Origin of the sequence: Paracidovorax citrulli (genome assembly GCF_900100305.1) — a bacterium.
Lineage (GTDB): Bacteria > Pseudomonadota > Gammaproteobacteria > Burkholderiales > Burkholderiaceae_C > Paracidovorax > Paracidovorax citrulli.
Genome location: NZ_FNEY01000003.1, coordinates 55,831 through 108,410, shown reverse-complemented (window position 1 = coordinate 108,410; position 52,580 = coordinate 55,831). Strand labels below are relative to the sequence as shown.

65 protein-coding genes, 1 tRNA gene and 1 pseudogene (2 of these 67 only partly in view) are annotated in these 52,580 nt (G+C 67.8%); 39 read left to right on the top strand and 28 right to left on the bottom strand.

Annotated features, from left to right (window positions below; genetic code table 11):
• The 3 genes and pseudogenes from BLR99_RS03000 to BLR99_RS02990 all read left to right on the top strand — a co-directional run.
• Positions 1-854, top strand: partial view of a formimidoylglutamate deiminase gene (locus BLR99_RS03000; protein WP_074686817.1) — the 3' portion only. Its footprint begins 568 nt before the window's first position; only the last 854 of its 1,422 coding nucleotides appear in the window; its start codon lies beyond the left edge, outside the window; its stop codon occupies positions 852-854.
• A 24-nt stretch (positions 855-878) separates the two neighbouring features.
• Positions 879-1,703 carry an N-formylglutamate deformylase gene (gene hutG, locus BLR99_RS02995; protein WP_046059496.1) on the top strand — a complete coding sequence of 275 codons (825 nt, stop codon included), beginning with the start codon at positions 879-881 and terminating at the stop codon, positions 1,701-1,703.
• A gap of 3 nt (positions 1,704-1,706) precedes the next feature.
• Positions 1,707-2,614: pseudogene (locus BLR99_RS02990) on the top strand (EamA family transporter).
• Positions 2,615-2,699: 85 nt separating this feature from the next.
• Here the strand turns inward: BLR99_RS02990 and BLR99_RS02985 are convergent.
• Positions 2,700-4,655: a phosphatase PAP2 family protein gene (locus BLR99_RS02985; RefSeq protein ID WP_046059494.1), complete on the bottom strand. Its 1,956-nt coding sequence runs from the start codon at positions 4,653-4,655 to the stop codon at positions 2,700-2,702.
• 278 nt (positions 4,656-4,933) lie between these two features.
• On the opposite strand from BLR99_RS02985, the gene BLR99_RS02980 reads away from it, so the two are divergent.
• Positions 4,934-5,110: a hypothetical protein gene (locus BLR99_RS02980; RefSeq protein ID WP_233423717.1), complete on the top strand. Its 177-nt coding sequence runs from the start codon at positions 4,934-4,936 to the stop codon at positions 5,108-5,110.
• A 35-nt stretch (positions 5,111-5,145) separates the two neighbouring features.
• Here BLR99_RS02980 and asd read toward each other — a convergent pair whose 3' ends face one another.
• Positions 5,146-6,000 carry an archaetidylserine decarboxylase gene (gene asd, locus BLR99_RS02975; protein ID WP_041828046.1) on the bottom strand — a complete coding sequence of 285 codons (855 nt, stop codon included), beginning with the start codon at positions 5,998-6,000 and terminating at the stop codon, positions 5,146-5,148.
• Between the two features lie 540 nt (positions 6,001-6,540).
• On the opposite strand from asd, the gene infA reads away from it, so the two are divergent.
• Together infA and BLR99_RS02965 are read left to right on the top strand one after the other, a co-directional pair.
• Positions 6,541-6,798 (top strand): translation initiation factor IF-1, encoded by a 258-nt coding sequence (infA, locus tag BLR99_RS02970; RefSeq protein ID WP_011796032.1) that lies wholly within the window; start codon positions 6,541-6,543, stop codon positions 6,796-6,798.
• Between the two features lie 100 nt (positions 6,799-6,898).
• A tRNA-Pro gene (locus BLR99_RS02965) sits at positions 6,899-6,975 on the top strand.
• Between the two features lie 79 nt (positions 6,976-7,054).
• On the opposite strand, the gene BLR99_RS02960 is transcribed toward BLR99_RS02965, so the two are convergent.
• Together BLR99_RS02960 and BLR99_RS02955 are read right to left on the bottom strand one after the other, a co-directional pair.
• Positions 7,055-8,080 carry a tyrosine-type recombinase/integrase gene (locus BLR99_RS02960; RefSeq protein ID WP_046059493.1) on the bottom strand — a complete coding sequence of 342 codons (1,026 nt, stop codon included), beginning with the start codon at positions 8,078-8,080 and terminating at the stop codon, positions 7,055-7,057.
• Positions 8,077-8,304 (bottom strand): DUF4224 domain-containing protein, encoded by a 228-nt coding sequence (locus BLR99_RS02955; protein ID WP_046059492.1) that lies wholly within the window; start codon positions 8,302-8,304, stop codon positions 8,077-8,079. The genes BLR99_RS02960 and BLR99_RS02955 overlap by 4 nt, the downstream gene beginning before the upstream one ends.
• An 89-nt stretch (positions 8,305-8,393) precedes the next feature.
• Here BLR99_RS02955 and BLR99_RS02950 point away from each other — a divergent pair, with 89 nt between their 5' ends.
• Positions 8,394-8,606, top strand: a complete 213-nt coding sequence (locus BLR99_RS02950; protein ID WP_434799968.1) for a DUF3606 domain-containing protein — start codon at positions 8,394-8,396, stop codon at positions 8,604-8,606.
• A gap of 43 nt (positions 8,607-8,649) precedes the next feature.
• Here the strand turns inward: BLR99_RS02950 and BLR99_RS02945 are convergent, their stop codons facing one another.
• The 22 genes from BLR99_RS02945 to BLR99_RS02855 all read right to left on the bottom strand — a co-directional run bounded on the left by BLR99_RS02945 (position 8,650) and on the right by BLR99_RS02855 (position 25,331).
• On the bottom strand, positions 8,650-8,844 hold the full coding sequence (locus BLR99_RS02945; RefSeq protein WP_046059491.1) for a hypothetical protein: 195 nt from the start codon (positions 8,842-8,844) through the stop codon (positions 8,650-8,652).
• On the bottom strand, positions 8,841-9,089 hold the full coding sequence (locus BLR99_RS22400) for a hypothetical protein (RefSeq protein WP_139160130.1): 249 nt from the start codon (positions 9,087-9,089) through the stop codon (positions 8,841-8,843). Before BLR99_RS22400 ends, BLR99_RS02945 begins: the two co-directional genes overlap by 4 nt.
• Entirely contained in the window at positions 9,086-10,534 is a 1,449-nt protein-coding gene (locus BLR99_RS23230) for a zinc ribbon domain-containing protein (protein ID WP_211481573.1), read from the bottom strand. The genes BLR99_RS22400 and BLR99_RS23230 overlap by 4 nt, the downstream gene beginning before the upstream one ends.
• A gap of 2 nt (positions 10,535-10,536) precedes the next feature.
• Positions 10,537-10,761: a hypothetical protein gene (locus BLR99_RS02935; protein ID WP_046060031.1), complete on the bottom strand. Its 225-nt coding sequence runs from the start codon at positions 10,759-10,761 to the stop codon at positions 10,537-10,539.
• Between the two features lie 9 nt (positions 10,762-10,770).
• Positions 10,771-11,085 carry a hypothetical protein gene (locus BLR99_RS22395; protein WP_139160129.1) on the bottom strand — a complete coding sequence of 105 codons (315 nt, stop codon included), beginning with the start codon at positions 11,083-11,085 and terminating at the stop codon, positions 10,771-10,773.
• Between the two features lie 37 nt (positions 11,086-11,122).
• On the bottom strand, positions 11,123-11,977 hold the full coding sequence (locus tag BLR99_RS02930; protein ID WP_074686813.1) for an adenine nucleotide alpha hydrolase family protein: 855 nt from the start codon (positions 11,975-11,977) through the stop codon (positions 11,123-11,125).
• Positions 11,978-12,038: 61 nt separating this feature from the next.
• Positions 12,039-12,245 carry a hypothetical protein gene (locus tag BLR99_RS02925; RefSeq protein WP_046060033.1) on the bottom strand — a complete coding sequence of 69 codons (207 nt, stop codon included), beginning with the start codon at positions 12,243-12,245 and terminating at the stop codon, positions 12,039-12,041.
• On the bottom strand, positions 12,245-13,627 hold the full coding sequence (locus BLR99_RS02920) for a DEAD/DEAH box helicase (protein ID WP_046060145.1): 1,383 nt from the start codon (positions 13,625-13,627) through the stop codon (positions 12,245-12,247). Before BLR99_RS02920 ends, BLR99_RS02925 begins: the two co-directional genes overlap by 1 nt.
• A 214-nt stretch (positions 13,628-13,841) precedes the next feature.
• The gene (locus tag BLR99_RS02915) at positions 13,842-14,099 is read right to left on the bottom strand and encodes a hypothetical protein (RefSeq protein ID WP_046060034.1); all 258 of its coding nucleotides are present in this window, start codon (positions 14,097-14,099) and stop codon (positions 13,842-13,844) included.
• Complete coding sequence (locus BLR99_RS02910; RefSeq protein ID WP_200896968.1) at positions 14,096-14,515, bottom strand: PDDEXK family nuclease; 420 nt, start codon at positions 14,513-14,515, stop codon at positions 14,096-14,098. The genes BLR99_RS02915 and BLR99_RS02910 overlap by 4 nt, the downstream gene beginning before the upstream one ends.
• 3 nt (positions 14,516-14,518) lie before the next feature.
• Positions 14,519-16,585: a DNA polymerase family A protein gene (locus BLR99_RS02905; RefSeq protein ID WP_046060035.1), complete on the bottom strand. Its 2,067-nt coding sequence runs from the start codon at positions 16,583-16,585 to the stop codon at positions 14,519-14,521.
• A complete protein-coding gene (locus BLR99_RS02900) occupies positions 16,582-17,640 on the bottom strand; it encodes a DNA-methyltransferase (protein ID WP_082091313.1) in 1,059 nt (352 codons plus the stop codon). Before BLR99_RS02900 ends, BLR99_RS02905 begins: the two co-directional genes overlap by 4 nt.
• Positions 17,637-18,998 (bottom strand): DEAD/DEAH box helicase, encoded by a 1,362-nt coding sequence (locus BLR99_RS02895; protein ID WP_046060036.1) that lies wholly within the window; start codon positions 18,996-18,998, stop codon positions 17,637-17,639. Before BLR99_RS02895 ends, BLR99_RS02900 begins: the two co-directional genes overlap by 4 nt.
• A 79-nt stretch (positions 18,999-19,077) precedes the next feature.
• Positions 19,078-19,590, bottom strand: a complete 513-nt coding sequence (locus tag BLR99_RS02890) for an Nmad5 family putative nucleotide modification protein (RefSeq protein WP_046060037.1) — start codon at positions 19,588-19,590, stop codon at positions 19,078-19,080.
• Between the two features lie 53 nt (positions 19,591-19,643).
• Positions 19,644-20,192, bottom strand: a complete 549-nt coding sequence (locus tag BLR99_RS02885) for a DUF2815 family protein (protein WP_046060038.1) — start codon at positions 20,190-20,192, stop codon at positions 19,644-19,646.
• A 24-nt stretch (positions 20,193-20,216) separates the two neighbouring features.
• Positions 20,217-21,458 (bottom strand): DUF2800 domain-containing protein, encoded by a 1,242-nt coding sequence (locus tag BLR99_RS02880; protein WP_046060039.1) that lies wholly within the window; start codon positions 21,456-21,458, stop codon positions 20,217-20,219.
• Entirely contained in the window at positions 21,455-21,931 is a 477-nt protein-coding gene (locus BLR99_RS02875; RefSeq protein ID WP_046060040.1) for a hypothetical protein, read from the bottom strand. The genes BLR99_RS02880 and BLR99_RS02875 overlap by 4 nt, the downstream gene beginning before the upstream one ends.
• A gap of 8 nt (positions 21,932-21,939) precedes the next feature.
• Complete coding sequence (locus BLR99_RS02870; protein WP_046060041.1) at positions 21,940-22,323, bottom strand: hypothetical protein; 384 nt, start codon at positions 22,321-22,323, stop codon at positions 21,940-21,942.
• Between the two features lie 3 nt (positions 22,324-22,326).
• Entirely contained in the window at positions 22,327-22,494 is a 168-nt protein-coding gene (locus BLR99_RS22990) for a hypothetical protein (RefSeq protein WP_160321109.1), read from the bottom strand.
• A gap of 758 nt (positions 22,495-23,252) precedes the next feature.
• Positions 23,253-23,726 (bottom strand): hypothetical protein, encoded by a 474-nt coding sequence (locus BLR99_RS02865; protein ID WP_046060042.1) that lies wholly within the window; start codon positions 23,724-23,726, stop codon positions 23,253-23,255.
• 172 nt (positions 23,727-23,898) lie between these two features.
• Entirely contained in the window at positions 23,899-24,627 is a 729-nt protein-coding gene (locus BLR99_RS22200; protein ID WP_170838013.1) for a TM2 domain-containing protein, read from the bottom strand.
• Positions 24,628-24,638: 11 nt separating this feature from the next.
• Entirely contained in the window at positions 24,639-25,331 is a 693-nt protein-coding gene (locus tag BLR99_RS02855) for a LexA family protein (RefSeq protein ID WP_074686809.1), read from the bottom strand.
• 48 nt (positions 25,332-25,379) lie between these two features.
• On the opposite strand from BLR99_RS02855, the gene BLR99_RS02850 reads away from it, so the two are divergent.
• Together BLR99_RS02850 and BLR99_RS22390 are read left to right on the top strand one after the other, a co-directional pair.
• On the top strand, positions 25,380-25,625 hold the full coding sequence (locus tag BLR99_RS02850) for a transcriptional regulator (protein WP_046060043.1): 246 nt from the start codon (positions 25,380-25,382) through the stop codon (positions 25,623-25,625).
• Positions 25,618-25,872, top strand: a complete 255-nt coding sequence (locus BLR99_RS22390; protein WP_139160128.1) for a hypothetical protein — start codon at positions 25,618-25,620, stop codon at positions 25,870-25,872. Before BLR99_RS02850 ends, BLR99_RS22390 begins: the two co-directional genes overlap by 8 nt.
• Before the next feature lie 25 nt (positions 25,873-25,897).
• Here the strand turns inward: BLR99_RS22390 and BLR99_RS02845 are convergent, their stop codons facing one another.
• Positions 25,898-26,083 carry a hypothetical protein gene (locus BLR99_RS02845; RefSeq protein WP_139160127.1) on the bottom strand — a complete coding sequence of 62 codons (186 nt, stop codon included), beginning with the start codon at positions 26,081-26,083 and terminating at the stop codon, positions 25,898-25,900.
• A gap of 84 nt (positions 26,084-26,167) precedes the next feature.
• Here BLR99_RS02845 and BLR99_RS02840 point away from each other — a divergent pair, with 84 nt between their 5' ends.
• The 28 genes from BLR99_RS02840 (at position 26,168) to BLR99_RS02705 (ending at position 50,438) form a co-directional block, all read left to right on the top strand.
• Positions 26,168-26,641: a phage regulatory CII family protein gene (locus tag BLR99_RS02840; RefSeq protein WP_046060045.1), complete on the top strand. Its 474-nt coding sequence runs from the start codon at positions 26,168-26,170 to the stop codon at positions 26,639-26,641.
• Complete coding sequence (locus tag BLR99_RS02835; protein WP_052712022.1) at positions 26,638-28,653, top strand: AAA family ATPase; 2,016 nt, start codon at positions 26,638-26,640, stop codon at positions 28,651-28,653. The genes BLR99_RS02840 and BLR99_RS02835 overlap by 4 nt, the downstream gene beginning before the upstream one ends.
• A 187-nt stretch (positions 28,654-28,840) precedes the next feature.
• Positions 28,841-29,479 (top strand): hypothetical protein, encoded by a 639-nt coding sequence (locus tag BLR99_RS02830; protein ID WP_046060046.1) that lies wholly within the window; start codon positions 28,841-28,843, stop codon positions 29,477-29,479.
• Positions 29,480-29,839: 360 nt separating this feature from the next.
• Complete coding sequence (locus tag BLR99_RS02825; protein ID WP_052712023.1) at positions 29,840-30,187, top strand: HNH endonuclease; 348 nt, start codon at positions 29,840-29,842, stop codon at positions 30,185-30,187.
• A 415-nt stretch (positions 30,188-30,602) separates the two neighbouring features.
• Positions 30,603-30,782 (top strand): hypothetical protein, encoded by a 180-nt coding sequence (locus BLR99_RS02820; RefSeq protein WP_052712024.1) that lies wholly within the window; start codon positions 30,603-30,605, stop codon positions 30,780-30,782.
• Positions 30,782-32,482, top strand: coding sequence for a terminase large subunit (locus BLR99_RS02815; protein ID WP_046060047.1), 1,701 nt, complete (start codon positions 30,782-30,784; stop codon positions 32,480-32,482). Before BLR99_RS02820 ends, BLR99_RS02815 begins: the two co-directional genes overlap by 1 nt.
• Positions 32,479-33,774: a phage portal protein gene (locus BLR99_RS02810; RefSeq protein ID WP_046060048.1), complete on the top strand. Its 1,296-nt coding sequence runs from the start codon at positions 32,479-32,481 to the stop codon at positions 33,772-33,774. Before BLR99_RS02815 ends, BLR99_RS02810 begins: the two co-directional genes overlap by 4 nt.
• Positions 33,775-33,777: 3 nt before the next feature.
• On the top strand, positions 33,778-34,638 hold the full coding sequence (locus BLR99_RS02805; protein ID WP_046060049.1) for a head maturation protease, ClpP-related: 861 nt from the start codon (positions 33,778-33,780) through the stop codon (positions 34,636-34,638).
• 10 nt (positions 34,639-34,648) lie between these two features.
• The gene (locus BLR99_RS02800) at positions 34,649-35,842 is read left to right on the top strand and encodes a phage major capsid protein (RefSeq protein WP_046060050.1); all 1,194 of its coding nucleotides are present in this window, start codon (positions 34,649-34,651) and stop codon (positions 35,840-35,842) included.
• 50 nt (positions 35,843-35,892) lie between these two features.
• The gene (locus BLR99_RS02795) at positions 35,893-36,249 is read left to right on the top strand and encodes a hypothetical protein (RefSeq protein WP_046060051.1); all 357 of its coding nucleotides are present in this window, start codon (positions 35,893-35,895) and stop codon (positions 36,247-36,249) included.
• Positions 36,246-36,581: a head-tail connector protein gene (locus BLR99_RS02790; protein WP_046060052.1), complete on the top strand. Its 336-nt coding sequence runs from the start codon at positions 36,246-36,248 to the stop codon at positions 36,579-36,581. Before BLR99_RS02795 ends, BLR99_RS02790 begins: the two co-directional genes overlap by 4 nt.
• A gap of 1 nt (position 36,582) precedes the next feature.
• Positions 36,583-36,909, top strand: coding sequence for a phage head closure protein (locus BLR99_RS02785; RefSeq protein WP_074686807.1), 327 nt, complete (start codon positions 36,583-36,585; stop codon positions 36,907-36,909).
• Between the two features lies 1 nt (position 36,910).
• Positions 36,911-37,366, top strand: coding sequence for an HK97-gp10 family putative phage morphogenesis protein (locus tag BLR99_RS02780; RefSeq protein ID WP_011794758.1), 456 nt, complete (start codon positions 36,911-36,913; stop codon positions 37,364-37,366).
• Positions 37,363-37,725, top strand: coding sequence for a gp17 family tail completion protein (locus BLR99_RS02775; RefSeq protein ID WP_046060054.1), 363 nt, complete (start codon positions 37,363-37,365; stop codon positions 37,723-37,725). The genes BLR99_RS02780 and BLR99_RS02775 overlap by 4 nt, the downstream gene beginning before the upstream one ends.
• An 85-nt stretch (positions 37,726-37,810) precedes the next feature.
• Positions 37,811-38,458: a phage tail tube protein gene (locus BLR99_RS02770; RefSeq protein WP_074686805.1), complete on the top strand. Its 648-nt coding sequence runs from the start codon at positions 37,811-37,813 to the stop codon at positions 38,456-38,458.
• A 109-nt stretch (positions 38,459-38,567) separates the two neighbouring features.
• Positions 38,568-39,089, top strand: coding sequence for a phage tail assembly chaperone (locus tag BLR99_RS02765; RefSeq protein ID WP_046060211.1), 522 nt, complete (start codon positions 38,568-38,570; stop codon positions 39,087-39,089).
• 62 nt (positions 39,090-39,151) lie between these two features.
• The gene (locus BLR99_RS02760) at positions 39,152-39,415 is read left to right on the top strand and encodes a DUF1799 domain-containing protein (protein ID WP_011794762.1); all 264 of its coding nucleotides are present in this window, start codon (positions 39,152-39,154) and stop codon (positions 39,413-39,415) included.
• Positions 39,416-39,489: 74 nt separating this feature from the next.
• Positions 39,490-45,195 (top strand): phage tail length tape measure family protein, encoded by a 5,706-nt coding sequence (locus tag BLR99_RS02755; RefSeq protein ID WP_074686803.1) that lies wholly within the window; start codon positions 39,490-39,492, stop codon positions 45,193-45,195.
• Positions 45,192-46,103, top strand: coding sequence for a carbohydrate-binding protein (locus BLR99_RS02750; RefSeq protein WP_046060207.1), 912 nt, complete (start codon positions 45,192-45,194; stop codon positions 46,101-46,103). Before BLR99_RS02755 ends, BLR99_RS02750 begins: the two co-directional genes overlap by 4 nt.
• Complete coding sequence (locus BLR99_RS02745) at positions 46,100-47,017, top strand: hypothetical protein (protein WP_074686802.1); 918 nt, start codon at positions 46,100-46,102, stop codon at positions 47,015-47,017. Before BLR99_RS02750 ends, BLR99_RS02745 begins: the two co-directional genes overlap by 4 nt.
• Positions 47,014-47,691 carry a hypothetical protein gene (locus BLR99_RS02740; RefSeq protein WP_011794766.1) on the top strand — a complete coding sequence of 226 codons (678 nt, stop codon included), beginning with the start codon at positions 47,014-47,016 and terminating at the stop codon, positions 47,689-47,691. The genes BLR99_RS02745 and BLR99_RS02740 overlap by 4 nt, the downstream gene beginning before the upstream one ends.
• Positions 47,691-48,320, top strand: coding sequence for a hypothetical protein (locus tag BLR99_RS02735; RefSeq protein ID WP_074686800.1), 630 nt, complete (start codon positions 47,691-47,693; stop codon positions 48,318-48,320). The genes BLR99_RS02740 and BLR99_RS02735 overlap by 1 nt, the downstream gene beginning before the upstream one ends.
• Positions 48,321-48,383: 63 nt before the next feature.
• Positions 48,384-48,800 (top strand): structural protein P5, encoded by a 417-nt coding sequence (locus BLR99_RS02730; RefSeq protein ID WP_046060206.1) that lies wholly within the window; start codon positions 48,384-48,386, stop codon positions 48,798-48,800.
• 5 nt (positions 48,801-48,805) lie between these two features.
• Complete coding sequence (locus tag BLR99_RS02725) at positions 48,806-49,186, top strand: hypothetical protein (RefSeq protein WP_046060205.1); 381 nt, start codon at positions 48,806-48,808, stop codon at positions 49,184-49,186.
• A complete protein-coding gene (locus BLR99_RS02720) occupies positions 49,173-49,586 on the top strand; it encodes a hypothetical protein (protein ID WP_074686798.1) in 414 nt (137 codons plus the stop codon). The genes BLR99_RS02725 and BLR99_RS02720 overlap by 14 nt, the downstream gene beginning before the upstream one ends.
• The gene (locus BLR99_RS02715) at positions 49,583-49,810 is read left to right on the top strand and encodes a hypothetical protein (protein WP_074686796.1); all 228 of its coding nucleotides are present in this window, start codon (positions 49,583-49,585) and stop codon (positions 49,808-49,810) included. Before BLR99_RS02720 ends, BLR99_RS02715 begins: the two co-directional genes overlap by 4 nt.
• A complete protein-coding gene (locus BLR99_RS02710) occupies positions 49,807-50,172 on the top strand; it encodes a hypothetical protein (protein ID WP_074686794.1) in 366 nt (121 codons plus the stop codon). The genes BLR99_RS02715 and BLR99_RS02710 overlap by 4 nt, the downstream gene beginning before the upstream one ends.
• Positions 50,169-50,438 carry a hypothetical protein gene (locus BLR99_RS02705; protein WP_074686792.1) on the top strand — a complete coding sequence of 90 codons (270 nt, stop codon included), beginning with the start codon at positions 50,169-50,171 and terminating at the stop codon, positions 50,436-50,438. The genes BLR99_RS02710 and BLR99_RS02705 overlap by 4 nt, the downstream gene beginning before the upstream one ends.
• Here BLR99_RS02705 and BLR99_RS02700 read toward each other — a convergent pair.
• Complete coding sequence (locus BLR99_RS02700; protein ID WP_046060203.1) at positions 50,428-50,715, bottom strand: hypothetical protein; 288 nt, start codon at positions 50,713-50,715, stop codon at positions 50,428-50,430. The genes BLR99_RS02705 and BLR99_RS02700 overlap by 11 nt on opposite strands.
• A gap of 557 nt (positions 50,716-51,272) precedes the next feature.
• Between BLR99_RS02700 and BLR99_RS02695 the strand changes: the two genes are divergently transcribed.
• Positions 51,273-51,860: a GDSL-type esterase/lipase family protein gene (locus BLR99_RS02695; protein ID WP_011796031.1), complete on the top strand. Its 588-nt coding sequence runs from the start codon at positions 51,273-51,275 to the stop codon at positions 51,858-51,860.
• A gap of 113 nt (positions 51,861-51,973) precedes the next feature.
• Positions 51,974-52,580, top strand: the 5' portion of a protein-coding gene (locus BLR99_RS02690; protein ID WP_011796030.1) for a heparan-alpha-glucosaminide N-acetyltransferase. 188 nt of this gene lie beyond the right edge of the window; the window shows 607 of its 795 coding nt (coding positions 1-607); it begins with the start codon at positions 51,974-51,976; its stop codon lies beyond the right edge, outside the window.

Below are 52,580 nucleotides of genomic sequence, written 5' to 3'. Positions count from 1 at the left end.
CCGACGGCATGCTCGCGCTGCTCGAACGCCTCGCGCCCGTGGTGCGCGCGCAGGGCGGCGTGCTGGGCCTCGCACCGCATTCCCTGCGCGCCGTGCCGCCCGACAGCCTGAACGCGGCACTGCAGGGCCTGGACGCCATCGTTCCCGCCGCGCCGGTGCACATCCACATCGCCGAGCAGACGCAGGAGGTGCATGACTGCATCGCCTGGAGCGGCCAGCGGCCCGTGGAGTGGCTGCTGGACCATGCGCCCGTCGATGCGCGCTGGTGCCTCGTCCACGCCACGCACCTGAGCGATGCGGAGGCCGCACGCGCGGCCCGGTCCGGTGCCGTGGCGGGGCTGTGCCCGACGACCGAGGCCAACCTGGGCGACGGCATCTTCGACCTGCCGCGCTGGCGGGCGGCCGGCGGGGCCTGGGGCCTGGGCTCCGACAGCCATGCCTGCGTGAACGCGGCCGAAGAGCTGATGCTGCTCGAATACGGCCAGCGGCTGGCCCTGCGCCGCCGCAACGTGCTGGGCACCGAAGCGCAACCGCAGGTCGCCACCGCCATGCTGCTGCAGGCCGTGCAGGGCGGCGCGCAGGCCGCCGGCCGTCTGCCGTCGCCCGGCGCGCGGGCGGGCCTCGCGCCGGGCGCTCCGGCCGATTTCGTCGCGCTGGATCCGGAGCACATCGCGTTGCGCGGCCTGCCGGCCGAGAGCCAGCTCGCCGCCCATGTCTTCGCCAGCCACCGCACATCGGCGCTCGATGCCGTCTGGACGGCCGGCGTGCAGCGCGTCGCCGGGGGCCGCCATGCCCTGCACGAAGAGAGCGCGGCCGCCTTCGCCGGGGTACGCTCCGGGCTGCTGCAATACTGAAACTGTCTTGTCACGAGAACGCCCATGAACGACGCACCGGCCACGCCGCTCTTCCATTTCCATGCAGGCACCGCGCCGTTGCTGGTATCCATGCCGCACGCCGGTACCCACGTGCCGCCGGAGATCGCCGGCCGCCTGACGGAAGAGGCCCGGCAGGTGCCGGACACCGACTGGCACCTGGAGCGCCTCTATGCCTTCGCACGCGGCCTGGGCGCCTCGCTGCTCATCGCCACGCATTCGCGCTACGTGGTGGACCTGAACCGCCCGCCCGACGGCAGCAGCCTGTACCCGGGCCAGAGCGTGACCGGGCTGTGCCCGGTGGACACCTTCGACGACACCCCGCTCTACGCCGATCCGGCCCAGGCTCCCGCCGCCGCGGAGATCGAGGCGCGCCGCCGCCGCTACTGGGATCCGTACCACGCGCAGCTGTGTGCAGAGATCGATCGCATCCGCGCGCAGCATGGGGTGGCGGTGCTCTGGGACGCGCACTCCATCCGCTCCGTGCTGCCGCGCTTCTTCGATGGCCGGCTGCCCGACCTCAACCTCGGCACGGCCGACGGCGCCAGTTGCGATCCGGCGCTCGCGCGCGAACTGCTCGCCATCGGCATGGCCGCGCCCGGCTACAGCGCCGTGCTCGACGGCCGCTTCAAGGGCGGCTACATCACGCGGCACTACGGCGACCCCGGCCGCAACGTGCATGCCGTGCAGCTCGAGATGACACAGGCCAGCTACATGCAGGAGGCCCTGCCGTTCGACTACCTGCCCGATACCGCCATGGGCGTGCAGCCCCACCTGCGCCGCATGCTGCAGGCCTGCCTGGACTTCGCCGCAGAGCGCGCGGCGGCCTGAGCGATGTCCACATCGCATGATTCACCGCTGATACCGGCCCTCGCCATCCTGGGATCCGTGACTTTCCTCGGGATCGGCACGTCCTGGGCCAAGCATTCCCTGTTCCCGCTGGTCGGTGCCCAGGGCACCACGGCCCTGCGCGTGGGCTTCTCGGCCCTGTTGCTGCTGCTCCTGTGGCGTCCCTGGCGGCGGCCGCTCGCACGGGCCGATGCGGCACGCATCGCCGCCTACGGCGCCTGGGCGCGATGAACCTCTGCTTCTACCTGTCGCTGCAGACCATTCCCTTCGGCGTGGCCGTGGCGATCGAGTTCTCCGGCCCGCTGGCGGTGGCGCTGCTGTCGTCCCGCCGTCCACTGGATTTCATCTGGGTGGTCCTGGCGGTCGCGGGGCTGGGCCTGCTGCTGCCCTGGCAGCAGAATGCCGGAATGCTCGACCTCCGGGGCGTGATCTTCGCGCTGGCGGCCGCCGTGTTCTGGGCGGGCTACATCCTGTTCGGCAAGCGCCTGGGACACCTGCACGCCGGGCATTCCGTGCCCCTCGGGCTGGCCGCGGCATCGCTGGTCGTGGTGCCCGTGGGCATCGGGCATGCCGGGGCCGGCCTGCTGGCACCGGGCGTGCTGCTCACCGGCATCGGCGTGGCCGCATTGTCCAGCGCCGTGCCGATCATGCTGGAAATGGTGGCGCTCAAGCGCCTGCCCCAGCAGGCCTTCGGCATCATGATCAGCATGGAGCCCGCCGTCGCCGCACTGCTGGCACTGGTACTGCTCGGCGAGTACCTGAGTCCGGCCCAGTGGCTGGCCATCGGCATGATCGTCGCAGCCTCCATGGGATGCGCCTTCACCGCACCGCGCCGGTCCCCGCAGCCGCCGCCCGTGCCGCCCGCGGATGCGGGCGCGGCCTCGCGCGGCTGACCGGTCCGCCCCTGACAACCCGGGGGGCCGGCGCCACGAAAAAGGGCGGCCCGCCGGCCGCCCTTCGCATGCACCGGCCGGGCCTTCAGGCTGCGGCGTCGATGCGCAACTGCACGGCGTTGTTCAGATACACCGGCGTCACGCGGTAGCCCGGCACGGACACTGCATCGAAGGCCCCGCTGAGGCCGCCATGGCGCAGCACGGTGATCGTCGAACCCACGGCGGGGCGCACGCCCTGGGCGAAGTTCACCTCGAGCGTGCCGGCCAGTGCCGCCGGGCCGTTCACGGTCAGCGTGCCCGCCGTGCCGCTGGCGGAAGCCATCTGCAGCGACAGCGTGCCGCCCGGACGCTGGGTGTAGGAGCCGTTCACCGCCACTTCGCCGGAAACCGTGGTGCGCAGCGTGCCGCCGCCCACATACACCGCGCCATTGCCCAGCGCCGAACCGCTGCCTGCCTGCAGGGTGCCTGCCGCCAGCTCGATGCCGCCCGTGAAGCTGTTGTTGCCGGCGAGCACCAGCGTGCCGCTGCCGAGCTTCGTCAGCTTGCCGGCCCCGGCGATGTCATTGCGCCACGTGTCGAGCGCGCTGAAGCCGCCCTGGGCAGCGTCCATGGTCACCGCCACATCGCCGTCGAAGCGGCCATAGCCGTCGGCGGCGGCGAACAGGTTCAGGCGGCCCCAGCCTTCCGCGTCGTCCATGACGGGGTAGCCCGACGGCACGGCCGTGGTCTTGAGCACCACCCGGCGCTGCATGGCGTCCAGGTAAGGCAGGCGGGTCTCCAGCAGCACTTCCGCCCCCTTCGGCACCACGGCCGGGCGCGAAGCGTCGCCGATCTGCGGGAAGCCGAAGGTCATGCGCCGCAGGTACTCGGAGCGGTTCGTCGCATAGTCCGCGAAACGGTCCGTGGCGGATGGCTGCGAATGCGCGAACTGCCACAGTTCGGCAGGCGTCCTGGCACCCGCGGCGGCCATCAGCGCGCTGCGCGCCTGCTGGAAGGCCGCCGCCTTGCGGGCCGCGTTCGCGCCGGTCGCGATGCTCGCGGTGGCCACGGCCTGGCCGTGCATGCGGCCGCTGATCACATCCAGGGGAGAGTGCATGCCGGCCAGGATGCGGCTCTCGCCCAGCTCCAGGCCGCGCGCGACCATCTCCTGGAAGCGCTCCGGCACCAGATAGGCCATGGCGATCGAACTGCGCACGGCCTCCGCGGTGTGGCCGCTGGTGAAGCCGCCGTCCGTGGTCGGCGTGGCGCTGCGCGCCGGGAGCAGGGCGGGCACCACCTGCACGGCGCTGCTCCAGCGCCAGGGCCGCGCGTACTTGTAGAAGCGCTTGGCGGGCTCCGTGGAGCCGTTCTCGCCGATGCCGCCGACGAAATCCACCGCCGTGCCGAAAGCGGCGTTGGCGCTGCCGCCCACGCCCGTGTTGTTGCCGCCGTCGTTGTACACCACGGTGGTCGCATCGGCCGGGATCGCGGTGATGGTCGTCGTCTGCTGCGCGGCGGCGCGCCACGCGGCCGTCAGCGGCCCCAAGCCGTCGCTCACGCTGTAGGCCTTGCCGCGGCGGTCATCCAGGTAGGCCAGGAGTTCCTGGGCGGGCGTGCGGCGGCCCGTGGCATCCACGACGTACTGGATGTTGCGCGCATGCACCTGGGCATTGAGCACCGTCCCGTCGGTCGCATCGCCGGGAATGCCGCTCCAGGTGGAGGGCGCGACGGCCGGGAAGGCACCGTTCGCGGCGGCGCTCACACCCGCGTCCACCCGCAGCGTGGAAGGCTTCCAGATCGAGAGGAAGCCCGACAGCACCCGCACGCCGGCATTGGTTTCGAGCGTGGCGTAGCGCGCATCGCCGCGCTGGTTGGTGGCCGCGTTGTCCACGAAAGGCGGCACGGCCGCTTCGTTGGGGACGGGGGCGGTGTCCGCCATGCCCAGGCCCTGCGGCGGGGCGGGAACGGCACTGGTGCCGGAGCCGCCGCCACCGCAGGCAGAGAGCGCGAACGCAGCGGCAAGCGCCAGGATCAGGGGACGGCGGGAGAGGGAGATCGTCATGGTATGGGTGGAAAACGGGCCAACGGAGCCTTGGCGGCCCCAGACAAAACGGGCTCCTCCGGGAGCCCGCAGCGGCGCACTGTAGAGTGCTGCCATGACCGTTGCATGACGGTGCCGCACCGCAATGTCCCGGCGGTGCCGTGGAAATTGTTTCAACTTGTGCGCATTTCGGCCGCGAGCGCGCTAGCATCCGCACCATGGATGTCGCGCCGACTGCTTCCCTGCCTTCCCTCGCACTCCCTGCGGAGCGGCCGCAGGGGTGGGCCGAGCTTTTCCATATGCCGGTCTTCCATCCCGGCACCAAGGTGCGGTTCGGCGAACGCTGGGAAACCGTCAGCCACATCACCATCCGCCGCCACGACCTGTGCGTCCATCTCGTGGGGCACGATGCCCCTGTGGCTCCCCAGAGGCTGGTACTCCAGCCCACCGTGTTCGCCACCTGCCGCATGCCCTGATCCGCAATAGTCCAGGGCGGTGGAGGGCGCTCCCGTCAGGCCGCAGGCAACAGGCCCATGGGCTCGCCCAGCCGCACGGCGCGCGCGGGCTCCCAGGTTTCGGTGAAGCGCAGCGCCCCGGGCTCGAAAAGCAGCACCACCGTCGAGCCCAGCATGAACCGGCCCATTTCCTGCCCCTTGCGCAGAAGCACTTCCGGCCCGTCTTCATAACTCCATTGGCGCAGGCCTGCCGTGCGCGGCGGATTGACCGTGCCGTGCCAGACGGTGGCCATGCTGCCCACGATGGTGGCTCCCACCAGCACCAGCGCCATCGAGCCCAGCGGCGTGTCGAACAGGCAGACCACCCGTTCGTTGCGTGCGAACAGTCCCGGCACGCCACGGGCGGTGAGCGGATTCACCGAAAACAGGGCCCCCGGCACATAGACCATGCGGCGCAGCCGGCCGTCGCAGGGCATGTGGATGCGGTGGTAGTCGCGCGGGCTCAGGTAAATGGTGGCGAAGCTGCCGTTGTCGAATTTCGATGCCTCCCGCGCGTCGCCGCCCAGCAGTGCCGTGGTCGAGTAGCGGTGGCCCTTGGCCTGGAATATCTGGTCTTTCTCGATGCGGCCGAACTGGCTCACCGCACCATCCACCGGGCAGACGGCGGGGGCATCGGCGATGGGGCGCGCGCCGGCACGCAGGGCGCGCGTGAAGAAATCGTTGAAGGTGGCGTAGCTGCCGATGTCCGGATTCTCGGCCTCGGACATGTCCACGCGGTAGCGGGCCACGAAGCGGCGGATCGCGGCCGTCGTGCGCGCGCCCGCGCGCGCAGAGGCGAAGCGGCCGGCCAGCGAGGTGAGAGCCCGCTTGGGCAGCAGGTATTGCGGAAGAACGGCGAGGCGGTCTGGCACGGAGGCTCCTGCGGCGAAAGGGCCGGCCATTCTAGGCCCTGTCCACCGGCCGGATGCCAGTATCCTTCCGCAAGGCGCTGCCGGCGCGGCATGCTCCATTCCTTGCGGGGGCGTTACTGCCGGGCAGGAGACCGCGGCGGCCCAGGCCTTTTATTTCCTGCCAGGCCCCCCACCTGTGGACAGTGGCCGGGATGGCGCGGTTCCGGCGAGGGCGGGGGAGCCGCCTTCCTGCTGCCGGAATGCCCGCCGCCGCGTTTGGGCAACGCCACGCGGGCCCTGCGCATCGCGCGGTACAATTGACAGGTTTTGCGCCGGGGGCCGCTCAGGCTACACGCGCCGAAAAACGATAATCGGCGGCGACGGCCGCTTCCCATGCTCCGCCGTGCGGCGTTCATTCTGGCACTCCTGCTCAGGCCTAGACGTAACGAAGCGCTTGCGTTTGCATCGCCACCCGGCAGCCCGCGCCTGGATTTCCCGTCTGTTATGCATGCCCGGAACCTGCTGTCGTACCGGTCCGGATTTTTAATTTCTAGTTGAACCATGGCTAAAGAAGAACTCATCGAAATGCAGGGCTCCGTGACGGAAGTGCTGCCGGATTCGCGGTTTCGTGTCACGCTGGACAACGGGCATCAACTGATCGCCTATACCGGCGGCAAAATGCGCAAGCACCACATCCGCATCCTGGCGGGCGACAAGGTGTCTCTGGAAATGTCGCCCTACGACCTGACCAAGGGCCGCATCACCTTCCGCCATCTGCCTGGCCGCGGCCCGGGCCCGTCGTCTTCCGGATCCCGTTGAGCTTTTCCGCGGGGCAGCGGTTTCCCCGCGTGCAAATAATCTTCTGGAATCGGCTTGCCAGCCAGGAATGGGCTTCCAGGCGGGTTAGAATGCCAGTTGTCGGAGCGTAGCGCAGCCTGGTAGCGCATCTGCTTTGGGAGCAGAGGGTCGCGAGTTCGAATCCCGCCGCTCCGACCATTGATATCAAGGGGTTAGGTCCAAAAGGCCTAGCCCCTTTTGTCTTACAGAATCGCACCTGTCTAACGGGCATGCCCAGTCAGCGTGTCGCCGAGGTCTTGATCGCGCTCTTGTGGCGCACGTAGTCGGCGGTCTGCGCCTGGGTCGAGTGAGCGCCCATCCGCTGCGCCTCCACAATTCCCCGTTGAGCGTCTACGTCCGTCAGCGCCTTGGCGCGCAGGTCCCGGAATTGGGTGTCCGGGATGCCGGCGCGTGCAAGGCCTCGCTTCCAGGCCGTGCTGGCGCCCGAGTAGGTGTACCGCGAGCCATCCTGCTTGCAGAAGACGTGCTGGCCGTTGATATGCCCGAACGCTCGCAGCCTGGCCACCAGCCGCTCGAGGCGTGGCGTCCAGCCGATCATGACCGCCACGCCTGTGCTGGCCAGCGTCTTGCCGGGCTGAAACAGGATGCCGGCCTTGCCGATCTCTGACCACTCCATCGACAGCAGATCGCTCGCGCGCTGGCCCGTCAGGTAGGCCATCTCGACCAGGCAACAGATCATCGGGCCCGAGGGTGTCCGCTTGCCGTCCTTGCCGTAGCAGATCCCGACCTTGATGCGCCTCAGCTCCGAGTCGGTGATGTACCGGCGCCGCGGCGGGGTCTTCATCACACGCAGGCTGTCCACAGGGTTGGTCCCCGGCTCGCGGAAGCCGCGCTCCTCCGCGTACCGCATCAGCTCCCGGATCATGCTTCGGTGAGCGTTGTGCGACCGGGGCTTGTCGCGGAACTCCTGCAAGAACTCGACAATATGCGGCGCCCTGATCTGGGGCGCCCGGAACTCGGCGAAGGCCCGAGCGATGTTCCGGGTCTGGTAGGCGTCGTTGGCCTGGGTCTTCTTCGTCCGCCGACTGCTCACGTCCCGGAGCCAGTCCTGGATGAGCCGCGGCATCGAGTCGTCCAGAACGTCGCGCGCTTCGACGTCCGCAAGCGCCCTGTACATGGCCGGCAGGCCGTCGCGCACGGCCGACAGCCGCGTCCAAATCCGCTTCGAGCCCTCGGCCTTGACGTGGTAGTAGGCGCCGTGCTTTTCCTGCACCCGCTTGGGCAGGTCTCGTCGCTTGCTCATACGGCCTGGAGCCTCCGCACGACGGGGCCGCGCGCGGCCGCAGTGGGCGCCCGGGCTGCCGCGCAGACGGCATCATAGTGGGCGCGCTCCAGGATCACGTCGCCGGTGGTTGGCGAGCGGCGGGCGCGGAAAAATCCCTGACGGCGCAGCTCGGCCAGTTGGTCCGCCGCGCGCTTGTACCCGGTGATGTTGGCCAGCTCGTCCTGGCTCAGCGTAATGGACATGTGACCTCCTGAAAATGAAAAGCCCGCCGAGGTGGCGGGCGGGTTGGCTGGGGAATTCCCTGTTGTACTGTTGAGCCGTCTTCTTTCCAATGGACCTGGGAGCTGTTTCCCGAGGAGAAGAAAAGATGGCAGATGACCTGAGAAACCGCGGTCCACAGGACCGGAGCCGTATCAATGTGAACGAACCGTGGGAAGTGACTTACTGGACCAAGGAGTTCGGGTGTTCCGAAGCACAGCTTCGAGCCGCTGTGAAAGCAGTAGGAGTCATGGTGGCTGACGTGCGGCGCCACCTCGGCAAATAGGCCGACACGCGTTTGATCCCGGGTGCCTCTCCGGAGCGGCGGATCAGGGGGCCTGGTTCGCTGCGCTGGCCCGGGCCGCCGCGCGCTGGTTGACCTGGCGCACGCAGTCCGCGCAAACGCTGTGGGCCCGGAAGGGGCGGGCGCCCTCGGCGGGCTTTTCCCTGTCGCAGACCATGCACCGGATCTGCGCGAGGTCAGCGAAGGTGAGGCGAGGGCGGCCCTTTGTGGGGCTCTTCACGCGCCGCCTTCCTGCCGCGCGCGGGCGGCGTCGATGTAGTCCAGGTGAGGATCGCGAAGACGCCATTGGTGTCCGCACTCGCAATGGCCGTGCGAACTGAGATCGCTGTGCATCGAGCACTCATATGGGCCCGCGGTTTGCCGGCCATCCACGAAAGTACGGGAGGTGTGCACCGCCACCTGGGTAGTGATCTCGAAGGTGCCGCCCTTGCATTTGGGGCAGCGGTTGGTTATGCGCAGCGTCATACCGGACCACCTTTTTCCGCGTCCTCTGCCTCCTGAGCGCGGGCGGCGTCGATCCCGGGCCGCATGTTCGTTTTCCCGAACACGGCGAGATGCCAATTCGCGAGGGCGGCGGCCGTGGTGATGATGTGGTGCTCTGCCTTCTCGGCATTACCCGCCGCGTGGGCGTGGAGCGCCTTCCCCGCCAGGTAGCCAACCAGCCAGAACCAGTCCGCGGGGGTCTTGCCTTCGTCGTGCTCGCTAGGCCAGCGCTGGCGTTGGTGCTCTGCCTCGGTGCTGACGGCGCGGAGAAAGTCATCTGCCTGCGGCGTGTTGATGATCGCGTTGAGGCGGTCAACCTCTGCGCGCAGTTCTGCCTCCTGAGCGGGGGCAGCGGCACCCCAGCCCTGCGCGATGAGCCATGCCAACAATTCCTCCAGGGCTCCAAAGCACATCTCTGCGTCGGAGCCATCCCCGTCCTGGAAGCCCCCGAACTGCGACGTTGCGATGTCCCGGGCTTTCATGGTGGGCGGCATTGGCATCTTGCCGAGGTTGACGTGCTCGCCGCTTGCACGAACGCCCACCACGTCCACGGTGTCCGCATCCGTTGGCGCTGCCCCTGCGGTGGGCGCCGGGACGGATCCATCTGCGCCCAGGCGGACCATCCAGGAACGGGCGAGCAGATCACCAGCGCCAGGTGCTGCCGCGGCGTTGGGTGCGGCGGGCGTCTGGGGCGCTGCGGCGAGCGCTGCTCTGGCTGCACGTCGGGCGTCGTCGAGCGCTTCGAGGGCCTCTTGCTGCCCTGAGTCGATCATCGACAGGTACTGCTCTTGGGTGCGCAGGGCGCAGAGGTCGTCATTGGCGCGCTCAAGCTGCTCCAACACTGCGCGCACTGCTCCCGCATCCTCCTGGGGGCGCGGAGCAGAGCAGCGGCGGCGGACCTCCATGGCGAGGCGCCGGAAGGCGTCGAAATCCACGCCGTAGGACATGGTGGTCTCGAACGCGCTACGGGCGAGGTCTTCTGCCTCGGATTCATCCAGGACGGGCTCGGCCTCCTGGGCGGCCGCCCGGGGATGCGTTACCGGTAGGTCGGCATTCACGAGGAAGTGAGTTCGGTGTCCGCATTCCGGGCACGCCATCGTCATCGAGCCCATCTGGCCACATCCAGGGCAGAGGTCTTCGGTGGGCGATGGACCATGCCAGTCGCAGTGCGTGCATGCCGATGTGTTGGTCGCGTCGTTGATGCCGATGTGGTCGCACACGCTGCACTGGCGCACTTCCGCGTACACGGTGCCTGCGGCCTCCTTGGCGGCCGGGGCTGCGGTGGCGAGGGCATGCTGGCGGCGCAGCTCTGCGGCGATCTGTCTGCGTTCGATGTTGGTGATGTACCCATCGCTATTCACGATCGCGGCCAGGCGCAGGGCCTCGGATTGTGCCGCCCCGCTGGCGGCCGTGGTGTTGGTGTCCATGCTCATTCTCCCCAGCAGCTCATGTCTTCGTCGGCGACGTCTTCCGGCTTCTCCCATTCGGCTGGGTCCGGGCCGTTGATGTCGGCCTCTTGCTCGGCGCAGGCTTCCGCGAAGTCCGTCGCCCCGGCGGCATCGAGGCCACCCCGGAAAATGAATCGGGCTGCGCATTGCTCCACCCAGGTGGTGCGGGCGGCGGTGTGGTCGGTGGTGATGGTGTTCTCGGTCATGGTGATCCTTCAGGTGTTGGCAATACGACGGCGGCAGCAGTTCCCCAGGGGGTCTCGAGCGATGCGCTCGGCGTCGGCATGGGAGGTCAATGCGGTGGTGTCCTCCACTACGGGGCGGCCGCAGCCTGGGCACGGCCATTCGAGCTGCAGGTCATTGCCTGCGCCGATCAGGCGCGCGCCACCTGCAAGGCCGATCTCCCCCTGCCGGTTGTCGCAGCCCTGGCATTTGTCGCAAGCGGATCCCATGTCGATCGGCCATCCCGAGCCGTCTATGGCGCGCGGGCTCAGGACGTTGACTTTGCAGTGATGCATGTGTTCGGCCATTGCGGCCTCCTGTGTTGTGTGCCCTGTGGGGGCGGGGTCATGCGGGGAAGAGCTGCATCTGCTCGGTCTCGTACAGCTCGCACGATTCAGAGCAGCCGCCATCGGTGACGGGCGGGCGGTAGCCCGGGCCGGCGGCTTCGAATTCGGCGACCAGCTCCGATGCGCTGCGATAGCCGCGGTACATCTTTCTGGGGCCAGGAACGTTGTTGGGGCCGACGTTTCGATAGAGCTGATCCAGATGCACGGGGAAGTCGAAGTTCCGCGGGTCCTCTCGATAGAGCCGCAGCAGCTTGGCGTCCGATTTTTTGTAGCAGGCCACGCAGTTGCCCTGGTGCTCGGCGATCTTCAGATCCCAGGGAAACGGCTCGAAGAAATCCAGCACGTCCTGCTTATCGACGGACTCGATGTCCACGAGCGGGTAGATGATCCGCTCTCGCTCAGCGACTTCACGCCGCACGCGTCGCGGCTCGTCCGCCCGTATGCCAATGGCTGTTTCATACGAACCTTTGTCCCAACCGATTGAGCGCAGATAGGACTTGATGGGGTTCTGCTTCAGCTCGCGTGTGCAATGCGAAAAAGTATGATTCGGCACGCCGTACTTCGCCGAGACCTCGCCGAAAACAGATCCGTCGCAAGCCGCTGTCTCGTAGCTTACGACGCGATGCGTGCAAGACTTCCGACCAGGGTGGGGGACCGCCTCCAACCAGATCAGACCGAGCCCGAGCCAACGGTCCACCGCGTGTGCGAAGTCCAGCGTCTCCTGACGCTCCCAAGACGTGTTGGCGAAGGTGTAGACGATGTCGTGCGTGTCGCCGAAGCGGCGCTGCAAGATCTCGCACATCTTCGCGCTGGAACGCCCACCGCTAAACGAAGCGTTGATGCGTGGTTTCATGTCGGCTCCAGAAATGAAAAGGCCCGCGGCTGTGGGCGGCGGGCCTTGGGGTTGAGGTGGGTCAGGCAGCTTTGCGCCCGGGCGGGTGGACAGGGCAGGGCCACCGCAGCGACCCGTCGCCGGTGGGGCAGGTGCACGCGGCCATGGCCCGGCCGGCCGCCGCCTGCTGATAGGCGCCCAGTGCTGCGCGCAGCTGGGCGTTCTCTTCGGTCAGGTCGGCGGCCAGCCGTTCGAGGTTCTCCCGGCTCCAGAGGGCGAAGTTCGCCATCAGCTGGCCCTCCGCGTCTTCATGGCTTCGAGCAGCAGGTCCTGCACTTCGCGTTTCGTCTCGATCCGCGCCATGACCAGCTCGTCCACCGTGTCGCGGGCCACGATGTTGTGGATGAACACCGGGCGATCGTGGCCGGCCTGCATCTGGCGAGTGGGCCCGATCCGCTCGATCATTTGCAGCCGATCCTCCAGGGTCCACCAGTGCCCGAAGAACGCGAGGATGTTGCAGTGCTGTTGCAGCCCGTCCACCCCGTGCCCCATGCTCGCCGGGTGGCCGAACCACACGCGGCCCTTGCCGGCCTGGGCCGCGCGCAGCCCTGCGTGCGATGACAGGTGGATGCCGTCCGGGTACGCGCGCTGCAGCCGTGCCAGGTCGCTTTTGAAGTGGTAGGCCACCAGCACGGGCGCGCCGCCGGCTTCCTCGATGATGCTGTCGAGCGCCTGCAGCTTGGCGTCGTGTAGCTCCTTCCAGTCCTCGCTGCCCTCGCCGACGTAGGCGGCGCCGTTCGCGATCTGCAGGCATTTGATCGTGCGCGCGGCCGCGTTGAACGCCTCCACCTGGTGGCTCTCGATCTCGGTGAACATGGCCTTCTCCATTTCCCGGTAGTGCTTGCGGGCCTGCATTGGCAGGTCCACGTGGATGGTGTTCACGATCGGCTCGCGCAGGTCGAACCAGTCCTTCGCGTCCACGGTGAGGCACACGTCGCGCATGAGGTCCTGGATCTCCTTCTGCGCGTGGGCGAGGGGCGTGCTGCCGTAGCCGTCGTGCGACGCCTGGAACCAGCGCTGCGAGAACGCGGTGTAGGTGCGGCCCAGGCGCTGGCCGCGGTCGATGAACCACGCCTGCCCCCACAGGTCCTGCAGGCCGTTCGGGCTGGGCGTGCCGGTGAGCTGCACCAGCCGGCGCACGTGAGTGTGCGCCACCTGGGCGAGCGCCTTCGCGCGCTGCGTGCCCTGCTTCAGCCGGAAGCCCTTCACCTTCGTGGCCTCGTCCAGCACCACCGTGCGGTAGGGCCACCGGTCGCCCCAGTGCTCCACCAACCAAGGCAGGTTCTCGTAGTTGATCGTGTAGACCTGGGCCGGCGTGCGCAGCGCCAGCAGCCGCTCGGCTTGGCCGCCCACGATGGGCACCACGTTGATGCCGCGCAGGTGCTCCCACTTCCTCACCTCGTCTGGCCAGGTGGTGCGTGCCACGCGCAGCGGCGCCACCACCAGCACCGGATCGTCCTCGGCGAGCAGCAGCGCATCGATGGCGTTGAGCGTGCCGGAGGTCTTGCCCATGCCCATACCGGCCCAGATCGCGCAGCGCTCGTGCGTGAGGATGTGGTTCGTGATCAACTGCTGGTAGGGGCGGGGCGTGAAGTGCTTGCGGGGGGTCATTCGTCGCAGTCCTCGCTGCTGCTGCTGCTGCTGCTGCTGCTCTGCGCGGCGCTTGTGCCGCAGCATTCAGGGTGGAACATGCCTGGGCATTCGCCGTGGTCGCACGGCGGATCCCACCACTTGTCGCTCGCCTGACAGGCGCGGCCGGGCTGGCGCCCTTGGCAAGAGGCGCTGTGGTTGGTGCAGTCGCAGAGCGGCATTTTGTAAACGGGAATCACGCTGCCACCTCGGTATCGGGTCGCGGGCAGTCCTCCGGGACCGGCGCAATGCACCACACGCGCTCGAACCGGCTCGGGCCGGAGCAGGGCGCCCAGCGGTCCACGCAGGCGTCGGCCATCGCCTCCAGGGCTCGGGCCACGGTCACGCGGTCGCGCCCGGTGATGTTCACCACCTCCGCAACGGTGGCGCCGTCGGGTTGCTGGCGCAGCCACTCGCGGATGTCTGCCTGCAGCGGGCGGTTGTCTCGGATCATGATCGTTTCTCCAGGAGCCGGTCGATGCCGGCGTCGTCGTCGATGACGTGCACCACGGCGCCGGCAGCGCGCAGGCGCTCGTGCTGGCGCAGTTGGTCGGGGCGCGGGCGCTGGCCCTTACGCTTGAGCTCTACGAATTCGGGCGCACGGCCGGGGAGCATCACCACGCGGTCGGGCACGCCGCGCCGGCCGGGGCTGGTGAATTTCCAGGCCAGGCCGCCAGCGGCCTCCACCCGCTTGACGAGGGCGGCTTCCACTTCGCTCTCACGCTTCGGTTTTTCGGTCGGTTGCGCCCCTGCGGCGAGGTCCAGAATCTCGCCGCCAGTGAGGCCGGGAAATCGCGCGCCCATCTCGTGGCTGAAGGCTTCCATCGCCTTGATTTGCGGTGCTGAAAATCTGGTAGTGCGTCGGGCCATCGATCAATCCTTTTTGTACCTGTCGGTTTCGAACCCCGCGGCCGCCAGCGGCATGTCCGGGGCCCACGGCGGGTTGGCGGCCAGCAGGCTGGCCAGGTGCTCGGCGCTGTAGTCGGACGTGTCGGGCGCCTCGGTGATCACTTCGTCGTGCACCGTGAGCACGATCGAGTAGCCCGCGGCCTCGATCAGCGGCATGTTGTGGGCCATAACATCGCGCGCCACGCTTTGGCACACGTTCTCGAAGAGCTTGCCGCCGTACGTGCTCAGGCGCGACCACTTCCGGCTGTACTGGTTGTTGCCCATGTAGCTCAGCTTGCCGCCCACCACCTGCGGTGACGGGTAGCACATCACGCTGCCCGAGGGCAGGCCGATGCGCAGCCAGTTGCCGTCGCGGCGCGCCTTCAACATGCCGACGCGCACGGTTTGCTCGGGCCATTCGATCGCCTGGATGGCGCCGTTCTGCAGCGTCGCCCAGAAGCCCGCAATGGCCTTGTGAGCGCTGCGCCACCCGAGCTTGAACGACTCGCACACCAGCCACGCCAGATCGCTCAGGCCCAGGTCGTGCGGCGGGTTGCGTCCTTGGTCGCGGTGCCACTGCAGCATGATGTGGGCCTGCCCCATCGTCTCCGCGGGGATGGCGCGCGATGCCTGCTTCGCCAGGGCCTCCAGGTCAATCCCGTAGGCCGCGGCGAAGGTCACGAACGCGCCCACGCCACCCTCGTAGCCCAGGGCCAGCTCCTGCACCTTCCCGATCTGCCGCTGGTCCTTGGTGACGTCCTCAGGCTTCACGCCGAAGGACTTGCCGTAGGCCAGCTTGTAGAGGTCGGGCCCGGTGCCTGCGTCGAAGTCGCGGAACGCCTTCAGCTTCCACTGCTCGCCCGCGAGCCACGCCTGATCGCGCCCCTCGATGTTCGAGAGGTCGGCCACCACCAGCTTGCGCCCGCGCGGCGCCACGATCGTGCCGCGGATCGCCGAGCTCGCCATCTCCATGACGTTGGTGTAGGTGAGGTCCGCGCATCGTGCCTTCATCGCCTCGATGCCCAGGTCAATGTCGTCCTGATCCAGCACCGGTCGCGGCAGGTTCTGCGGCTGGAAGAGCCGCCCCGCCCAGCGTCGGGTGCGGCTCGCACCCGAGAATTGCAGCGTGCCGCGCAGGCGGCCGTCGGCGCTGGTGCCCTTGGCGAGCGTCTTGTATTTGGCCGTGCTGGAGCTGCTGGCCTGCAGCCGGATTCCCAGCAGCGCGCGCAGGGTGGGCGGCAGGTCGGGGTCGGCCATGTGCCGCTCGAGCGTCGCCTGCTGCGTGTCCGGCAGGTCCACGCCGTGCTCCTGCAGCACGAACGCCAGCAGCTTGTCGCGCTTCGTGGTGCTCTCCACCTGGCCCTGGGTGATGGCCTGCGTGCGCGCCGCGAGCGTCTTCTGGGCGTCCTCGACCGAGGCGATGGCCGCCTGCACCAGCTCGGTGTCGATAGCCACGCCGCGGTCGTTGATCTGCTGGTCCAGGTGCCACAGCGCCAGCTCGGCGCCGCGGTAGTTCCAGACCGGCAGCCGGGCGTGCACGACGCGCATGGCCTCGATGTCGAGGGCTGCGTACTCGACGAACCGCGCCCACTCGGCCGGGTGCGTCTCGCGCGTCGCGCGGCGCAGCTTGCTGGTTTTCGGCCGCGGCTTGCAAAAGAGCTGGATCAGCTGCTTGCCGGCCTTGTCCTTGGCCTGGTCCACGGGCACCTGCAGCACCTCGCACAGCGCGCCCAGGGCGCCCGGCAGCCCGTGCACCAGCGCCTGCACCATGGTGTCGCGCCAGCGCTCGCGCGCCGGGCACAGCGGGGCCAGGGCATGGCCCAGCACCGTGCGGTCGAAGTGGCTGTTATGCGCCCAGACCTCGTCGGCCCGTTCGATCGCCGCTGTCAGGTCGCCCGGCGGCAGCGGGTCGGCGGTGCAATCCCACACGCGCACCGGGCCGTCGTCCACCGCCCAGGCGAAGAGCATCACCTCGGCGGCCGCGGCATAGACGTGCGTGCCGTGGGTGATCGGCACTTCGCAATAGGTTTCGAGGTCAAGCCAGAGTTTCATGCCAGTTCCTCTTCGCGTGCTGTGGATGTGGCGGTGGCGGGCCGCTGTTTGCGCTTCGGGGTCGCTGGCGGTTCCTCGCCGAGCAGTTCAGCAAGCAGGCGGTCCTGCAGGTGCTGCATGTTCAGCACCGACTGGCGCCAGTAGCTGGCCTTCAGTTCGAAACCGATCCCCCGCCGGCCCTTTTCGACGGCCACGTACACCTCCGAACCGATGCCCATGAAGGGCGTCAGCACCGTCTCGCCCGGATTGCTCCACAGATCCACGCAGCGTTCGATCACGTCGAGCTGCAGCGGACTGATGTGCTGCTCGTCCTTCTCGTCGCGCGCGCTGCGGTACTGCAGCGTGCGGCTTTGCCGGATGTCGGTCCAGACCGGCGACGCGTAGCGCTGCCAGGTCATGATCGAAACCCACTGCGGAAACGGCCACGGCTGCTTCCCCTCGGCGCGCAACACCTCCGCGTGCCTTTCGTAGGCGGCGCGCGACACGTCCACAGCGTCCCCGGCGTAGTGCTCGAGCAAGCCGGCCACGGCCACTTCGTTGTCGCCGAGCTTGCGGAAGGTCACCACGTAGTCGGCCAAACCCTGGCCGCTGATGGTGCTGTCCTTGGTCAGCTGCTTGTGGAGGAGGCGGATGCTCTTCGTGCGCTGCTGCGCGACGACGGGGTCCTTCCAGATGCACACCTCGCTATGCATCACCCACCCGGCGGCCTGGTACGCGCGCACCACGTCTCCACGGAAGTCCCGCATGCCGATGTATCCCTCGCGCGTCTTCGTGGCGGGCAGCTGCATGACGTGCACGCTGTGCAGCCGGCCCGGCCGGGTCACCCGGTGCAGCTCGCGGATCAGGAACTGGTAGTGCTCCCAGAACGACGGCCCGTCGTTGTTGGACACGTCGCGGTCGCTGTTCGTGAACTTGTAGAGCCCTTCGAAGGGCGGGGAATGGATGCCGAAATGCACGCTGTTGTCGGGCACGGCGCGGATCAGCTCGCACGCGTCGCCGTGGTAGATCGCGTACTCATGGCAGAGCACCTGGTCGATGGCCTTGATGGGGGTCATGCGGCTTCCTGTTTCAGCCAGTAGGGGAGGGCGACCGGCAGCGCCGGCGCATATTCGTCTTGCTCTCGGGTGGCGCCGTGCACCAGCTCGCTGGAGAGGTCTGCCATCTGGGCCACCATCGCGGCACCCATCCGCTCGGCGTCGGCTTCCTTGCGCTTCAGGTTTTCCAGGACCGCGCCCTCGGTGGATGCTGCGATGAAGGTCACGTCCACAGGCTGGGCCTGGCCGAAGCGCCAGAAGCGGCGCACGGCCTGGTAGACCTGCTCGAAGCTGTCGTTCAGGCCCACGAAACCCGTGGCCGCACAGTGCTGCCAATTCATGCCGAACCCGGCGATGCTGGGCTTCGTGACCAGCACCCGGATGCGACCTTCCGAGAAATCCTTGAGCTTGCGCTCCTTCTCGTCTTCCTTGTCCGATCCGCGCACCTCTACAGCTCCAGGGATTGCGGCCGCAAGGGCCTCGCTCTCGGCGTTCAGGTTGCACCACCAAACGAAGTGCCCCTCGGCAGGTGTCCTCGCGACGGCCAGCGCCACGCGTTGCGCGATGCTGTCGCGCCGTGCGGCGAGTCGCTCGCCCAGTGTTGCGGCCGCAACGCCTTCGACCGGCACGATGTGCTCGTGCTGGCGCAGTGGTGGCAGTGCATAACCGCCGTCGGCGTAGCCCAAATCGGAAGGCCGCCGCAGCAGCACCGACCACGAGCACATCCAGCTCCAGAAGGCGTCCTCCGCGTGGCCCTTCAGCCGCCACTTCGACGTGTCGCCGCCGTCATGGGTGAAGAACGTGGCCTGCATGCCGGTCACGCTCATGACCCCCAGGAACTCGGCGTGATTTCCCAGCTCGGTGAAGTCGTTGGGCGCGGGCGTCGCCGTGGCACATAGGCGGTAGGGAACGTCCTTGCACGCCTCGATCAGCGCGGTGCGGGTCTTGCCGTCGAACGCCTTCAGGATGCTGCTCTCGTCGAGGATCACCCCCGTGAATTGCGACATGTCGAAGTGGTGCAGCTTGGCGTAGTTGGTGACGGTGACGCCCGGCTCCACCTCGGCCTGCGTGGCGCACTGCTTGGCCGGCAGGCCGAACTTGCCGGCCTCGCGCACCATCTGCGCTGCGACGGCCAACGGCGTGAGCAGCAGCACATTGCCGCCGGTCGCGCGGTGCACGCCCTGGCCCCAGGCCAGCTGCATGAACGACTTGCCCAGGCCCGTCTGCGCGAAGATGGCAGCGCGCCCGCGGCGCAGGGCCCACCGCACGATGTCGCGCTGGAAGGGGAACAGTTGGGGCGGCAGCTCCAGGTCTTCCCGCAGCCCGGTTGCCGGATCGCGGCGGGCCTTGCGGCCGAGAAACTCGTGGTACGTGGACATTTTTGCTCCTGTGCTTTGACCGGCCCGCGCCCGGCGGGCCTGTCGAAACACCCTCGGGCCGCGGCCCGAGGTGCGATCGTCACGCTGCAGCTTTCGCGCCACCCTTCGGCCAACCCGCCTTCACGAAGTCGGCCACGATGTTGGCGACGACAGGAACGCTCCGGTTCGCCGCTGCTTCATCCGCAGGGAGATACTTCACGAACTCGGGCAGCATCTCGGCCAGCTGCTTACGCGTGGTGGCGCCATACGCCGCGGCCCTGAGGTCGGCGCGCAATGCACTGTGCCGTTCGTTCTGCTCCTCGTGCTTCTTGTACAGCTCTGCGCCCTTGCGAATCGCTTCTTCGGACGGTTTGTGGTCGCTGCGCCCAGGCACACGGGCGCTGAATCCGCGGCCGTAGCGCGAGCCAGCCCAGTCCGTGTGCACATAGTCGCGAAGGGCCTTGTCGTTCCACAGCTTCCGCACGGCCGGCGGTAACTGCGCCACCGCATCGGCGGTCATGACCTTGCGATACTCCTCTTCGAAGTCGATCTTCGGCACGTCGTTCATGGCTGCACGGACGAAGGCATCGCGGATGGTGTTGGTCAGCTTCACGGGTTCTCTCCTTGGCTTTTCGAAGGACCTCGGGCCGCGGCCCGAGGTGCGGATCACGCGAGGTCGTCGGCCGTGGCGCCGCTGCTCACGTCGTCGAACTCGTCCTCGCTCGCGGCACCGCCACCGGTGAAGCTGTCGCCGTCGCGGACGAACTGCACGCCGCTCAGCGTGGCGTTGATGCGCTTGCCGAAGTTGTTGTCCTGGGCCCAGAGGTCGAGCACCACGTTCACGTAGCAGCCGGCGTAGGGCTTGCCGTCGGCGGCCACCAGCGGCGTCTTGTCGGAGTCGAGCACCGTGGGCCGAACGGGGTTGCGCGCGCTCACGAACAGGTTGCCGGGGAAGCCTTCGTAGCTTGCCTTCATGTCGCCGTCGTGCAGGCACACCTTGTCGGCCGCGCGCAGCTGCTTGAGCATCACCTCCGCCTTGGCGCCCCACTTTTCCTTCGCGCACGCCTCGATGGCGGTGTTGATGGTCTTCACCTGCGGGTCGGCCGGGTCGATCAGCAGCGCCGCGCTGAACGCGGGCTTGCCCTCGCCGTTCACGGTCTTGGCCTCGAAGAGGGCGGGGAAGGCGAGTCGCACGTTGGTCAGCTTCAATTTCATGATGGTCTTTCAGTGGGTGGTGGGTCAAACGAGGTCGCTCACGGCCTCTTCCTGTGAGGGTGTGGTGGCGACGGGATCGAAGTCGTCGGCGACGGCGCTCAGCACCAGCGCCGGGCGCTTGTCGGACTCGGGCGCCACGCTGGGCTTGCCCTCGGCCTGGGTGATCAGGGCGGCCACCTTCGGCCACTGACGCGGCCCGATGAAGTTGCCCTTTGCCAGCTTCTCCGCCGTGGTGGGGCTGATCAGGCTGTAGTCGTACATCTGGTCGTGCTTCACGCGCATGGCCTTCAGCACGGCCTCGGCCTCCTCTTCGGAGGTCCAGCGGCGGTTGCCGCGCTTGCCCTGCACCAGCTTCCAGCCGGGCACCGGCACGCCGGCCAGCAGCCGCGTCTCCACCTCCGCGCGCACTGCCTTCAGCCACGCCTCGATGAGGTCAGCAGCCGCAAGGGCCCGCGCGAGGTCGTCGGCGGCGCTGGTCTTCACCGGCGCCACGACCTGGGCCTGGGAGCTGATGGCGATCACGTCGAAGTCCGCGCCCACCTCTTGCTGTACGCGCGCGGCGAGGGCGGGGCAGGTGGCCTTCGCCCGGCAGAACTTGCACTGCTTCTCGCCGGGCACGCGCGGCGCGTCAGCCGCGCGGGTGTCCGCCGCAGCGTTCCAGGCGGCCTGGCCGAACTGCTCCAGGTCCGCCACCGGCTGCGCCCACTCGCTGACCGAGCCCAGCCGGGGCTGGTGGATCACCAGGCGCACGGCCTGGAAGTCTCCCAACGCCGCGAACTCGTGGAGCGCGGCGAGCGCGTAGATCTGCAGCTGCGGGTTGTTGTCGGCATCCACCGGCACGCCGCGGCCGAACTTCAGATCCGCGACGATCAGCTCGCCGTCGGCGAGGATCACGGCGTCCGCCGTGCCGCGCGCGCCGGGCTCGCCGGTGATGTGCTCGATCGAGAGGCGCTGTTCCACCAGCAACTCGCCGCCCGTGCTCTGCACCAGGGCGCGCACATAGTCCACGTAGGCCTGCACGTGGGTGGCCATGTCCACGTCCACCGTGAACACACGCCCGTCGCGGCCCGCAGGGATCTTGAGCCCGATGCGGTCGGCGGCCGTGCCGCCTTCCACCAGGCAGAGGGCGGCCAGCTCGTGGGCCGCCGTCCCTTCATCGGCGAACTCGCTGCTCTTGTCCGGCAGGCCCTCGCACGCGGCGACGCTGCCGGGGCAGGCCATCCAGCGCGCGGCGCTGGATGGCGAGAGGAGGGCGTGCGCGCTCATGCCAGGGCGCCTTCCGCGAGCGCCGCCCGAGCACCCTCGACGAACTCGCCGAACTGCTCGGGCTTGAGGCCCGGCCCGGAGGCGGCGCCGAACTTGCCCAGCAGCGCCAGCGTGGCGTCGCGGCCGCGCTCCTTGCCCAGCTGGATGATCAGCGGCTTGATGTCCTTGTCGTAGGTGAGCGGTGCGTCAGTCGCAGCAGTCGAGGCTGGCGCAGGGGTTGCCGCAGATTCGGCAGCGGGGCTGGGTGCGCTGGCCGTCTTCTCGGGCGCAGCGGCCTCCGCCGCCGGCGCAGTACTCTGGCCACCCGCAGCCGCGGGGGCTGCTGCAGGCTTTGGGGCCTGCGCGGGCTCCTTGGCCGCGCTGCGGGTGGGCGCCGGGGCGGGCGTGGGCGCGGCTCCGCCGGCCAGGAATGCGGTCAGGGCGGTGAGGGCGGCCGCGTCGGGGACGGTGATGGATACGGTTGCGGGAAACATGCGTGCTCCTATGCAGTTACGGTTTCGGTGAGGGAAGAAAGACGGGAGAGCACGTCCCCCGCATCGATGGCGAGCGCGGCGAACTTCGCCGCCGTGGCGAGGCCGGTTTTCAGCGCTTCAGGGCTCTCGTAGCCGGCGTCGGCCAGCACGTGCAGCAGCGCGGCGGTGTTCTCCGCGCCGTCGATCAGCGCCGCGCCCAGCTGGGCGATGCTCTCTGCGTTGAGGTCGTGGTCCGCGGCGGCGTCGTAGATGGCGGCCGGCTCGTCGGTGTCATCGAGCAGCGCCTCCAGGCGCTTGAGCAATTCCACCTCCAGCGCCGTGCTGGTCAGGTCGTTGATCTCGGCCCGCGCGATGCGCAGCACCTCGTCGTTGGAAAGGCGGGCCAAGTGCATGGATCACCCCACGACGAGGACAGCCACCGAAGCAACGGCGAGCACTGCGGCGCTGACGTAGGCCATGGCGGATTCGAGGACGCCGGGCTGCGCGGCTTGCGTGAGGCGGTAGGCCGTGCACGGGCTGTTGCCGGCGCGCCGAAAGAGGCGGTAGAGACGGAACGCGACCATCTGGGCTCCTGATGTGAAAAGGCCCGCACGTGGCGGGCCGGGTGGGGTGTAGAAAGACCGCTGCCCGAGGGGCGTGCCGGGGATGACCGGCGCGGCGAAGAGGCGGCCCTGAGCAGGACGCCGGAAGAAAAAGCCGCGTGGTGCGCCCCAAGAAGAGAGGGAGGGAGGAGGAGACGGGGCGCGCGGCTGGAAAACAGAAACGCCCTCGGCAGAGGGCGCTTGTGTTTTGCCCCTCGTGAGAGGGGCTATCGGTCGTTGCTGCTCTTGGCCTCCCGGAATGCCTCACCTGTTGTTGGCGCCGTGTACCGCGCATGGGCGGACTGGTGACGGGCCGGACTGCCCGCGCGACTTGCCCTGGTGGCTGGCGGCTTCCCCCTGCCGCATCGCTCTTTCATCCATCGTTGCCGGGGAATGCGCGGGGCGGCGCAAGCATCGTCGGCGGTGATGGGTTGGCTGGATTTTTAACGAGCTGCCGGGCTGCTCTCAATGGATGGGCCCCAACCGCTGCACACCGCTGACCGCTCCCGCCTCTGCTTCCTTTCGGCTTTACCGGCTTCCGTATCGCTCGCCGGGGGCGCATCGCTTTGTGTGCTGCGTTGGGATGAAGTATCACGTTCGTGAGTGCGTTTGTCAACACGATTGTGAGATTTCGATAAAATTTCTTCTACGCCCACCGGGCGAAGGAGCAGGCATGGAACGATTGGGCGTAAAAAAAAAAGCCCGCACGGAGCGGGCCTTAGGTCTGCCAAATGGAACGCCTACGCGAGAGCGGCGATGAACTTCTGAGGGAGGTTCAGGGGGGCGCGCATGTCAGGGCGGCCTGATTCGACCACCACATCGTTGTAGGCGACATCGCGCAGGAGTTCGATCTCGGCCACGTCGGTCTCGCGGGCCTTGCTGAGGGCCAGCTTCAGCGCTGACAGGTCCATGGCCACAGCCTGGCTTTCCAACGCGGTGTACTTCTTCAAATCCTGCTCGTTCACGATCGCCTTTTCAAGAGGGCGGATTGCGAGTGCGGCAGCGCCAGCCACGGCGAGCAGCGCGCCACCTGCCACGACTAGCCCATCAGGCAGTTTGGAGGAAAGCGAGGCGACCATGCCGGAGCCTCCCAGGATCCCGACGAACGTCAGGAACGTGCCAACACGGCGGTAAAGGCGCGCAGTCCGCTGCGTGATCCGCTGGGCATAGCGTATCTCGTTGATCAAGATCTGGTGCTGTTCTTTCTCGTCCATGGCTACTTCCTAGGAGGGGGTGGTGGAGGGGCCGGCGGAGGCAACGGCCGGGGCGGCTTGTGTGATTTTACTGACCAGTCTTTCATCAGGTGGTTCCCCCTCTAGGATTGTTGGTGTAGGAATTCTGCGCGCAGGCATCTTGCTCTTCGTGGACGCCGTACTAGGTGCGGTGTTAGGCGAAAGCGTCACCCGCGCCATCTTCCGTGACGGCAAAAAGCTCAATAATCACCCATATTGCCGTGATAAATATTCCAATAACAAACCATCCTAGAATGGCGGTTATTAAAAGTTGCATTACACCATACGCAAACCGGCCAGCGTAGAAGTTGTGAATCCCAAGCAGTCCAAAGAATAGCCCTAATATTATATAAACGCCCCTGCTTTTTGCGGTCTTCACCAATTGATGAGTAGCTGTTTGCGGCGACGGTGGAGCAGATGGCTTGTTGGGCACTGGTCGCAGCATGCCGGCGAAAACCGTGTCGCAGTAAAAGCAAGACGCGGCATCCATGCGAATTGATTTCGTGCAGTTCGGGCAGAAACCGAATTCATTACCAGAGTCACTTTCTTTCATCCGGAGCGGAGTCACTACTACTGGCTTCTCGGGTAGCGGCCTCCATCCATCAGGCCCAAAAACCGCATGACAAGCACGGCAGCTTTCGGCGTACTTCCCGCATGGACTGCCGCAATTGGGGCAAAAGAAATCCTCCGGTTCGGCGGTGGCATTTGTTGGCGTGGCGGGTGGTGCCAACGCAGCTGCTGACACCTTTGCTCGAACGTATGCAGCTCGGGCGCGCGGCTCATCACCATCGACTTCGGCAAAGCATCTTGCCCAAAGCCCCTTATCTCTAATATCCGGGTTTTCGGCCTCAGCTAAGGCATCCGCCCATGCGTCATTACTCATCCCTCTCTCCTTTAAAAACTCCATCCAGCAAACTTTAGTTTGCCGATAATTCTGTCTCCCGGCTCAAGCTTTATGTACGGCTTTGGCCACGCTGGATTAATGGCGTGAAGAAACTGTTCGCCGTCAACGCGCACTAGCTTCTTGAATGTTGCCTTGTTATCTACTTCACGCTTTGCCACCACATAGTCCCCAGGTTGAGCCTCAACACCTGGGTGAATGTGCACATACATACCCTCTGGGAAGTTGTCTTTGCCACCTGCGGGGTTGGTCATTGAACTGCCCTCCAGCTTCAGCACGAAGCCGTTCGGCCCGAGATCCACAGGGCTGTCCTGCCAATCCTCCGCATCCCCCGGTGAGAACTGGTCCACGATCTCCTCCCATTCGCCCGCCTGTACTGAAGAAATGACCGGGTAGCGGCGCGGCTTCATCGACGCAGGGGCGGTCGAAACGTTGGCCTGATCGGAATCGCCGTGCATAGGTCCTTGTCCGGTCTCAAGCCACAACGGGGACACATGCAGCGCGGCAGCGATAGCAAGTAGGTCGCGGGGGCGCTTGCGCAGCCCCGACTCGATGTTTCCGATCGTCCCTTGGGAGACGTTCGCGCGCTGGGCCAGGGCCGGCTGGGTCAGGCCCGCTCGTTCTCTCGCTGCCCGTAGGCGTTCTGCAATGGTTTTCACGGGCGTGATGTTGTCAAAGGATTGCATCACATTGGTGGTTCATTTACTATCACGTTCGTGAAAGGAATCACGAACATGAACCCTCTTGAGACGGCTATCAGCACGGTCGGCGGTGTCGGAAAGTTGGCTGAAGCCATCGGCATCGGCCAGTCAGCGGTAAGCAATTGGCGCGCACGAGGGACGACCCCCGATGCGGCGTACTGCGTCGCCATCGAGCGCGCCACCTCTGGCGCTGTCTCCCGCCGCGACCTCCGACCCGACGACTGGCACTTGATTTGGCCCGAACTGGCCGCCTCCGTTCAGGAGGTGGGCCATGGCTGATTGGACGAGCGCCACCACGACCGTGTCGGAGCCGGAGTGGATGCGCAGCACCACGCGCGACCGGCTGGCAGCGTGCCGTGCCGTCCACGCGCCCCGCGCCGTTCCCGCCGCGCCGCCCATGCCGGATTTCCGGTATCCGACCCGTGCTACCGCGCGATACGTCGCGGAAGGGTTCACGGCGGCTGCCGAGCATGCCGCCGCCAAGCGTGCGCCCTGGTGGTGGCCTTTCGCCCGAAAGTCTGCGTGATCGCCGCGGGCTACCCCAGCCCCGCTCACCGCAACCCCCAGGCCGCGCAGCGGATGTGCAGCTCGCCCGCTACCCAGAGCATGACGATGGCCGTCTCGACCTCCTGCAGCGACCGCTGCCGGCCCGCCGTGGCGGCCACGAGGCTCGTGCGGCGGCTGGCGTGCTCGATGGTGACGCCAGGGGCGTGTGGGGTGGGTTGTTCGTTTTCCATGCCGCGCATCGTCTCGCGCAGCGCCTGTTCCCGCCACCTCCAATTTTCGGCCTGGCGGACATCCAACTCTGAGGAATCCCGGATATGAACTCCCTCGATGCTCTCCGCCTGATGGTGGATTCCTACCCCGGCGGCCGTGAGGCCGTGGCCCTGCGCCGGGGCAAGTCGCCCGACGTGCTGCGCAAGGAGCTGGCCGGCGCGCCCGGCTTCAAGCTGGGCGTCGTGGACGCCTGCGCGATCGCCGCCATGTGCGCGGAGGTTGGCAGCGACCACGCCGACGCCTACGCCCAGGCGGTCGCCGCGCACTGCGGCACGAAGGTGGTGGCCCTGCCGCAGCCAGCCGACACCGGTGCGAACCTGGTGCAGCGCGCGTCGGCCATGGTCAAGGAGTCGGCCGACGTCATGGGCGCGGTGGCCGCCGCCATGGCCGATGGCAGCGTGTCGGCCAACGATCTGCGGGAGGTGGAGCGCGAGGCGGCCGAGGCCTCTGCGGCGATCCTCTCGGTGCTGCGCGCGGTGCGCGCGGCCCATCAGCAGGCACAGCGGGTAGCGCCATGATGGCAGACGCACCCCAAGAGCTGCGGCCGGCCTTCAACGGCGCCGCCATCCCCGACGATCTGAAGGCCTTGCCTCGCTGGGCGCCGTGGCGGGCGACCTTCAACGCCAAGCGCGGCAAGTTCGACAAGATCCCCCACCGGGCCGACGTGCCCGAGTACCGCCTCTCTACGGCCAACCCGGACCGGTGGTTCACGTTCCGGGCCGCGGTGTCCACCTACGAGCGCGAGGCGCCTTCCTTCGCCGGTGTCGGGTACGTCATGACCCGACCCCATGGCATCGTCGGCGTGGACCTGGACGACTGCGTGCACGACGGCCACGTGGCGGACTGGGCCCAGGAAATCGTTGACGCGCTCGCGAGCTACACGGAGGTTAGCCCGAGCGGCAAGGGCTTGCGCATCTTCGCGCGCGGCGAGGCCAGCGACTGGACGAATCACACCGTGGGCGTGGAGGTGTACGGCGGCGCCGAGCCTCGATTCCTCACCCTCACGGGTCAGCACCTGCCGGGCGCGCCTGTGGCCCTCGCGGCGGCCCCGGCCGGCGTGCTGGAAGGCCTGCGCGCGCAGTACGGCCGCGACGCCGAGCGCACCGAGGCGCCGGCCGTGGAGATGCCCGAGCTGCTGGACGACTTCCTGCTGCCGGCCCTGGCCGACCTGGAGCTGCCCTACGCGGCCCGCGACTTCCTGTTGGAGGGCGACACCCGCGGCGACCGCTCGCGCGAGCTGCACGCGGCGGCCGTGGCGCTCTACCAGTGCGGGCTGTCCGACGACGAGGTGCTGAGCCTGCTGGCCGCCAGCCCGCACGCCATGGAGGTGGCCCTCGACCACCGCCGGCAGGACCCGGACCGCGCGCTGCTGTACCTCTGGCGCGAGCACTGCATCAAGGCCAAGCCCAAGGGCGAGCTGCGCAGGACCGCCACAGCCGACGACTTCGACGACGTGTCGGGCACCGACGTCGCGGCCGGCACGCCCGGCGCGGGCACGGCGCACGAGGCCATGGCCAAGCTGGGCAAGCCCCTGCGGTTCCAGTTCCAGACGCTGGACGAGTTCGAGCAAGGGAAGCCCCTCAGCTGGATCGTGAAGCGCATCCTCCCGCAGGCAGAGCTGGGGGCCATCTACGGCCCGTCGGGGTCAGGGAAGTCCTTCTTCGTGCTGGATCTGGTCTACGCCATCACGCGGGGTGTCGAGTGGCGCGGGCGCAAGGTCCGGCAGTGCGGTGTCGGCTACGTGTGCGCGGAGGGCGCGAGCGGCTTTCGTCTGCGGACGCGGGCGTACCGGGAGTACCACGGCGTGGACGTGGTGCCGGCCGGCCTCCGCATCTTGGACGGCGGGCCCAACTTCATGGAGCGGCAGGACATTCGCGACTTGGTGGCGGCGCTGCGCGCGCTGCCCGAGATGCCGGAACTGCTGGTGGTGGACACGCTGGCCCAGGTCACGCCCGGGGCCAACGAGAACAGCGCGGAGGACATGGGGCGCGCGCTGGCGCACTGCAAGGCCCTCCAGCGAGCCACTGGCGCCATGGTGCTGCTGGTGGCGCACACGGGCAAGGACGAGAGCAAGGGCATGCGGGGATCGTCCGTGATCCGTGGCGCGCTGGACGTCGAGATTTCGGTGGCCCGCGCTGGCGAATACCGGGCCGCAACGATCACGAAGATGAAGGACGGCCAGGGAGAGGGTGACGAACACCCCTTCCGGCTCGAGTCTGTGACCTTGGGCATCGATGAGGACGGGGATGCGATCACAACTGCTGTGGCGCTGCCTGCCGCAGCGGTGCCGGTCGAGAACCGACGGAACGAAGGCAAGGGCGAGCATCAGCAGCTGGTGCTGCGCGTTGCGAAGGCGCTCGCTGCGCTAGACGACGTGGTGACCGAATCCGAGATTGTGGAGGCCGCGGCCGAGCAACTGGTGGTGACGGGCAAGTCCGACAACCGACGGCGCGACGTGAAACGCGCCCTCAATTCCCTGATCGATGGCAACTGGCTGGCCAACGACAACGGCCGCATCCGGGTGCTGTGATGCCTTCCATTCTTCCAATCTTCATCCATTGGAATGGAAGGAAGGCCGGCAATCTCCCTTCCATTCAATCCATCTCCCCTTAGGGGATGGATGGAATGGAAGAAGCCCAGGACCGGCGGGGAAGTGAACGAGCAAAAAGTTTCAGCAAAAGTTTTCAGTAATTTTCAACACGTTCAGGACCAACAACATGACCAACCCCCGAACCCTCGAAGAGGCCTACGCATCGGCCGCCAACACCGCCGACCTGCGGGTGCAAGCCGACCAGGTGGGCGACGCCGACCTGCTGATCGCGGCCGGCTGGTGCCAGTCCCGGCTGGGCGGTGCGCTGCTCCGGCTGCACAGCGAGTGGGACGCGACTTCCCGGCCGCGCACGGCCACGGCGGCGGAGTTCCTGCGCCCGGGTGCGCAGGCCTCGTCGGCCGACCGCACCGCAGCGCGTGCCGAGGCAACGGCCCAGGCGCACGTCCACAACCTGCACGAGACGGCGCTGCAGCTGGCCAGGTGCAAGAGCCTGCCGGCAGTACGCGAGCAGCTGGTCCTGCTGCTGCGCGGATGGGGCGCCGAGGCCCCGGATCGGGCCGTGGCTGCGATTTTGCGGTGGTGGCTAGGGCCTACCTGCACCGCATGCTCCGGACGCCGCTACGAGGCTATTCCGGGAACCGACCGGCTGTCGGCCAAGGCATGCCGCCAGTGCAAGGGCACGGGCCATGCGCCCATTCCGCAGGGCGAGTTGGGCAGGCGCTTGGCCAACTACCTCGACGAGTGCGTGCACTCGGCGCGGGGATCGATGGGCCGGCGCTTGCATCGCGGGTCGAAGGCCGCGTAGAATTGCAGCCGACGATTGCAGAGGGTGCTGACCCTCTCGCCCGGCGACTCTCCGTTGAATGCCTGTCTCGCTTCGTGCTTTGCCAGGAACCTTCGATGGGGACGCTCGCCCAGAACTTCCCAAGCCCGCACGCCCTGCGGGCTTTTTCGTTTGCCACCACCGGGGCGCACCCACCACGCCTCTATCGCCGCCAGGGACGCCATGCCCCAGGTGGTGGCGCCTTCCACCTATCCGACTTCCAGCAGCCAGCGCTGGCCGCCCGACGAGGCGGGGGTTTCCACCGCAAGCTGTGGTGCTGGACAGCGACGGCAGGCGCCAGCGGGGCCAGACCAAGCCCCGTAGACCGATGGATGCCAAGACATGAGCCAGCGCCCCCGAATTCAAGCCGCCGCCCAGCGCATCCAGATGGCCCAGGCAACCAGGCTGCAGCAGGCGCCGCGCATTGGGGCGACCCATCGGGATCGGGGGCGGGCACGGCAGGAGGCGCGGCTGCGGATCTGGCTGCGAGACGGCCCGCACTGCAAGGGCTGCGGCAAGCTGATCGACATCACGCCCGGCACGCCGGACCCGTTCGAGCTGGACCACACGGTCCCGCTCTGGCGGGGCGGCAAGGACGCCGACCACAACCGGCAGTGCCTCTGCCCCGACTGCCACGCGGCCAAGACGGCGCGCGAGGCGCAGGAGCGGGCGAGAGGGGGCTCGGGCTGAAATCGCCCCGCCTGCGGGCCGCCAGGGGCATCGTTGGGCCACTCCCGAGTGCCCACGAAGCCGGAATGGAGGGGGTGCCCAAAAAGTCTGGAACCCTTCTACCTGGATACCGCCCGGTTCCGCACGCGCAGAAAAAATCCCCTGCGTATGAATTCCGGAGGGGCGGAAATCAAAGAATTCAAAGGAGGCCGCCATGCCAAGAGGTGGTGCGCGGCCTGGTGCGGGTCGCCCGAGAAAATCCGCACCCGCTGACGCGCCGAAGCCGGCGGCCCCGGCCAAGAAGCGGCCGACCACCAAGAAGGATGAGGCGCCGCCGCTGGACGCGGACGGGTACAAGACCGATCCGAGCTGGCCTTTCGGTCAGGAGAGGCCGCCGGCGCCTCCGCCGCCGAAGGACCTGAGCGACCTGACGCCGTTGGACTTCCTGCTGCAGGTGATGCGGGACGAGGAAGAGGACAGCCGCCTACGGATCCAGGCCGCCCAGATCGCTGCGCCCTACGTGCACGCCAAGAAGGGCGAGTCCGGGAAAAAGGCGGAGAAGCAGGAGGCGGCCCAGAAGGCTGCAGGCGGCCGGTTCGGCCTGAGGGCGGTGTGATGATGGAATGGACGACGGCTCTGCCGGACTGGGAAGAGCGGATCGTCGCGCGCAAGTCTCTTGTGCCGGTGTCGCCCCTCTTTCCCGACGAGGCGGAAGACGCAATGGGGGTGTTCAACGCCCTGCGCATGGTGGACGCGGATGGCAGCCCGACGATGGGCGACGCGTGCCTGCCGTGGGTGACCGACTTGGTGGCCGCGCTGTTCGGCGCGTACGACCGCAGCCGCAAGCGGCGGCTGATCACCAACTACTTCCTGATGGTCTCCAAGAAGAACGGGAAGTCGATGATCGCCGCGGCCGTGATGCTCACGGCGCTCATCCTGAACACGCGACAGGCCGGTGAGTTCATCATCCTCGCGCCGACGAAAGAGGCGGCCGACAACGCCTACAAGCCGATCCGGGAAATGATCCTGGCAGACGAAGATCTGATGGATCGGTTCCAGGAGCAGCAGCACATCAAGACGGTGACCTGCCGCCTCACGCGCGCCACGCTCAAGGTGGTGGCCGCCGACAGCGCGACGGTGACCGGGAAAAAGGCCATCGGCGTTTTCGTCGATGAGCTCTGGGAGTTCGGCAAGCACGCGAAGGCGGCGGCCATGCTCACCGAGGCAACTGGCGGCATCACGTCGCGGCCCGAGGGGTTCGTCTTCTACTGCACTACGCAGTCCGACGAGCCGCCGGCAGGCGTGTTCCTCGACAAGCTCTCCTATGCGCGCAAGGTGCGCGATGGCAAGGTGAACGATCCCCGGTTTCTGCCGGTGATCTACGAGTTTCCGGCCCACATGCTGGAGGCGAAGGCCTACGAGGATCTGGCCAACGCCTACATCACGAACCCGAACTGGGGTGTTTCGGTTGACGAGGACGTGATCGCCCAGAAGATCCAGGAAGCCGAGGAGTCCGGCGAGCACGCCGTGCGCGACATCCGCGCGAAGCACCTGAACGTGCAGATCGGCCTAGCGATGGGTGCATCCAGGTGGATGGGTGCCGACTTCTGGGAAGCCGCGGCCGTGCCGGTGTTCGGCTTGGTCGAACTGCTGCAGCGCTCGGAGGTGGTCACCGTCGGCATCGACGGCGGCGGTCTGGACGACATGCTGGGGCTGGCCGTGGTCGGGCGCGAGGTTGACACTGGCCGGTGGCTGGTGTGGGCCCGGGCGTGGCTGCACCCGATCGCGCTTGAGCGGCGGAAGTCCGAGGAAGCCAAATACCGCGACTTCGCCGCGGCGGGCGATCTGGTGCTGGTGAAGAGCGTGGGCGAGGACATCGCCGACGTGGTGAGCATCGTCACCCAGGTGGTGGACTCGGGCCTGCTGGACAAGGTGGGCGTGGACCGAGCCGGCCTGGGCGGCATCTACGACGCGCTGGTGGGCACGGAAGAAAAGGCCGGGCCTGTCACTGCCGAGCAAGTGGTGGGCATCCCGCAGGGCTGGCAGTTGCAGGGCGCGATCAAGACCGCGGAGCGGCACCTGGCAGCCCGCAAGTTGGTGCACAGCGGCACCGCGCTCATGGCGTGGTGCGTTGGCAATGCGAAGGTGGTGCCCGTCGGCAACGCGATCAGCATCACCAAGCAGGCCAGCGGGTTCGCGAAGATCGACCCGCTCATGGCCATGTTCGATGCCGTGTACCTCATGGCCCTGAACCCGGAGGCCAAGGGCGGCATGGATGACTGGTTGAGCAACCCCATACGGACGGGCCGCGCATGAAACTACGAACGAACACAGGCCTCGCCGGCCGGGTGCGCGCGGCGATCGACGGCTGGGTCCGGTCCTTCAGCCTGCGCGACAAGGATCTCTACGTCGATCGGGCCATGGAGAGCGAGACGGGCGTCGATGTGACGCCGAAGGCCGTGATGCAGGTCGATGCGGTGTGGAGCTGCGTGCGGCTCATCTCCGAGACCATCGCCACGCTGCCGCTGTCGATGTACGAGCGCACGTCTTCGGGCAAGCGGCTCGCGAGCCAGCACCCTCTGCACTTCGTGATCCACGACCAGCCGAACGCGGACAGCACGGCTTCGGTGTTCTGGGAGGCGATCGTGGCGTCAATGCTCCTGCGCGGCAACGGTCGGGCGGAAAAGCTCTACGTGGGCGACAAGCTGGTAGGGCTGGCGTTCCTGGACCCGAACAAACTGGTGATCACTCGCGACGCGAACGGCCGCAAGATCTTCCAGTACCCGCGCCCGGACGGCACGCCGCGGCTGATTTCTGCCGCTCGCATCTGGACGCTTCCGGGCTTCACCCTGGACGGCGAGACGGGCGTCTCGGTCATCTCCTACGGTGCCAAGGTATTCGGGGCAGCGATGGCGGCCGAGCGCGCCGCGGCGCGGACCTTCCGCAACGGGCTGCTGCAGACCGTCTACTACAAGGTGGCCGCCTTCCTGAAGCCCGAGCAGCGCCGCATGTTCAAGGCGGAAATTGCGGGGTCGGTGGAGCGCGGGGAGACGCCGGTGCTCGAGGGCGGCACGGACGTGGGCGCCATCGGCATCAAACCATCGGACGCGCAGCTGCTGGAATCCCGGGCGTTCAGCGTGGAGTCGATCTGCCGCTGGTTCCGCGTGCCGCCTTGGATGGTCGGCCACACGGAGAAATCGACCAGCTGGGGCACGGGCATCGAGCAGCAAATGATCGGCTTCCTCACCTTCACGCTGGGGCCGTGGCTGCGGCGGATCGAGCAGGCGATCAGCAAGGACTTGCTGACGCCCGCCGAGCGCGCGCGCTTCTACCCGAAGTTCGCGGTGGAGGGCCTGCTGCGCGCGGACAGCGCCGGACGCGCGGCCTTCTATGCCGCGATGGTGAACAACGGCATCCTGACCCGCGACGAGGTGCGCGAGCTGGAGGACCGGGAGCCCATGGGCGGCAATGCCGCCGTGCTCACCGTGCAATCCGCCATGACGACGCTGGACGGCCTGGGACAGGCCGGCGGCGCAGACCAAGCCAACCAGGCCCGGGCCGCGATCCGCGCGTTCCTGGGTTTCGACGAAGAGCCGAAGAAAGGCTGATCCATGAGCATCAAGAATTTGCCGGGCGCTCCGATGGGCCGCCCGAGCGCCAGCGTGCGCAGCGAGATCCTGCCGCGCGCCCTGGACCGCTGGAATCCGGAGGTTCGGGCCGCCGACAAGGACGAGGACCGCACGATCAGCATCTACGACGCCATCGGCTACGACCCATGGACGGGCGAGGGCGTGACGGCCAAACGAATCGCGGGCGCGCTGCGGAGCCTGGGCAAAGGCCCGGTCACGGTGAACCTGAACAGCCCTGGCGGCGACATGTTCGAGGGCCTCGCCATCTACAACCTGCTGCGCGAGCACGAGGGCGAGGTGAACGTGAAGGTGCTGGGGCTGGCGGCCTCGGCCGGCTCCGTGATCGCGATGGCCGGTGACACCGTGCAGATCGCGCGCTCCGGCTTCCTGATGATCCACAACGCCTGGGTGGTGGCCGCCGGCAACCGCAACGACCTGCGCGAAATCGCGGCATGGCTGGAGCCTTTCGACGCCGCGATGGCCGACATCTACAGCGCGAGGACCGGGCTGGAGTCGAAGGCCGTTGCCAAGCTTCTGGACTCGGAATCCTGGATCGGCGGCACTGCAGCGGTAGAGCAGGGGTTTGCCGACGAATTGCTGCCTTCCGACCAGGTCGGAAAGGGCCACGGCGGCGCCAGCGCCAGCGCAGTGCGCCGCATCGAAGCCGGCCTACGTGCCAGCGGCATGCCCAAGAGCGAGGCCATGCGCCTCATCAGCGAGTTCAAGGCCGGCGCGGGCGATCCCGCCGGCAGCGGTGAGGGAGATCCCACCGAGCGCGGCCACGCGGCCGACATCAGCAAGACCGCGGCCTTGGCCGCATCCCTCACCACCATCCTCTCCTGAAAGGGCAACCATGCCGCAAATCGAGAAAGACATCGAGCAGATCAACGCCAGCCTCCAGCAGGTCGGCGACCAGCTCAAAAAGCACGCCGAGGCCGCCGCCAAGAACGCCGACCTCAACGCCGAAACCCGAAAGACCGTGGACGGCCTGCTGCTGAAGCAGGGCGAACTGCAGGCGAATCTGCAGCAGGCGCAGCAGCTCCTGGCCAAGATCGAAGCGAACGGCGCGGGCGGCGATGTGCAGCACCAGTCGATCGGCCAGCAGTTCGTGAACAGCGAGGCCGTGAAGAACCTCATGGCCATGCAGACCCCGCGCGGCCGCGTGGACATGCCTGTGAAGGCGGCTATCACCAGCCTGACCACCGACGCCGACGGCTCGGCGGGCGACCTGGTGCAGACCACGCGCGTTCCCGGCATCCTGACGCTGCCGCAGCGCCGCATGACGGTGCGTGACCTGCTCACCCCGGGCAACATGGACGGAAACGCCCTGGAGTACGTGAAGGAAACGGGCTTCACGAACAACGCCGGCATGGTGGCCGAGGCCACCAAGAAGCCCGAGTCGAGCATCAAGTTCGACCTGGTGGCGACGACGGCCAAGGTGATCGCCCACTACATGAAGGCCTCGCGCCAGATCCTGAGCGATGCCTCCCAGCTCGCCAGCTTCATCGACGGCCGCCTGCGCTACGGACTGGCCTTCAAGGAAGAGCAGCAGCTGCTCAACGGCGACGGCACTGGCCAGAACCTGCTGGGCATCATCCCGCAGGCCACGGCCTTCGCCGCCCCGTTCGACCCCGCCGGCACCGAGACCAACATCGACAACATCCGCCTGGCCTTCCTGCAGTCGGAGCTGGCCGAGTACCCGGCCACGGGCGTCGTGATGAACCCTATCGACTGGGCACGCATCGAGCTGACCAAGGACACCACGGGCCGCTACATCATCGGCAACCCGCAGGGCGTCCTGGGCGCGACGCTGTGGAACCGCCCGGTGGTTACCACGCAGGCGATCACCGTGGACAAGTTCCTGGCCGGCGCATTCCGCCTGGGCGCTCAGATCTTCGACCGCTGGCAGGCCCGGGTCGAGGTGGCCACCGAGAACGAAGACGACTTCGTGAAGAACCTGGTCACGATCCTGGCGGAAGAGCGCCTGGCGCTGGCCGTGTACCGCCCCGAAGCCTTCATTTACGGCGACTTCGGCAACGTGACCTGATCGCCTGTGGCCCGCCACGCGCGGGCCCCGCCATCCACCAGGAGAATCCCATGCTCATCCAGTTCAAGGAGCCGGACCCGCGCGCCGGCATGACCGTCCGCATGGACAGCAGCCGCGGGCAGCAGCTGATTGACGCCGGCGCGGCCGACCGCGTGGCGGAGAACGGCGACGCTCCGCGCGACAACCTGCGCGCAGAACTCGACGCCGCGCTCGCGGGCCTGCCGGGCGAGAACAGCGATCCCGACTACGTGGTGCGCGCGATGCGCAGCCACTTCGGCGCTGTGTTCTCGGACGCCGACGAGGCCCGCGTGCGAGAGGTTGTCGTGGCTTCGGCCGCGCCGGAACCCAGCGACGCAGCGCCCGCGGCAGCACCGGAGCCGGCCAAGCCGACGCGGAGCCGGAAGTGAATCTGGTGCCCATCGAGACGGCCCGGGCGCACCTGCGCATCGATGCCGGAGACGAGGACGAGCTGGTGACGCTGTACTTGGCCGCGGCGCAGGCGTCGGCCGTCGAGCACCTGAACCGCAACGTGTACGCCACGCAGGCGGCGCTGGACGCGGCTGCCGAGCCGCCGGAGGCACTGCCGATGGTGGTCAACGCCGCGGTGCAGGCGGCCATCCTGCTGATCCTGGGCCACCTCTACGCCAACCGCGAGGAGGTGCTGCCCGGCACGGCAACCAAGGTGCCGTTCGGCGCGCACGCGTTGCTGCAGCCGTACCGCGTGGGCCTGGGGGTATGAGATGCGAGCAGGAGACCTGAACCGCCGCATCACCATCCAACGCCGCGGCGACGAGAAAGGCGGCTGGGGCTCTCCGAAGCCTGGCCCGGCGAACTGGTTGGACGTTGGCACGACCTGGGCGAGCATAAAGACGCTGTCCGGTCTCGCCGCCATCAAGGCCGACGCGCAGGCGTCGGTGGCGAAAGTGTCGATCCGCGTGCGCTGGCGCACTGACCTGGCAGCCGGCATGCGTGTGCTGCACGGCGGCGTGGTCTACGACGTCCAGGCCGTGCTGCCCGATGCGGCGGGCCGCGAATACGTCGACCTGGTGTGCGAGATCGGAGGCTGATATGGCGACCACGATCAACGTCGACGGGTTCGCCCAGGCGCTGCGCGCCACGCGGAGAAAGATCCGAGCGGCGGCGCGTCCTGCAGCCCAGGCCGCGACCGAGCACTGCTACTCCCTCGCGAAGCTGTTCGTGCCCGTATCTGAAGACGGGCACTACTTCTACGGCACCGCGGCGAAGGCGGCGCCGGCCGGCAGCAAGCAGGCCGCGGCCTACTACTTCGCGCCGGGCACTCTCCGCGACGCGATCTATCAGGCCTATTCGAAGGACAACAGCGCCGACGGACGGGCCACCTACCACCTCTCGTGGAACCACCGCAAAGCGCCGTACGGATTCATGGTGCACAACGGCACCAGCCGCGCGCCGGCCCACCCTTTCATCACCCGTGCGATGAACGCCGGAAAGGCTGACGCCCTAGTGATCATGAAGGCGGAGTTCGTCGCGAGGGTCAAGGAATGAGCATCGAAAGCGAACTGCTGGCCGTGCTCCAGGCCCGGTGCCCGAACGTCTACCCGACCATTGGCCCGCACGGCGCGCCGCTGCCGCGGATCGTGTTCAAGCACGTCGGCGGGCGCACGCTGCGCTACGTGGAGAACACGTCGAACCTGCGGAACGTCCTCATGCACGTCGCTGTGTGGGCGGACGACCCCGCAGTGGCTTTCGCGCTGATCCGGCAGGTCGAGGACGACCTGTGCGCGCACCCGGTGCTGCAGGTCGAGCCGCAGGGCGAGCCGACCGCAGGCATCGCGGATGGCGCTGAGGCGCAGAGCGTCTACGGCGCGACCCAGATCTTCTCGATCTACGGGTCGCGCGACTGATTCCGGCCCGAGGCCGAACCCGCCCGCAAGGGCAACCCACCAACGCCCGCACATGCGGGCTTTTTTCGTTCAAGAAAGGCCCACCATGGCACGCACTCCCACCGGCACCATCCACTCGGTTGCCACCGTCCTCGCCACCGCGAAGACCATTTCCAACATCACCAACGCCGCCGAAGCCGTGGTCAGCTCCGCTGGACACGGCTACTCCAACGGTGACATCGTGCTGGTGTTCTCCGGCTGGGGCCGCCTCAACTTCCGCGCGTTCCGCGTCAAGGGCGTGTCCACCGATTCCTTCGTGCTCGAAGGTGCCAATACCACGAACACCGAGCTGTTCACCCCTGGCAGCGGCGGCGGCAGCGTCCAGAAGGTGACCACCTGGGTGGATCTCGACAAGACCCTCAACCACAGCACGAGCGGCGGCGATGCAAAGACCGTGAACGTGAAGTTCATCGAGTCGGACGTCGAGGTGGCGCTGAACGACGGCTTCAACGCGGTCCAGCGCACGTTCGACATGGACGCCGACATGATCGGCACGCCTGCCTACGCCGCGCTCAAGCTCCTGTCCGAGACGAACGCGAACACCGTGGTGCGCCGCCGCACCAAGTCGGGCGCGATCTCGCTGATCCCGGCCACCGTGTCGTTCAACGAGGAAGAAACCCTCACCGAGGGCCAGATCGTGACCGTGAAGGGCACGTTCAACGCGCAGAACGTCAGCACGCGCTACGCCGCCTGATTCCCGGGCCCCGTGCCCACCCCAGCACCGACCGCAGCTCGCATCGCTCTTCGCAGGGCTGGCGGGCTGCGGCACGGGCATTTTTCTAACCCTGCGAAAGACCACCATCATGGCAAAAGAGAAGACCGTCCCCGTCACCATCCTGAAGAGCCTCGACGACGGCCAGGCCCCCACGTTCAAACTGCCGATCACGCTGCAGCGCCTGGACGGCAAGAAGGCCAAGCTCACCCTCACCTGCAACGCCATGCAGAAAACGGAATGGGCCGAGCTGCGTGACGAGCGGCAGCGCGCCGTGTTCGAGCGGCTGAAGGCGGCCCAGGCCGCGCAAGCGGCTCAGGCCGACACCCAGACGGACGCGGCCGAGGAGGGCTCGGTCGACGCGGAAGCGCCGTCCTATCTGGACACCGCGATAGCCAACATCGCGACGCACGGCATGGTCGCCAGCCACCGCGAAGGCGCCGCCCTCGATGCCGCCCTGATCATGCGGTTCGCCACCGGCTGGAGCGTGACCAACCCTCTCAATGTCGAGAGCCTCACCCTGCTGGAAGAGAAGTTCGGCGGATCGCTCTCTGCGATCCTGGCCGACTACGACCGCGCGATCCTCCAGGGCCGCCTGGGAAACTCCGACTGATCGGCCGGGCCCTGCACGAGCCGCCGATCACCGAATCGGAGGCCCGTGCAGAGGGCTTCGAGTTGGAGGACTACCAGACCGAAACGGTCGAGGTGTGGCCCGACAACGCCATGGCCACCGCCCTGTTCTCGCAGGTGGGAACACGCTGGATGGTCCCACCCATGGGCGGCGTGCCATACGGGCTCCGCTGGGAGGCCATCTACCCACTGATGGACCGGCTGGGCCTGGACGATGAGGGGTGGAACGACCTGCACTGCTGCCTCCAGATTCTGGAGGAAGAGGCCGTCGCCACCATGCACGAGTTCGCTCCCAAGCAAACGACCTGAGCCCGCTCCGGCGGGCCTTCCTTTTTCCAGCCCTTCGGCACATGCCGCGGGGCTTTTCTATTGCGGGTGTGCGCATGTCCGACATGAAGATCCAGGGCGAATTCGAGATGGATGTGACGAAGGGCGAGCAGGCCCTCGCGCGCGTCGAGACCGGCGCCCGTCGGATGGCGTCCACCGTGAAACAGGCCGGTGACGCTGCGGCCGATTCCATTGAGAGCCTGGGCGGCAAGGCTGACCAGAGCGCTAAGGCCATCGAGCGCGCCAATGCCAGCCTTGCGTCTGCTGCCCGGCGGGCGGTGGCTGACCAGCAGCGAGCCGTGGTGGAAGCCCAGGGCTACAGCCTGAAATCCGCCGAGGGGCTGGAGCAACTGGCGCGCATGCGCGGCGCCGACGTGAGCGCCATCTCCGGCCAGCTCGGTGCACTTCGCCAGCTGCGCGCCGAGCAGGACCGGCTGACGCAAGCGGTGCAGCAGCAGCGCGAAGTGGAGTCGCGTGCACGACAGCAGTCCGAGTTCGTCGCATCGCTGCAGAGCCAGGTCACGGCGATTGGAAGAACGCGCTCCGAGCTGCTGGCGATGCAGGCCGCGCAGCTGGGCGTCTCCGACAAGGCGGCGCCGATGATCGCCCGGCTGCGCGAGCAGGAGCAGGGGTTGGGCAAGGTGGGTGTGTCTGCGGCGCAGACAGCAGCAGCACTGCGCGGGCTGCCCGCGCAGATCAGCGACATCGTCGTGTCGCTGCAAGGAGGCCAAGCGCCTCTGACGGTTTTTCTGCAGCAAGGCTCGCAGATCAAGGATCAATTCGGCGGTGCCGGAGCTGCGATCAAGGGGCTTGGCGGCTACCTCATGGGGTTGCTGAACCCGCTCACCGCCGCGGCCGCGGCCGCTGGCGTACTGGCGCTTGCCTACTACCAGGGCACCAAGGAGGCGGAGGGCTATCGCAATGCGATCACCCTGACTGGCAACGCAGCCGGAACCACCGCCGGAGAGTTGAAAGCCTACGCCCAAGAGATCAGTGGCGTGGCGGGCACCCAGGGCAAGGCCGCCGAATCCCTGACCGCCCTCGCGGGCACCGGCAAGGTTGTCGGCGACGTGCTGCGCGACGCCGGCCTCGCCGCGGTGCAGTACGAGCGCGCCACCGGGCAGGCCGTGAGCAAGACCGCCGAGCAGTTCGCCGACCTGCGCAAAGAACCGTTGGCCGGCGTGCTCAAGCTCAACGATGGAATGAATTTCCTCACGGAGAGCACCTATCGCCAGATCAAGAGCCTGGAGGACCAGGGCCGCACGACGGACGCGGCGCGCGTCGCGCAGCAGGCCTACGCGGACGCGCTCATCAGCCGCGCGGGCGATATCGATCGCAACCTGGGCACCCTGGAGCGCGGCTGGCGCGCCGTGGCGGATGCTGCGAAGAAGGGCTGGGACAACATGCTAGGCCTGGGCCGGGCCCAGACCACCCAGGACAAGCTCAAGCAGGTGAAGGAGGAGATCGCGGCTGTTGAAAAGCAGTTGGACTCCGGACGTGGGTTCGGATCCACCGAGGGCGGCGCCGCGTTCGGGAACGGCCGGGGCGCGATCAACGCTGCAGCCCAGCAGCAGCTGAAGGACCGGCTTGCATCCCTGGGCGCTGAAGCCGCCGCGCTGGAGGGTGTCGCGTACGCTGAAAAGGCAGCGGCGGAGGAAGGACGAGAGCGCGCAGACCAGATGCAGGCCACGCAAGCGTGGGAAAAGGCGGGCGAGAAATACCTCTCCGACAAGGCAAAAATGGAGCGCGAGCTGACCCAGGCGCGCAACGAAGGCGCAGCTGCGGGCCGGTCGAAAGCTGAGATCGAAGAGCGTCTGGCCAACATCCGCGAGGAGTACGCGAAGAAGGGAGGCGCGGCCGTCAAGTCGGAGCAGACCGCGTACCAAAGTCTGGCGGCCTCCATCCAGGCGAAGATCGACAAAAACAGGCAGGAGATCGAGACCGGCGGCAAGCTCAATTCGGCGGAGGCCCAGCGGGCAGAGCTGCTTGCCCAAATCGCGCAGAATGAAGGCAGGCTGACGGCAACGAACAAGGCGAAAATCCTGGCCAAGCTCGATGAGCTGGATGTGTCGGAGCGCTTGCTGGCGGTAGAGCGAGATCGCCGCAAGTTCGAAGAGCAGCGCGACAAGGAGAACGTGCGGATCGCGGACGACATCTCCAAGATCAATGCCCGCGCGCAGGCGCTGGAAGATGAGGCCTCGGCGTACGGCAAGTCCTCCACCGAACTGCGGGCCCTGACCGTTGATCGCCTGAACGAGCAGAAGGCCATCCTGCAGGGGTTCCCGGGCTCACAGCAGCGCATCGACCAGATCAACGACGAGATCGCGGCGATCCGCCGGCTGGGCGCGGCAGAGGACCAGATCGCGGGGCTGAAGATTCAGTCGCACGCGGACGATCTGCTGCGTTCGGCGCAGGAGCAGGCGCGGATCTACGCAGACGAAGCCAAGCTGGCCGGCCTCAGCCGCCTGGAGCGGGAGAAGATCATCGCCCTCCGCCAGGTGGAGCTGAAGTTCGCGAAGGAGCTAGCAGCCGTCGACAAGATGCCCGATGCTGACGATGCGCAGCGCGAGGCAAAGCGGCGGGCGCGAGACACCATCGAGCAGGCCAAGCGCATCGAGGGTGAGGCGGCCGTGTCTAAGGTCATCCAGGACGACTGGAGCCGTACGACGGACGAGATCAACCGCAGCCTGACGGATGCGCTGCTGCGCGGCTTTGAAAGCGGGAAGGGTTTCGCCGAGAACCTGCGCGACACGTTGAAGAACATGTTCAACACGCTGGTGTTGCGACCGATCATCAGCGCCATCATTGCTCCGGTGGCGGGTGTCATCTCCGGCGCCACGAACGCACTCCTTGGCGGCGGGAACGGCGTCGGAGGGGCTGCCCAGGCGGGGCTGAGCGCCTACAACTTCGTCAGCAGCGGTTTCAATGTCGCGAGCAGCGTGGGCAGCAGAATCGTGAATTCCGACTTGCTCGCACGCTACGGCAGCGAGGCCATGCAGGAAATGCTGGGCCAGTTCGGCGCGGGCATGATGAACACATCGTCATGGGCTGCATTCAGAGGTGCGTTTGAGGCCGGCGGCGCGAACTTCGCGGGCGCCATCGCAGGATCCGTGCTCAACGGATTCAGCGGCTATGGCATCTCCAAGCTGGTGAGCGGCGGCTATCAGGTCAACAAGTACGTCAACACCATCGGTGCCATCGCATCGATGATCCCGGGTGTAGGCCCCATCGCTGGGCTCATCTCGGGCGCCGTGAATCGGCTCTTCGGGCGCAAGCTCAAGGACACCGGCATCGAGGGCACATTCGGCGGCGAGGCGGGCTTCGAGGGGCGCAGCTACCAGTACTACAAGGGTGGGCTTTTTCGGTCCAGCAAGACCAAGTACGGCGAGCTGGACGAGGAGGTGCGCAAGGGCCTGGCGGACCAGTTCGGCGCCATGAAGACGAGCATCAAGGAGATGGGCAAGGTGCTCGGCCTGGGTGGCGAGGCGCTCGACAAGTTCACCGCGCGGATCAAGGTCAGCCTGCAGGGCCTGAGCCCGGAGGACGCGCAGAAAAAGCTGCAGGAGGAGTTCGAGAAGCTCGGCATCAGCATGGCCGACCTGATCCTGGGGCTGCCCACAACCATTCAGGAAGCAGCGAGCGATCGGAAGAACCTGTCCTGGCCGAACTCCGATGCGGCCGCCGCGGCGCCGGTGGATCCGGTCGCCCAGGCAAATCTCGAGGCCTTCAAGAAGGTACAGAAGGCGGGCGAGAGCTCGCTCGACACGATCACGCGGCTGGCCACCAGCCTCGCCGCGACCAATGGCGTGTTCGAGACCCTCGGCCACAGCATGTACGCCGCGAGCCTGCAGGGCGGGGACATGGCGGACAAGCTGGTGGAGCTGTTCGGTGGGGTGGACAAATTCGCCGCGGCGAATGCGGACTACTTCCAGCGGTTCTACGCGCCAGAAGAGCAGCGAGCCGCCGCGCGAAAGCAGCTGGAAAAGCAGCTCGCAACGGTGGACATCAAGCTGCCGGACATCAACGCCGACGACGCCCGCGCGCAGTACCGAAAGCTGGTGGAAGCCCAGGACCTCAACACGGAGGCCGGCCGCAAGGCCTATGCCGTGCTGATCCAGCTGGCGGGGGCGTTTGACCAGGTGGCGATCTCGGCGGACACGCGCCGCGGGCTCGAGGAGCGGCTGCTGGCTGCCCAGGGCAATGACCGCGCGGTGATCGAGATGCGCCGCAAGCAGGAGCGCGACGCGCTCATGCAGCTGGACCCGGCGCTGGCCAGGTTGGTGCAGCAGATCTACGATCTGGAGGATGCGACCGCGGTTGCGGACAAGCGCGTCGATCTCTACCAGCGCCTGCTCACGGCGCAAGGCAAGGACCGCGAGGCCCTGGCCTTGCGGCGCAGCCAGGAGCTTGCTGCGCTCGCGAAGCTCAACCCTGCGCTCGTGCAGATGGCCGAGGAGATCTACCGGGCCGAGGACGCAGCGGCGGCGCAGGTCAAGGCGCAGCAGGGGCGGGAAGCCGCATACACCCGGCTGCAGAATGCCGCGACGCTGGAGAGCGAGCGCCTCAACGCGCTGCTGGAAGGTATCGACGCGCAGCGCACGGCATTGGGCCAGCAGCGCGCACTGGCGGACGAGTCGCTGTCTCTCATCACCGGCGTGTTCGACCTGGTGCGCAGCAATGCGCGCGAGTTGTACGGGCAGGTGGAGAGCACCGCGTCCATGCAGGCCGCGGCGGGCTGGGCGTTCGTGGAGCGCGCGCTGGAGACGGCGCGACGCACCGGCTACCTGCCTGACCAGGCGCCGCTGCAGGAGGCCATTGGGGCCGCCCGCGGCGGGCTGGACTCGCGGGCCTATGCAACGCAGTTCGAGCAGGACCGGGACCGCCTGGTCCTGGCCGGCATGCTGTCCGGCCTGGAGAGCATCAGCGGCAGGCAGAAGACCGCAGCGGAGCAGCAAATCAAGCTGCTGGAGGACCAGGGCAAGGCGCTGGACCTGCAGACCGAGACGATCAACCGGCAGCTGAAAGCCCAGCAGGAAATGCTGGACTACTGGCGCCGGCAGATCGACATCGCGAACGGCACCTTCGACGCGACCCTGTCCGTGGAGCAGGCGATCGACAAGCTGGCAACGGCGCTGGGCAAGCCGCCCGCGACGAAGCCGCCGCAGGGCGGTGGGTCGCAGGCCGTCTGGGGCGGGTCGAGTCCGGGCACGGTTACCGCTCCTGCGCAGCCCGAGGCCAAGTACCGGCGGGTCACCTCGCTGGGCACCTCGATCGGGTACACGCCCGTCATCGACCAGGCGTTGATCGCCAAGCTGGACGGGCTCTCGGGCCTGTACCACTCCTTCGACGGCACTGGGGACCTGATCGGGTTGCTCACGGCAATTCGGAGTGCTGGCGGGACGCTGGACGATCTGTCGATCCTGAGCGGGTATTTCTACAGCGACTGGGTGAAGGCTGCAGCCAGCGTGGGCGTGCCGGCGTTCGCGGTGGGCACGAACTACGTGCCATACGACACGCCGGCCATCGTCCACAAGGGCGAGCGGATCATCCCGGCCGCCGACAACCGCGCCCTGATGGCCGCGATCGACGCGGGCCAGCAGAGCGGTCGGTCGGAACGGTTGGAGGGCCTGGTGGCGCAGCTGGTGGCCGAGAACCGGCAGCAGGCAGGCGAGATCCTGCGGCTGAACGCGCGCATCGCGAAAGTGCTGGAGCGATGGGACGGAGACGGCACGCCGCCGCAACGAGAGGAGCAAACCGCATGAGCATCAAGTCCCTGACCGTGGTGCGGCCGATCGCCGTCACCCCGGCCATGCTCGTGAGCACCAACGTGCCCGAGTCCGACTATCCCGTTTGGACATCGGGCACTACCTATGCGGTGGGCGCCCGCGTCATGCACGTGGGCGCCCACAAGGTGTACCAGAGCGTGCAGGACGGCAACGTGGGCAAAGACCCGACGGCCACGGCGGGATGGTGGGTGGAGGTTGGCGCGACCAACCGCTGGAAGGTCTTCGACAGGTCGGTGAGCTCGCAGACCGCGCAGGCCTCCAGCATCCAGTATCGGCTGCGCCCAGGTCAGGCGATCACGTCGCTCGCGGTCCTGAACCTCTCCGGGACCACGAGCATGCGCGTGCGCGTGATCGATCCGGCCTACGGCACGGTGTACGACAAGACGGTGGACCTCTCTCGCCAGCCTGTGGCGGCCGGGTGGTGGCAGTGGTTCTTCGGCGAGCGGCGCATGCCCACGCAGTCCGTCCAGATGGATCTGCCGAGCTTCCCGGGCGCAGATGTGCTCGTGGACATCATGGGCGGCGCGACGCTCGCGGTGGGCGTGCTGCTGCTTGGCCAAGTGCGCACTTTCGGGCTGGGCGTTAAGGCCGGCGCGCGGGTGGGCATCCAGGACTACAGCCGCAAGGAACGCACTGAGTTCGGCGACGTGGTGGTGGTGGAGAGGGCTTTCGCAAAGCGCGCGAGCTTCTCTCTGCTGCTCACGGCCGCGGAGGTGGATTCCTTCAACGACTTCCTGGCTGAGGTTCGCGCCACGCCCTGCCTGTGGGTGGGCTCCGAGCGCTACGCATCAACCACGGTGTACGGCTTCTACAAGTCGTTCGACATCGTGATTTCCTACTACGACTACTCGGACTCCGAGCTGGAGCTGGAAGGGCTCACATGACCAACATCACATCCCCGCCAGCAATCGACGCGCTGCCCCCGGCGCCGCTGCCGACCGACACACCGGCGGACTTCAACAGCAAGGGCTTTGCCACCGTGGCGGCGCAGGTCAATATGGTGCCGCAGATCAATGCGGTGGCCGCCAACGTGTTCCAGAACGCTACGGCTGCACAGGAGCGAGCGACGGCGGCCGCGGGCTCCGCGACCACGGCCGGCACGCAGGCGACCAACGCTGCCGCCGCGCGCGCTGGCGCCGAGGCTGCGCGCGACACGGCCATCACCCAGGCAGGCAACGCGAGCGCATCGGCCACGGCGGCCAGCGCATCGGCGCTGCAGGTGGACAGACGATACCTTGGGGCCAAGGCCTCCGCGCCGACCACCGACAACCAGGGGGCAGCCCTGCAGGCCGGCGCGGTGTACTACAACACCAGCACCAGCAAGGTGATGACATGGAGCGGTAGCGCATGGGTGGAGGGCATCTCCGCGGTCGCCGGCGTGTCGTCGGTCAATGGCCGGTCGGGTGCGGTCACGCTGACACCCACTGACCTTCCGACCCTGGCGCCCAAAGTGTCGCCGTCCTTCGCAGGCATCGTCTCGTACACCGGCGCGCTGCGCGGCAACGCGCTGGAGATGGGCGACCTTGTGGTCGATTGCAACAACTCCAATTATTTTTTCCAGACCATCTTCGGCAACGCCGCGTTCAGCTTCGTCAACCCACCGGCGTCTGGTGTGCGCGGCTCATTCGCCCTGGAGGTGGACCACCGGGGAGGCGTTATCACCTGGCCCGCGTCGGTCAAGTGGCCGGCCAACGTCGCGCCGACGCTCACCACTGGACGCGTCCACCTCTTCATGTTCACCACGCGCAACGGCGGCACGACCTGGCGCGGCGCAGCACTGAGCAACTACCAGCCATGATCGACATCGAGCAACTCATGTTCGCGGGCAACGCAGCACCTGGCCAGGTGGAGTTTCTCGCCTCGGCCACCTGGATCGTTCCTCCGGGGGTGGAGTCGATCTCTATGGTCTGCGTGGAGACGGGCGGTTTCGGCAACGCCACCCAGGTTGTCGTCGGTGGCGTGATCGTCTGCCGCGCGCTCAACTTCGATCGGATCGGCGACGGAGGCGGGAATGGTGGCGCAGGAGGCGGGTGGGTGGATACTGGGACGCCCGGCGCGGACCCGTTGGCCGGGGGCGGGGGCGGTGCTGGTGGCTATACCGGCGATGGCGGCCCCGGGGCCAGCTGGCCAAATTCTGCCGGCACGGGGTCGGGCGAGGGCAACTCTGGCGGCACCACCGGGTATGGCGGCAAAGGCATCGGGCTCAAGGGCGTCGGCAGCGCTCCGGGGAGCGATTCGAGCGGGGTGTTCGGTGGGTCGTACGGGGGTGGCAACGGCGGCCCTACCAGCACCAGCAATGGGTCGAGAGGCGGCGCGCTCGCGTGGAAAAACAACGTGGCTGTGGTCCCCGGCCAGGCCGTCACGATCACGGTATTTGTCCCGTCCGGGTCAGTGCTGCGCCAGGGTGCTGGCGCCGTGCGAATCATGTGGGGCGGAGGCCGCTCCTATCCCAACAACGCAGGAGACATGTGATGTATTTGCACATCGAGACGGGGGCGTATCCGCTGACCGAGCAAGACGTGATCGCGCGACACCCGGAGTGCTCTTTCCCGGTGCCGTTCTCGGCGCCCGACGGGTATCTGCTCGTCGAGGCCACCGCCCAGCCCGCCCATGACGCGGCGGCGGAGCGCACGGTGGAGCTGCCACCGCTGGAGGTGGGTGGCGTGTGGCGGCAGACCTGGGCGGTGGTGCCGCTCACGGCCGAAGAAATCGATGCACGAGAGCGAGAAGCAGCCCGCGACGTGCAGCGCGCACGCGGCATGAAGATCGCGGCGATCAACTCCGAATACGAGCGGCGCACCGCGGCGATCTCGGCCAGCTATCCGAGCGCCGAGCGAGAGAGCTGGCCGGTGCAGACCCGAGAGGCCCGAGCCCTGCAGGCAGATGACGCGGCGGCAACCCCGTGGATCGATGCTGCTGCCGCGGCGCGCGGCCTGGACCGCGCCGAGCTGGCGCGAAGGATCGTGGCGCTGGACATGGCCTACCGATCCGTGCACGGCGCGCTGTCGGGCACGCGCCAACGGCTGGAGGAACTGGCCTGGAACGCCGCAGACATCGAGCAGATCGAGGCGATCGACGAGGCCGCCGGCTGGCCGACCTGACCTCGTTGCACCACCCCACCACAGCCCGCCGCGTGCGGGCTCTTTTGCGTTCAAAGGATCTTCATGACCACCACCCCTCGCGGGATCCGCAACAACAACCCGGGCAACATCGACCGCACCGCAGACCGCTGGCAAGGCATGGCAGAGGATCAGAGTGGCGACTCCCGTTTCGTCGTTTTCTCGGCGCCTGTGTGGGGCCTCCGGGCCCTGGCCAAGGTGCTGCTGTCGTACTACCGCAAGCGCGGGCTCAACACGGTGGAGTCGATCATCGGGCGCTGGGCGCCGAGCGTCGAAAACGACACCGGCGCGTATGCCCAGGCCGTGGCCCGCGCCATGGATGTGGCAGTCCGTGACGAGCTCAACATCGAGCACCCGGACGTGCTCGCGCTGCTGGTCGAGGCCATCGTGCAGCACGAAAACGGCCAGCAGCCGTACCCCGCCGACCTGATCGACCAGGCCGTGCGCCTGGCGCTGGAGTGATGCCGATGGAATCTCCGGACCTCAACAACTTCCCCGGCGGCCCTTTCGGCGCACTGGGCGCATTGTCGACTGCCGTGGTCAGCGGCTTCCTTTTCCTCCGCCAGTACCTGAGCCGCGGCGCGGCGGACCGTGCGGACGACGCCGGCCGCGTGTCGGCGATCAACGTCTACAAGGAGCTGCTGGAGGCCGAACGCGCCGCACGCGCCCAGGCCGACAAGCGGGCTGATGACTTCGCGCGCGAACGAAACGAGGCGATCACCGCGCTCGGCAAGCTGCAGGGGCAGCTCGAGGGCATGCAGCGCCAACTGCAGCACGCCACCGACGAAATCACCAGCCTGCAGGCGCAGGTGCGCGAACTGACGGAGCAAGTCCATGCAAAAACCTGATCTGCACCGGGCCCGCGCGGTGATCGCGGGCAGCGCCATGCTTCTCGGAATGGTCGGCGGCGGCGCCGGGCTCGGCTACTGGGCGGGCGTGGAGCGCATGCGCGGCATGCTGGCCGAGGACCGCCAGGACCACCTGGACGAGATCGCGCGTCTCCAGGAGGCCAACCGCATCGCCCTGGGCGCTCTCTCCGGCCGGGTGGCACACGCTGCCGATCTCACCGCCGCGGCGGCCGACACGGCGGCCACGGCCGCGGAGACGGCGCAAGCAGCCGCGGCCACGGCCGGCAAGGCGGCCAAGGCCGCGGGCGTGCCGGCCGCCGTGCCTGAGCACGAGCGCAAGGCCATCAACACCACCATCCAGCGCGCCAACGAGCGCATCCGCAAGGAGGCCCCCCGATGATCCGCACCCCAATCATCGCGGCCCTGCTGCTGCTGCTGGCCGGCTGCAGCACCGCGCCGCCTGAGCCGCAGGCCGCCCAGGCAGAGCCGGCCGTGCCCGCGGTCGCCCGCCGCGACTGCCCGCCGCTGCCCGAGCTGCGCGCCGGGGCGTCCGGCCTGGAGCGTCGAATGCACACGCAGACGATCGTCCGCATGTACGCCGCGTGCGCAGGGAGCCAGCCATGACGCCCGGGCAAATCGTCCTGCTGGTCAGCCTGGCGGTCAATGGGCTGCTCGGCTGGGCATACCTTGGCGAGCGCGACGATGCGACCGAGGCGCGCGCTGCGGTGTCCGCCAAGGGCCAGGAACTGGCGGGCGTGCGCGGTGCGGCCGAGGCCTGCAGCACCGCGGTAGGCGAGCTGCGCACGCTGGCCGACAAGCGCCTCTTGGAGGCGGAGTCGGCGCGGCGCGCAGCTGCCGGCCGCGCCGCCGACCACAACCGAAAGGCGGATCAGATCCTGTCCATGCCCGCCCCCGTGCCGGGCGATGCATGCGCCAGCGCCCAGGTGCGGGTGGACGCCTGGCTGCAGGGGAGGGCCCGGCCATGAGGACGGCCGTCCTGATGCTGGCGGCCCTGCTGGCCGGCTGCGCGGGCGCGCCGCGCGTGCAAACGGTGGAGGTGCGGGTGCCTGTGCCGGTGGAGTGCCGCGAGCCCGTGCCGGCGCGCCCCGCGATGCCAACCGATGCGCTTCGTCCGGGTGCGAGCCTGGACGATTTCGCCCGGGCGGCGTTGGCGGAGATCGAGCGCCGCGAGGGCTACGAGGGCCAACTGCTGACCGCGCTGGAGGCGTGCCGCGCTCCCATCAGGCCTTGACCGCGCCGGCCCGCGTGTAGCTGTCCAGGCTGGATACAGTGCCGTCGATGGCCACCATCTCGCCGGCGGACCCTGGCGCCACCTCGAGGCGCACCCCCAAGAATGGCTCCCCGTCGGCCAGTCGCTGGCCTGTGACGGCCCTGCGGATTGCCTCCCGAGCGTCGTTGAGGTCAGAGAGCTGGGCCGGGCTGAGGATGAACTTCTGCGGGTAGGCGTTGGCGTGGGCTTTCCAATGCGCCTGGACGGCTTGGACAAGGATCTCGTAGAGGTGGGGCATGCCGGCATTGTCGCCGGCCAGGTGCCGGCCGGGGCCAGAATTCCTCCCTGGAACTTCCCTGAGACAGCCAGCGAGCAGCGGTTTTCATTGGGAAAGCGATGGCCTGCCCGGAGGGACTCGAACCCTCCGGCTTCAAGCTGCACTCCCCCCGAAATTCCGTCTAACCGACTTCCCTGTTCCCTCTGAAATGCCGGCTTGACCAGACCCATCTCGGTTAGACAAGATCGCGCTAACCTTTTGATTTGTAACGCTTGGCTATCTGCTTTGGGAGCAGAGGGTCGCGAGTTCGAATCCCGCCGCTCCGACCATTGATATCAAGGGGTTAGGTCCAAAAGGCCTAGCCCCTTTTCTTTTGCCTGGCGGATTGCCTTTGTTCCATCACTTCGCATGAATGGACCGCCAAGGGGCCGGTACGGCGAGCTACGTCGTGATACAGGCTCCGGCAGCACCCGGGGCCATGATGCTGCCTTTGTGCTTTCCTCCGCCGTCATGGGCCATGACAACGGTACCGCCGGACCATCCGGCGGGCAGCCGCCCGGCGCGCTCCTTCACCCACCATGTCCATCGAAATTTTTGGCGACAGCCTCATGCGCGGCCCCGGCATCAGCATGGCCGTTCCCCGAACCATGATGTCCCTGCGGCCCGGCTGGGTCGTCGAAGACCGTTCCGCCATCGGCTTGCTGCTGCAGGATCTCATCCTCGGCTACCGAGAGCCCTATCCGGGGGCTCCGGCGGATGCCTATCCCCTCGGGCCGCAGCCGCCCTTCAACGCCGTCCGTCGCAGGGGGCAGATCATCGTGCTCGGCCTCGGGCTCAACGATGCTCTCGAAATGCGCAGCGTCGATCAGTTCGAGGCCGACCTGCGCGATGCACTGCGGATCATCCATTCGGAGTGGCGCACGCCCGTCCTGACCGGCATCGTGGACGTGCCGGTGGCCGATCTCTTCACGCCCGAGCGCGTGCGGCGCCGCCACGAGCTGAACCAGGTGACCCTCAGGGTGGCCGAGCAGATGGGGGTCTCGCACGCGCGCTGGGGGGAAGACTACCGCGGCGTGGGCGACGTGATCGACAACATCCACCGCACGCAGGTCGCCAGCGACCGGCTGGCAGCTCTGCTGGTCGAGGCCATCGAGCGGACCTTTTGAGACAGGGCTCGGCCACCCCAACGGATGGGTGGCTGGCAGGCCGGCGCCCGTCTTAACATCGCGGGGCCGCCGTCCCGGGATGGCGGCGTGTTGATCCACCCGCAGCTCCAGGCATGGCACGTCCTTCTCGCACCCGCATCCCACCACTGCCGCAGGCCTCCGAAAGCAGCGCACGCGCCGACTCCGTCGATGCGCTGCGTGGTGTCGCCATGGTCTGGATGACCATCTTCCATTTCTGTTTCGACCTCAGCCACTTCGGCTACTGGCCGCAGGATTTCCGTGGCGATCCGTTCTGGACCCTGCAGCGCACGGCCATCGTCAGCCTGTTTCTCTTCTGCGCGGGAATGGGGCAGGCGCTGGCGTGGCAGCAGGGCGTGGGGTGGGGCCGGTTCGGGCGGCGCTGGGTGCGGATCGCCGCCTGCGCGGTACTCGTGAGCGCGGGGTCTTATCTCATGTTCCCGCGCAGCTACATCCATTTCGGCGTGCTGCACGGCATGGCGGTGATGCTGGTGGTGGCCCGCTGCACGGCGGGATGGGGCGGCTGGCTGTGGCCGGCCGGCGCCCTGGCCCTGGCGGCCCCCTGGGCGGCCGGGCGGCTGCTGGCCGGGCCGGCGGCGGACTGGGCGCCATGGTTCAATAGCAATGCGCTGAACTGGCTGGGGCTGGTGTCCCGCAAGCCGTTCACCGAAGACTATGTGCCCGTGCTGCCGTGGCTCGGCG

Coding starts and splice junctions, on each gene's coding strand:
- BLR99_RS02740 (WP_011794766.1), top strand. CDS start 47,014: ATGATCGACATCGAGCAACTCATGTTCGCGGGCAACGCAGCACCTGGC.
- BLR99_RS02980 (WP_233423717.1), top strand. CDS start 4,934: ATGCCGGTCTTCCATCCCGGCACCAAGGTGCGGTTCGGCGAACGCTGG.
- BLR99_RS02750 (WP_046060207.1), top strand. CDS start 45,192: ATGAGCATCAAGTCCCTGACCGTGGTGCGGCCGATCGCCGTCACCCCG.
- BLR99_RS22200 (WP_170838013.1), bottom strand. CDS start 24,627: ATGAGTAATGACGCATGGGCGGATGCCTTAGCTGAGGCCGAAAACCCG.
- BLR99_RS02910 (WP_200896968.1), bottom strand. CDS start 14,515: ATGGCCCGACGCACTACCAGATTTTCAGCACCGCAAATCAAGGCGATG.
- BLR99_RS02805 (WP_046060049.1), top strand. CDS start 33,778: ATGAGCATCAAGAATTTGCCGGGCGCTCCGATGGGCCGCCCGAGCGCC.
- BLR99_RS02985 (WP_046059494.1), bottom strand. CDS start 4,655: ATGACGATCTCCCTCTCCCGCCGTCCCCTGATCCTGGCGCTTGCCGCT.
- BLR99_RS02725 (WP_046060205.1), top strand. CDS start 48,806: ATGGAATCTCCGGACCTCAACAACTTCCCCGGCGGCCCTTTCGGCGCA.
- BLR99_RS02900 (WP_082091313.1), bottom strand. CDS start 17,640: ATGACCCCCATCAAGGCCATCGACCAGGTGCTCTGCCATGAGTACGCG.
- BLR99_RS02835 (WP_052712022.1), top strand. CDS start 26,638: ATGATGGCAGACGCACCCCAAGAGCTGCGGCCGGCCTTCAACGGCGCC.
- BLR99_RS22390 (WP_139160128.1), top strand. CDS start 25,618: ATGGCTGATTGGACGAGCGCCACCACGACCGTGTCGGAGCCGGAGTGG.
- BLR99_RS02775 (WP_046060054.1), top strand. CDS start 37,363: ATGAGCATCGAAAGCGAACTGCTGGCCGTGCTCCAGGCCCGGTGCCCG.
- BLR99_RS02930 (WP_074686813.1), bottom strand. CDS start 11,977: ATGAAACCACGCATCAACGCTTCGTTTAGCGGTGGGCGTTCCAGCGCG.
- BLR99_RS02770 (WP_074686805.1), top strand. CDS start 37,811: ATGGCACGCACTCCCACCGGCACCATCCACTCGGTTGCCACCGTCCTC.
- BLR99_RS02730 (WP_046060206.1), top strand. CDS start 48,384: ATGACCACCACCCCTCGCGGGATCCGCAACAACAACCCGGGCAACATC.
- BLR99_RS23230 (WP_211481573.1), bottom strand. CDS start 10,534: ATGGACACCAACACCACGGCCGCCAGCGGGGCGGCACAATCCGAGGCC.
- BLR99_RS02935 (WP_046060031.1), bottom strand. CDS start 10,761: ATGACCGAGAACACCATCACCACCGACCACACCGCCGCCCGCACCACC.
- BLR99_RS02710 (WP_074686794.1), top strand. CDS start 49,807: ATGACGCCCGGGCAAATCGTCCTGCTGGTCAGCCTGGCGGTCAATGGG.
- BLR99_RS02735 (WP_074686800.1), top strand. CDS start 47,691: ATGTATTTGCACATCGAGACGGGGGCGTATCCGCTGACCGAGCAAGAC.
- BLR99_RS02825 (WP_052712023.1), top strand. CDS start 29,840: ATGAGCCAGCGCCCCCGAATTCAAGCCGCCGCCCAGCGCATCCAGATG.
- BLR99_RS02705 (WP_074686792.1), top strand. CDS start 50,169: ATGAGGACGGCCGTCCTGATGCTGGCGGCCCTGCTGGCCGGCTGCGCG.
- BLR99_RS02905 (WP_046060035.1), bottom strand. CDS start 16,585: ATGAAACTCTGGCTTGACCTCGAAACCTATTGCGAAGTGCCGATCACC.
- BLR99_RS02695 (WP_011796031.1), top strand. CDS start 51,273: ATGTCCATCGAAATTTTTGGCGACAGCCTCATGCGCGGCCCCGGCATC.
- BLR99_RS02765 (WP_046060211.1), top strand. CDS start 38,568: ATGGCAAAAGAGAAGACCGTCCCCGTCACCATCCTGAAGAGCCTCGAC.
- BLR99_RS02875 (WP_046060040.1), bottom strand. CDS start 21,931: ATGTTTCCCGCAACCGTATCCATCACCGTCCCCGACGCGGCCGCCCTC.
- BLR99_RS22400 (WP_139160130.1), bottom strand. CDS start 9,089: ATGACGCTGCGCATAACCAACCGCTGCCCCAAATGCAAGGGCGGCACC.
- BLR99_RS02955 (WP_046059492.1), bottom strand. CDS start 8,304: ATGTCCATTACGCTGAGCCAGGACGAGCTGGCCAACATCACCGGGTAC.
- BLR99_RS02830 (WP_046060046.1), top strand. CDS start 28,841: ATGACCAACCCCCGAACCCTCGAAGAGGCCTACGCATCGGCCGCCAAC.
- BLR99_RS02780 (WP_011794758.1), top strand. CDS start 36,911: ATGGCGACCACGATCAACGTCGACGGGTTCGCCCAGGCGCTGCGCGCC.
- BLR99_RS02720 (WP_074686798.1), top strand. CDS start 49,173: ATGCAAAAACCTGATCTGCACCGGGCCCGCGCGGTGATCGCGGGCAGC.
- BLR99_RS02870 (WP_046060041.1), bottom strand. CDS start 22,323: ATGCACTTGGCCCGCCTTTCCAACGACGAGGTGCTGCGCATCGCGCGG.
- BLR99_RS02925 (WP_046060033.1), bottom strand. CDS start 12,245: ATGGCGAACTTCGCCCTCTGGAGCCGGGAGAACCTCGAACGGCTGGCC.
- BLR99_RS02795 (WP_046060051.1), top strand. CDS start 35,893: ATGCTCATCCAGTTCAAGGAGCCGGACCCGCGCGCCGGCATGACCGTC.
- infA (WP_011796032.1), top strand. CDS start 6,541: ATGGCTAAAGAAGAACTCATCGAAATGCAGGGCTCCGTGACGGAAGTG.
- BLR99_RS02865 (WP_046060042.1), bottom strand. CDS start 23,726: ATGGACGAGAAAGAACAGCACCAGATCTTGATCAACGAGATACGCTAT.
- BLR99_RS02960 (WP_046059493.1), bottom strand. CDS start 8,080: ATGAGCAAGCGACGAGACCTGCCCAAGCGGGTGCAGGAAAAGCACGGC.
- BLR99_RS02755 (WP_074686803.1), top strand. CDS start 39,490: ATGTCCGACATGAAGATCCAGGGCGAATTCGAGATGGATGTGACGAAG.
- BLR99_RS02800 (WP_046060050.1), top strand. CDS start 34,649: ATGCCGCAAATCGAGAAAGACATCGAGCAGATCAACGCCAGCCTCCAG.
- BLR99_RS02745 (WP_074686802.1), top strand. CDS start 46,100: ATGACCAACATCACATCCCCGCCAGCAATCGACGCGCTGCCCCCGGCG.
- hutG (WP_046059496.1), top strand. CDS start 879: ATGAACGACGCACCGGCCACGCCGCTCTTCCATTTCCATGCAGGCACC.
- BLR99_RS02895 (WP_046060036.1), bottom strand. CDS start 18,998: ATGTCCACGTACCACGAGTTTCTCGGCCGCAAGGCCCGCCGCGATCCG.
- BLR99_RS02915 (WP_046060034.1), bottom strand. CDS start 14,099: ATGATCCGAGACAACCGCCCGCTGCAGGCAGACATCCGCGAGTGGCTG.
- BLR99_RS02880 (WP_046060039.1), bottom strand. CDS start 21,458: ATGAGCGCGCACGCCCTCCTCTCGCCATCCAGCGCCGCGCGCTGGATG.
- BLR99_RS02840 (WP_046060045.1), top strand. CDS start 26,168: ATGAACTCCCTCGATGCTCTCCGCCTGATGGTGGATTCCTACCCCGGC.
- BLR99_RS02920 (WP_046060145.1), bottom strand. CDS start 13,627: ATGACCCCCCGCAAGCACTTCACGCCCCGCCCCTACCAGCAGTTGATC.
- BLR99_RS02855 (WP_074686809.1), bottom strand. CDS start 25,331: ATGCAATCCTTTGACAACATCACGCCCGTGAAAACCATTGCAGAACGC.
- BLR99_RS02700 (WP_046060203.1), bottom strand. CDS start 50,715: ATGCCCCACCTCTACGAGATCCTTGTCCAAGCCGTCCAGGCGCATTGG.
- BLR99_RS02810 (WP_046060048.1), top strand. CDS start 32,479: ATGAAACTACGAACGAACACAGGCCTCGCCGGCCGGGTGCGCGCGGCG.
- BLR99_RS02715 (WP_074686796.1), top strand. CDS start 49,583: ATGATCCGCACCCCAATCATCGCGGCCCTGCTGCTGCTGCTGGCCGGC.
- BLR99_RS02785 (WP_074686807.1), top strand. CDS start 36,583: ATGCGAGCAGGAGACCTGAACCGCCGCATCACCATCCAACGCCGCGGC.
- BLR99_RS22395 (WP_139160129.1), bottom strand. CDS start 11,085: ATGGCCGAACACATGCATCACTGCAAAGTCAACGTCCTGAGCCCGCGC.
- BLR99_RS02885 (WP_046060038.1), bottom strand. CDS start 20,192: ATGAAATTGAAGCTGACCAACGTGCGACTCGCCTTCCCCGCCCTCTTC.
- BLR99_RS02815 (WP_046060047.1), top strand. CDS start 30,782: ATGATGGAATGGACGACGGCTCTGCCGGACTGGGAAGAGCGGATCGTC.
- BLR99_RS22990 (WP_160321109.1), bottom strand. CDS start 22,494: ATGGTCGCGTTCCGTCTCTACCGCCTCTTTCGGCGCGCCGGCAACAGC.
- BLR99_RS02845 (WP_139160127.1), bottom strand. CDS start 26,083: ATGGAAAACGAACAACCCACCCCACACGCCCCTGGCGTCACCATCGAG.
- BLR99_RS02850 (WP_046060043.1), top strand. CDS start 25,380: ATGAACCCTCTTGAGACGGCTATCAGCACGGTCGGCGGTGTCGGAAAG.
- BLR99_RS02950 (WP_434799968.1), top strand. CDS start 8,394: ATGGACCTGGGAGCTGTTTCCCGAGGAGAAGAAAAGATGGCAGATGAC.